Origin of the sequence: Psychrobacter piechaudii (genome assembly GCF_900162825.1) — a bacterium.
GTDB classification, from domain to species: domain Bacteria; phylum Pseudomonadota; class Gammaproteobacteria; order Pseudomonadales; family Moraxellaceae; genus Psychrobacter; species Psychrobacter piechaudii.
Genome location: NZ_FUGE01000081.1, coordinates 1 through 51,662, shown reverse-complemented (window position 1 = coordinate 51,662; position 51,662 = coordinate 1). Strand labels below are relative to the sequence as shown.

General features: G+C 42.8%; 35 protein-coding genes, 1 tRNA gene and 2 pseudogenes. 21 read left to right on the top strand and 17 right to left on the bottom strand.

From position 1 onward, the window contains the following. Positions 1–122 (bottom strand): helix-turn-helix domain-containing protein (locus A1019T_RS03700; protein ID WP_143514058.1); only part of this gene is annotated, 122 nt, incomplete at its 3' end. Positions 123–436: 314 nt separating this feature from the next. Then, positions 437–1,354 (bottom strand): recombination directionality factor, encoded by a 918-nt coding sequence (locus A1019T_RS03695; RefSeq protein WP_077450479.1) that lies wholly within the window; start codon positions 1,352–1,354, stop codon positions 437–439. Positions 1,355–1,636: 282 nt separating this feature from the next. On the opposite strand from A1019T_RS03695, the pseudogene A1019T_RS03685 reads away from it, so the two are divergent. Next, positions 1,637–2,918: pseudogene (locus A1019T_RS03685) on the top strand (IS256 family transposase). Between the two features lie 143 nt (positions 2,919–3,061). On the opposite strand, the gene A1019T_RS03680 reads toward A1019T_RS03685, so the two are convergent. Both A1019T_RS03680 and A1019T_RS03675 read right to left on the bottom strand, forming a co-directional pair. Further along, positions 3,062–3,952, bottom strand: a complete 891-nt coding sequence (locus tag A1019T_RS03680; RefSeq protein WP_077450477.1) for a hypothetical protein — start codon at positions 3,950–3,952, stop codon at positions 3,062–3,064. Positions 3,953–4,073: 121 nt separating this feature from the next. Then, on the bottom strand, positions 4,074–5,288 hold the full coding sequence (locus A1019T_RS03675; RefSeq protein WP_077450476.1) for an LD-carboxypeptidase: 1,215 nt from the start codon (positions 5,286–5,288) through the stop codon (positions 4,074–4,076). A gap of 522 nt (positions 5,289–5,810) precedes the next feature. Between A1019T_RS03675 and hemB the strand changes: the two genes are divergently transcribed. After that, positions 5,811–6,821, top strand: coding sequence for a porphobilinogen synthase (gene hemB, locus A1019T_RS03670; protein WP_077450475.1), 1,011 nt, complete (start codon positions 5,811–5,813; stop codon positions 6,819–6,821). A 144-nt stretch (positions 6,822–6,965) separates the two neighbouring features. On the opposite strand, the gene A1019T_RS03665 is transcribed toward hemB, so the two are convergent. After that, positions 6,966–7,589: an OmpW/AlkL family protein gene (locus tag A1019T_RS03665; RefSeq protein ID WP_077450474.1), complete on the bottom strand. Its 624-nt coding sequence runs from the start codon at positions 7,587–7,589 to the stop codon at positions 6,966–6,968. Positions 7,590–7,958: 369 nt separating this feature from the next. On the opposite strand from A1019T_RS03665, the gene A1019T_RS03660 reads away from it, so the two are divergent. From A1019T_RS03660 to argB, 5 genes are all read left to right on the top strand, one after another. Further along, complete coding sequence (locus tag A1019T_RS03660; RefSeq protein ID WP_077450473.1) at positions 7,959–9,998, top strand: UvrD-helicase domain-containing protein; 2,040 nt, start codon at positions 7,959–7,961, stop codon at positions 9,996–9,998. Positions 9,999–10,171: 173 nt separating this feature from the next. Continuing rightward, positions 10,172–11,563, top strand: coding sequence for a magnesium transporter (mgtE, locus tag A1019T_RS03655; protein ID WP_077450472.1), 1,392 nt, complete (start codon positions 10,172–10,174; stop codon positions 11,561–11,563). 97 nt (positions 11,564–11,660) lie between these two features. Beyond that, on the top strand, positions 11,661–12,125 hold the full coding sequence (gene dut / locus A1019T_RS03650; RefSeq protein ID WP_077450471.1) for a dUTP diphosphatase: 465 nt from the start codon (positions 11,661–11,663) through the stop codon (positions 12,123–12,125). Between the two features lie 97 nt (positions 12,126–12,222). Then, positions 12,223–13,899: a phosphomannomutase/phosphoglucomutase gene (locus A1019T_RS03645; RefSeq protein WP_095532558.1), complete on the top strand. Its 1,677-nt coding sequence runs from the start codon at positions 12,223–12,225 to the stop codon at positions 13,897–13,899. A 92-nt stretch (positions 13,900–13,991) separates the two neighbouring features. After that, a complete protein-coding gene (argB, locus tag A1019T_RS03640) occupies positions 13,992–14,903 on the top strand; it encodes an acetylglutamate kinase (protein ID WP_077450470.1) in 912 nt (303 codons plus the stop codon). 161 nt (positions 14,904–15,064) lie between these two features. On the opposite strand, the gene A1019T_RS03635 is transcribed toward argB, so the two are convergent. Further along, a complete protein-coding gene (locus tag A1019T_RS03635) occupies positions 15,065–15,433 on the bottom strand; it encodes an ArsC family reductase (RefSeq protein ID WP_077450469.1) in 369 nt (122 codons plus the stop codon). A 237-nt stretch (positions 15,434–15,670) separates the two neighbouring features. Between A1019T_RS03635 and leuS the strand changes: the two genes are divergently transcribed. The 6 genes from leuS to A1019T_RS03605 all read left to right on the top strand — a co-directional run bounded on the left by leuS (position 15,671) and on the right by A1019T_RS03605 (position 24,214). Next, the gene (gene leuS, locus A1019T_RS03630) at positions 15,671–18,328 is read left to right on the top strand and encodes a leucine--tRNA ligase (protein ID WP_077450468.1); all 2,658 of its coding nucleotides are present in this window, start codon (positions 15,671–15,673) and stop codon (positions 18,326–18,328) included. Between the two features lie 3 nt (positions 18,329–18,331). Beyond that, the gene (locus A1019T_RS03625) at positions 18,332–19,024 is read left to right on the top strand and encodes an LPS-assembly lipoprotein LptE (RefSeq protein ID WP_077450467.1); all 693 of its coding nucleotides are present in this window, start codon (positions 18,332–18,334) and stop codon (positions 19,022–19,024) included. A 3-nt stretch (positions 19,025–19,027) separates the two neighbouring features. Next, complete coding sequence (locus tag A1019T_RS03620) at positions 19,028–20,110, top strand: DNA polymerase III subunit delta (RefSeq protein ID WP_077450466.1); 1,083 nt, start codon at positions 19,028–19,030, stop codon at positions 20,108–20,110. A 236-nt stretch (positions 20,111–20,346) separates the two neighbouring features. Continuing rightward, complete coding sequence (locus tag A1019T_RS03615) at positions 20,347–21,750, top strand: permuted SH3 domain-containing protein (RefSeq protein ID WP_077450465.1); 1,404 nt, start codon at positions 20,347–20,349, stop codon at positions 21,748–21,750. A gap of 160 nt (positions 21,751–21,910) precedes the next feature. After that, complete coding sequence (locus tag A1019T_RS03610) at positions 21,911–23,962, top strand: MacB family efflux pump subunit (protein ID WP_077450482.1); 2,052 nt, start codon at positions 21,911–21,913, stop codon at positions 23,960–23,962. Between the two features lie 176 nt (positions 23,963–24,138). After that, positions 24,139–24,214 (top strand) — tRNA-Lys (locus A1019T_RS03605). A gap of 251 nt (positions 24,215–24,465) precedes the next feature. Here A1019T_RS03605 and A1019T_RS03600 read toward each other — a convergent pair. Beyond that, entirely contained in the window at positions 24,466–25,206 is a 741-nt protein-coding gene (locus tag A1019T_RS03600) for an MBL fold metallo-hydrolase (protein ID WP_077450464.1), read from the bottom strand. Positions 25,207–25,647: 441 nt separating this feature from the next. On the opposite strand from A1019T_RS03600, the gene A1019T_RS03595 reads away from it, so the two are divergent. After that, the gene (locus tag A1019T_RS03595; RefSeq protein ID WP_077450463.1) at positions 25,648–26,496 is read left to right on the top strand and encodes an aldo/keto reductase; all 849 of its coding nucleotides are present in this window, start codon (positions 25,648–25,650) and stop codon (positions 26,494–26,496) included. A gap of 175 nt (positions 26,497–26,671) precedes the next feature. On the opposite strand, the gene A1019T_RS03590 is transcribed toward A1019T_RS03595, so the two are convergent. From A1019T_RS03590 to A1019T_RS03575, 4 genes are all read right to left on the bottom strand, one after another. After that, positions 26,672–28,729 carry an acyl-CoA synthetase gene (locus A1019T_RS03590; protein ID WP_077450462.1) on the bottom strand — a complete coding sequence of 686 codons (2,058 nt, stop codon included), beginning with the start codon at positions 28,727–28,729 and terminating at the stop codon, positions 26,672–26,674. Positions 28,730–29,011: 282 nt separating this feature from the next. Further along, complete coding sequence (locus A1019T_RS03585; protein WP_077450461.1) at positions 29,012–31,099, bottom strand: catalase; 2,088 nt, start codon at positions 31,097–31,099, stop codon at positions 29,012–29,014. 305 nt (positions 31,100–31,404) lie between these two features. Beyond that, the gene (locus A1019T_RS03580) at positions 31,405–31,926 is read right to left on the bottom strand and encodes a DUF2726 domain-containing protein (RefSeq protein ID WP_077450481.1); all 522 of its coding nucleotides are present in this window, start codon (positions 31,924–31,926) and stop codon (positions 31,405–31,407) included. 281 nt (positions 31,927–32,207) lie between these two features. After that, positions 32,208–33,533: an SPOR and LysM peptidoglycan-binding domain-containing protein gene (locus A1019T_RS03575; RefSeq protein WP_077450460.1), complete on the bottom strand. Its 1,326-nt coding sequence runs from the start codon at positions 33,531–33,533 to the stop codon at positions 32,208–32,210. A 370-nt stretch (positions 33,534–33,903) separates the two neighbouring features. Here A1019T_RS03575 and A1019T_RS03570 point away from each other — a divergent pair, with 370 nt between their 5' ends. The 3 genes from A1019T_RS03570 to A1019T_RS03560 all read left to right on the top strand — a co-directional run bounded on the left by A1019T_RS03570 (position 33,904) and on the right by A1019T_RS03560 (position 37,777). After that, a complete protein-coding gene (locus tag A1019T_RS03570) occupies positions 33,904–34,743 on the top strand; it encodes a thiazole synthase (RefSeq protein WP_425271924.1) in 840 nt (279 codons plus the stop codon). Between the two features lie 232 nt (positions 34,744–34,975). Then, on the top strand, positions 34,976–36,364 hold the full coding sequence (locus tag A1019T_RS03565) for a WS/DGAT/MGAT family O-acyltransferase (RefSeq protein WP_077450458.1): 1,389 nt from the start codon (positions 34,976–34,978) through the stop codon (positions 36,362–36,364). A 36-nt stretch (positions 36,365–36,400) separates the two neighbouring features. After that, positions 36,401–37,777, top strand: a complete 1,377-nt coding sequence (locus A1019T_RS03560; protein WP_077450457.1) for a WS/DGAT/MGAT family O-acyltransferase — start codon at positions 36,401–36,403, stop codon at positions 37,775–37,777. Positions 37,778–37,789: 12 nt separating this feature from the next. On the opposite strand, the gene A1019T_RS03555 is transcribed toward A1019T_RS03560, so the two are convergent. The 3 genes from A1019T_RS03555 to A1019T_RS03545 all read right to left on the bottom strand — a co-directional run bounded on the left by A1019T_RS03555 (position 37,790) and on the right by A1019T_RS03545 (position 42,401). Continuing rightward, positions 37,790–38,299, bottom strand: coding sequence for a hypothetical protein (locus A1019T_RS03555; RefSeq protein ID WP_077450456.1), 510 nt, complete (start codon positions 38,297–38,299; stop codon positions 37,790–37,792). A gap of 239 nt (positions 38,300–38,538) precedes the next feature. Continuing rightward, positions 38,539–41,559 carry an insulinase family protein gene (locus A1019T_RS03550; protein WP_077450455.1) on the bottom strand — a complete coding sequence of 1,007 codons (3,021 nt, stop codon included), beginning with the start codon at positions 41,557–41,559 and terminating at the stop codon, positions 38,539–38,541. Between the two features lie 164 nt (positions 41,560–41,723). Then, positions 41,724–42,401 carry a histidine phosphatase family protein gene (locus tag A1019T_RS03545; RefSeq protein WP_077450454.1) on the bottom strand — a complete coding sequence of 226 codons (678 nt, stop codon included), beginning with the start codon at positions 42,399–42,401 and terminating at the stop codon, positions 41,724–41,726. A 615-nt stretch (positions 42,402–43,016) separates the two neighbouring features. On the opposite strand from A1019T_RS03545, the gene A1019T_RS03540 reads away from it, so the two are divergent. Further along, a complete protein-coding gene (locus A1019T_RS03540; protein ID WP_077450453.1) occupies positions 43,017–44,036 on the top strand; it encodes an adenosine kinase in 1,020 nt (339 codons plus the stop codon). Between the two features lie 87 nt (positions 44,037–44,123). Here A1019T_RS03540 and A1019T_RS03535 read toward each other — a convergent pair whose 3' ends face one another. Together A1019T_RS03535 and nfuA are read right to left on the bottom strand one after the other, a co-directional pair. Further along, positions 44,124–45,425 (bottom strand): O-acetylhomoserine aminocarboxypropyltransferase/cysteine synthase family protein, encoded by a 1,302-nt coding sequence (locus A1019T_RS03535; RefSeq protein ID WP_077450452.1) that lies wholly within the window; start codon positions 45,423–45,425, stop codon positions 44,124–44,126. A gap of 254 nt (positions 45,426–45,679) precedes the next feature. Next, positions 45,680–46,330, bottom strand: coding sequence for a Fe-S biogenesis protein NfuA (gene nfuA / locus A1019T_RS03530; protein WP_077450451.1), 651 nt, complete (start codon positions 46,328–46,330; stop codon positions 45,680–45,682). A 392-nt stretch (positions 46,331–46,722) separates the two neighbouring features. Here nfuA and paeA point away from each other — a divergent pair, with 392 nt between their 5' ends. From paeA to A1019T_RS03515, 3 genes are all read left to right on the top strand, one after another. After that, positions 46,723–48,030, top strand: coding sequence for a polyamine export protein PaeA (gene paeA / locus A1019T_RS03525; protein WP_077450450.1), 1,308 nt, complete (start codon positions 46,723–46,725; stop codon positions 48,028–48,030). A gap of 346 nt (positions 48,031–48,376) precedes the next feature. Beyond that, positions 48,377–49,375 carry an EamA family transporter RarD gene (gene rarD / locus A1019T_RS03520; RefSeq protein WP_077450480.1) on the top strand — a complete coding sequence of 333 codons (999 nt, stop codon included), beginning with the start codon at positions 48,377–48,379 and terminating at the stop codon, positions 49,373–49,375. Positions 49,376–49,647: 272 nt separating this feature from the next. Continuing rightward, positions 49,648–50,703: a bifunctional nicotinamide-nucleotide adenylyltransferase/Nudix hydroxylase gene (locus A1019T_RS03515; protein ID WP_425271923.1), complete on the top strand. Its 1,056-nt coding sequence runs from the start codon at positions 49,648–49,650 to the stop codon at positions 50,701–50,703. Positions 50,704–50,922: 219 nt separating this feature from the next. On the opposite strand, the pseudogene A1019T_RS03510 reads toward A1019T_RS03515, so the two are convergent. Next, positions 50,923–51,662: pseudogene (locus A1019T_RS03510) on the bottom strand (RNA-guided endonuclease InsQ/TnpB family protein); the annotation flags it as partial.

The window sequence follows — 51,662 nt, the reverse complement described above, 5'->3', positions numbered from 1 at the left end:
TTCTTTTTCCAACGCTGAATTGTCGTTGTACTGATTTGATATTCTTCGGCAAGCTCTCGATAACTGTAACCTTCGTCAAGCTTGTCTAATATCATTTGTCTGTAGTCTTTTGAATATGCCATCTTATCAGTGTATCTTATTTATGGGGCTATGACTATACTTAGTCCAGTAAAGTGTATAACCTCTTTCAGTGGTAACATCCGTGGCATTCGTATCGCACTCAAATTCTCAGTTTCAGTTTGATTGTTAACATTCAAATTTTCCATGATTTGCTCCTTATAAGTGTATGAGAGCGTTTCCCCTCATATCCTTACCGAGTCCTATAATTTTTTACTGCATCCCATGCTGTCCGACAGCTAGCTTTTGACACAGCTAATAAAAAAAAGGAGCTGCATGTAACAGCTCCTTTTTATGCCGTGTGCGTGTGTTAGCTTTACTAGCTCACCGCCGTCACGCTTTGCCGTAGCCCCTGCTCAATGCTAGTCACGTCATTATTGGCTAAGCCATGATTTAAGGGCTCATGCTCACCTTGATGTTGACCAGAATAGCCTGTCTCGACTGGATAAAACTCTTCCACGACTGCAAATGCCTCATCACTATCAATCTCAAAGGCTGAGCTGACATAGCCAAGCTTCGCTGCTGCTTCTAACGCAGCTTGATCAAAGCCGTGTTCTCTAAGCTCCGTATCAATAGCTTGCGCGTTAGATACCGCATCTTTCAGCGTCACCCCATCACGCAAGGTCAAATCGACAAAGTAAATTGGCGTGCGATAGCTTTGCGTTGTGCTTTTACCTCTTAGGGTTAATTGTAGTGGTAAACACGACAGCTTATTGCCGGATACTGCAGCAAAGTAGCTGAGTCTTGCTGCCAGTGTGCGAATACTATTAAAGCCAGTCGTGCGAAAGATAAACGTGCCCAGCTCATCGTCCTCAGACAGATTGACGTAGAGCCTACCGTAAGGTTTACAAGCACCGCCTTGCGCTAATGGACAGCGCTCAGGTGATGGACACGGCAGTTGCTCAACGCCATTATTGGTTCGGCGCTGACACTGCTCACCGTCACCCACACATAGCGGTCTGCCCGTTTGCCGATCAAACAGTGTGTACTCAGCTCGCAGATTTAGTGTCGGATCATTAAACAGCATACGCACGGGTATTTGTCTGAGCTTACCGTCATTATTTGCGCGTAGTTTTTCGTCTAGTGGATGATTGATCCATCCGTCTTTATTTTGGACTTGGCTGGTGATGGTAAATTGATCGTCTTTGGCAGGCAGACGCTTGCCATCTTTTACAATGACACGTCCAATGCTGATACGACCTAATACTGGTGGGGTTATGGTGAGACCTTTAATCATGGTGATATTCCTTATATGTTTTAGTTAGCCATAAAAAAGCCCACCTTTGATAGGTGGGCGGTTATGCGCTAGATTTGGTTTGTGTGTGTTGATTAGAATAGATAGCAGGTTAATCGTTTAAGACAACAAAACGACGACTACCCTGACGGATTTTACTGAACTGAGTGAGTAGCTCAGGATGGGCTTTGATCACCGCCTTGGTATCTAAGCTTACGCTGTCCTTGGGAGACTTTCCTAAACTTTGTGTAACTGCTTATAATTCATAGTAAAGGAGAATAAGCAATGACAAAACAAATAGAACTAAAAAAACTAGCCGAACAAATGGCCAAACACGTTGGCAGCTTTGAAGATATTAAAGCATTTCAAAAACAGCTCATGCAGTCATTTATTGACACTGCCTTAGAAGCCGAGATGGAAGAACATCTTGGCTACCCCAAGCATGAGAAGGCGGATAAGCCAAACAAGCGTAACGGTCACACCAAAAAGACAGTCCGCAGCGACACAGGGGATCTTGAGATATCCACCCCCAGAGACCGTGAAGGAAGCTTTGATCCTGTATTGGTTGGCAAACACCAAACCCGTATCACTGGGCTCGATGATAAAATCATATTTCACTACAGGCTTAGCCTTACGTCTTGCGCTTCGGGCAAGTGTCTCCCAGACACTTGCTGATCCTCGCTCATACGCCAAAGGTCAGACAACCACTGAGATTGTTGAGAGTATCAAAGATATCTATGACGTTAATATCTCAACGAGCCTCGTTTCCAGAGTTACTGACAACATCATAGATGACATCACAGCATGGCAGAACCGGCCACTAAGTAGCTTATATCCTATCGTTTATTTAGACTGTATTGTCGTTAAAATACGTCAAGACAAGCAAATCATTAATAAAGCCATCTATCTGGCTTTAGGCGTCAACCTTGAAGGCAAAAAAGAGCTGCTGGGTATGTGGGTATCAGAGAATGAAGGCGCTAAGTTCTGGCTAGGCGTTCTCACTGAACTACAAAACCGTGGGGTACAAGATATTCTTATTGCCTGTGTCGATGGCTTAAAAGGCTTTAGTGAGGCAATTAATACAGTATATCCAAACACACAGGTTCAGCTATGTATTGTGCATATGGTACGTTACTCTATGAAGTTTGTACCATGGAAAGATAGGAGAAAAGTAGCTGCTGGTTTAAAGGCGGTTTATGGCACTGATACGCTTGAGCTGGCAGAGGCTAACCTTGAGCAGTTTAATGAGGTCTGGGGCGATAAATACCCGCATGTAGTTACCTCTTGGCGCAATAATTGGGAGGGCTTAACGGTGTTCTTTGATTACCCGAAAGACATCAGAAAAGCCATTTATACGACCAATGCTATCGAGTCATTAAATAGCGTGATTCGTACCGCTGTGAATAAGCGTAAGATATTCCCATCTGATCAAGCAGCGTTTAAGGTTATTTATCTAGCCACGAGCCAAGCGTCTAAAAAGTGGTCGATGCCTATCCGTAACTGGACGTCTGCTCTTAATCGCTTTATGATTATGTTCGATGAGCGCGTTAGTAAGCATTTAATCTAAATTGCAGTTACACAGATTTCGGGATGGGCTCATTATTTAAATTATTTTTCTCTATCTGAACAAAAAAAACTCAAGACAACCGAAAAGATCATCTTGAGTTTAGTAGTAACTATTTAAGTTAAGCGATTTAAATATACAGCTTGTTATTCACCCTGTAGTAGGTCAATCATGCCTTGATATTTGTCTTTCTTAGCTTCAATCTTACTACGCTCTTCTTCAGCATTATCTACAGGCTCTTCTGATTCTTCTACTTTTTTATCAAAAGCGCTTAACTCTGTTTCTGCTGCATTTAAAAGCTTAGTAAGCATCATTCCCAAAGCTTTTTCTGAAACATCATGAGTCATATTAGAGGCTTCAGAAGCAAAATCTTCTTTTAGCTTAGCTGCCCATTGGTAAAGATTAGCAATCGATGCACTGTGCTTGTCTTCTTTTTCAGACTCTTCAGAGTTGTCTTGTTCAGAAGCTGTATCTTTGTTGTCAGCATCATCAGAATCTGTTTTTTCTTCATCAGATGTTTCTTCTTTTTTGTCTTTGTCTGACATAAATTCATCTTTTAGCTTGGTCGCCCATTGATAGATATTGGCAATCGCAGCCGTATACTTGTCTTTATTCGAACCTTCTTGCTTAGACTCGTCTTCCGAATCATCTTCATCAGACGAATCATCTTCATCAGAGTTGTCTTCATCTTCTTCTGAATTAGATTGCTTATTAGAATCATCTTCTTTATCTGAGCTATCTTTTGACTCTTCTTTTTTAGAGTCTTTCTTCTCAGAATCTTTTTTCTCAGAGTCCTTTTCTTTAGACTGATCTTCTTTAGCACTGTCTTTTTTAGAGTCCTCTGCATTAGATTCTAATTGTTGCTCTTTATTAAATTCTTCAAAATCGCCATTTTCATAAATGACCTTATCACCTTTAACAACTTCTACGTCCACTGACTCGTTGCTTTTAGGCGCATCAGTTGTGTTCTCAAGAGACTCTAAGGCTTTATCTATATGGTTATTAGAGTTTTTACTATTGTTAGATTGGTTTGACATAATTTACTTTCCTTTTTTTAATAATTATTTATCGTTTATTATAATAGCTCAATGAGACTCCGGCATTAGTGTTTTAATGTAAAGTATTATGCCTGATACGTTAAGATTTCTTATTAGTAGATTAACTCCATAATCCTTCAGGATATATAAGCTCCCTATTAATGATAGGATAATCCTCAAACTCAAGAGTAATGCCTGAAGCGGTTGGGGTTAAATGACACATAGCCCCTAAAGGAAAGCTTTGCTTACGGGCCACGTGTCCAAAAGGAAATCCAGTATATATAGGTAATCCAGTGACTTGACTCAAATGCTCAATCACTGCGGCTAAATTATAACGGGCATCATAACTGTCTTCCCCTGCCCCACTAAATGCTCCTAATACAATGGCCTGTTGTTTTTTAAAGGCCCCCGATAGATATAAACTATAAAGCATCCGCTCTACTTGATAAGGCTGCTCACCCACTTCTTCCAAAAATACAATCCCCCCTTCAGGATTGGGCAGATAATTACTGCCTGCCAGCGCAGAGACCACACTTAAGTTGCCGCCCCATAAAACGCCACTAAGCGGAGTGGATAAAGTCACCTTATTTTGATGCGGCAAATTAATCTTAAGATTCGGATTGGTAAGGGCTTCCACAAAGCCTTGGCAACTGACTATATCTGGCTCCTTCTTACCAAACTCGGTATATAACATAGGGGCAGCTAAACTACTCATATTACCTTGTGCCAATAAAGCACATTGTAGGGCGGTAACATCACTAAACCCTGCCAAGATACTGCCCTGATCTTTCATTATCCTGCCCAGACTCTTCCAATCAACAAACTCTAGAATCCGCATGGCGCCATAGCCACCTCGTGCCGCTAGTAGTAACTTGGGTACGGTAATAGCACCTGTGGCCATATTTTGTAAGTCACTGGCCCGCTGTTGATCGGTGCCCCCGAAGCGTAAATACTGACGACGGCTAATCTCTGGATTTTGAACGTCAAAGCCGGCACAAGTTAGACGCTTTAGACCTAAGACATTACGGCTGTCATCAACTCCAGTATTGGAGCTGGCAAAGATGCGGGTGGGTATACTCGGTGATTTACACTGACTCAAGTTTTTTATTGAGCCAATAGAATTGATATTGTCTTCAGTAGCGGTTACTAAACCAGTGGCCGCCAAAGAGCTATTGGAATGATGAAGCAACCCTAACCCTCCTATGCCTAAAGTAGTGAGCTCTAAAAATCTTCTTCTATTTAATGGGGTAGATTGAGCCTTATTGGTATCACTACAGCTAGTCTCACTCCGATTAGTATCACCCCTCTGTTTTTTTAGAACTTTATCTTCACTCATAACCGTCTCTTAATTGTTTATTCATCAGTTACTTATTTATCAGTTTTCGGCATTATTTATTATGTTTTATTTATAAATTGCGTCCTACCTAAGGTCGAATTGTATATAACTCCCCTGTAGTTGGCCAATGTCGTATTCGTTAAACTCATTGTAATGATAGCTTTTACCAACTTGGCTAAAGATTTTAGTCTGCCATAATATAATAATGACTTATATCCCTAGTTTTAAATAAAGTTTTAAAGTCTTGAATTATAGTCGTCTAGTATTTCTATTGATTTCCTATTTATTAAGCCACTTGTTTATTGAAATAAGACTTTGGTTATAACTTGTATCATTTCTTGAACCCAAAACATACTGAGGCCTGCGTTATAATAGGGACTGGGATAGCTAACTTAAGAATAATAAAAAGATTTATAACTGCCTTATTCTGCTTTTCATCCCTCAAAAACTATTTTTGGTAGTCACGTCAGACTACCCTACCCTTTTTCATTCCTTAATTCGTTGAAGTTATTAGGACTTATTATGAGTTATATATTTAATCGCACTTACCCTCACACTCGTCTACGTCGCCTACGCGTTCATGACAACATTCGTGCTATGGTGCGTGAAGTTGAGCTGCATCCTAAACACTTGATTGCTCCAGTATTCGTATTGGACGGTGAAAATCAGCGTGAAGCTGTTGCTAGTATGCCTGGTGTTGAGCGTTTATCGATTGATCTATTGGTTGAGTACGCCAAAGAGCTTTTAGCAGAAGGCGTAAGCACCATCGATATCTTCCCTGTCATTGATGCCAGTCTAAAAACTGAAGATGGTCGTGAAGCCTATAACCCAGATGGTCTAACCTGCCGTGCGGTTCGTGCAATCAAAAAAGAAGTTCCAGGCATGGTGGTTATGACTGACGTTGCATTAGACCCTTATACCACTCATGGACAAGATGGTCTGCTAGACGAATCAGGCTATGTGGTTAATGATGACACTGTTGACGTTCTAGTGAAGCAAACCCTGGCACACGCTCGCGCAGGAGCAGACATCATCTCTCCAAGTGACATGATGGATGGCCGTATCTTGGCTATGCGTGAAGCACTGGAGGAAGAAGGCTTTGTAAATACAGCCCTTATGGCCTACTCTGCCAAATACGCTTCTGCTTATTATGGCCCGTTCCGTGATGCAGTAGGCAGTACTGGTAACTTAAAAGGTGGCCATAAGAAACAATACCAGATGGATTTTGGAAACCGCGCAGAAGCCTTGCACGAAGTCGCCATGGATATCAATGAAGGCGCTGACATGGTAATGATTAAGCCAGGTCAACCGTATCTAGATCTTATTCGTGAAGTAAAAGACACCTTTGGGGTACCTACCTTCGCTTATCAAGTTTCTGGTGAGTACGCCATGCACATGGCCGCTATTCAGAATGGCTGGTTAACTGAGGACGTTATCCTTGAGTCATTGCTTGGCTTTAGACGTGCTGGCGCTGATGGTATCTTAACTTACTTTGCTTTAGAAGCTGCTAAGAAACTAAATGCTTTAAGATAGCCTCTGAAAATAAAAGCTTATTAAGCATAAAGTTAATTAAGCATAAAAAACCCCCGTATCCAATCAGATACGGGGGTTTTATTTTAGTCTACTTATTTATTTAATAATTATTAAATTAAGTCGACTTTAGTTTTACTAGCTCTATTAGAAGCGTTGTACGTAAGAAATACCATATACCCATGGGTTGATTTCTGCTGTACCTGCGTCTTCGCCACCTAGCTTAACATCTGGCTCAAGATCGATGTAACGAGCATCTAAACGAACTGCGTCAGTTTCATTGATTTTGAAGTCAATGCCTGCGTGACCCGCTACGCCCCAGCTGTCTTTAATTTCCATATCCAGACCCTCTACACCTGAACGCTCTTTAAAGAAGGTCGTGTAGTTAGCACCTACACCAACAAATGGCTTCACATTCGCATGTACATTATCGAAGTGGTACTGTAGTGATAGAGTTGGTGGTAAAAGCTGAGTTTTAGCTTCTCTCATACCCACATTTGGTATATCAATGATGATGTCATGATGGAATGGTAGTGCTGCTAATAGCTCAACACCCACATTATCTGCTACAAAGTATTCAGCAGTAAGTGTTGGACGTACGTCAGGATCGATATGATCAATACGAATATCGCCTAAATTACCATTTTTACTGTCTGGCTCAACGTGCCCAACACCCACACCCACAGTCCAAGTGCCTGCAGTTTCTGCCATGGCAGTCATGCTTAGACCAGCAGCTACAGCAGCCATTAACAATGCTTGACGTTTAATCATATTATCCTCAACTTAGTTGTTTAAGTACTGGGTAAAAATGCAAAATTTACTTTAATAAATCAATATGTGTATTCATCGAAATCAAAGCGTTAGAATCTTACGCTTATCTAACTACATAGTTGTATTATATTACAAAGCCATACATAGAGTAAGGTCTTTCTAGTAAAAAAACGACTTAATAGTCGAGTTTGTAATGGCTCAAGAAGTTTGCATAGATTTGGTTGTGATTTCAAAGCGAACCCCTATAATAACCACTCGACCATTTTACAGTTTTGAAGTTAATTTCAACTGCCTAACCGTCTTCAAAAAAACCCTCTAATTTAGTCTAGTTATCCAATCTCTATCATTAGCAATATAAAAAGGTGTGCCATGAGTAAGCTTAACCCCAAACAACAAGAGGCCATGACTTATGTGTCTGGTCCCCTCCTCGTTTTAGCGGGTGCAGGCTCAGGTAAGACCTCAGTAATTACCCAAAAAATCGCTTATCTTATTGAGCAGTGCAATATCCCTGCTGAGCGCATTACTGCCGTGACCTTTACCAACAAGGCAGCGCGTGAAATGAAGGCACGTGTCTCCTCGCTCATGCCCAAAGAAAAAACCCGGGGACTTACGGTGTCAACGTTCCACCAATTTGGGCTACAGTTTTTGCGTTATGAGCTACTGCACACGCCATTAAAAGGTAACTTCTCCATTATGGATGCCGACGACAGCAAACGTCTGTTGATGGAGCTGATGATGCGTGACAACCTATCTGGGGCAGAAAGTCGTGAGCTTGTGGGCAAGGCTATTAAATTTATCTCTGACTGGAAAAACGATCTAATTGAGCCAGACAAAGCGATGGAAACCTTAGACGACCCGGAAGATATGATTTTTGCCAATCTTTATGCTTTATATGAGCGTAACTTGCGCGCTTATAATGCTGTCGACTTTGATGACTTAATTGTCCTGCCCGCCAAAATATTAAGCGAAAACCAACAGCTACGCGATAAATGGCAAAACCGCATCCGCTACTTATTGGTGGATGAGTATCAAGATACCAACACCGCCCAGTACGAGCTAATTAAGCTAATTGTGGGTCCAACTGGTAAATTCACTGTGGTGGGTGATGATGACCAATCTATTTATGCTTGGCGCGGGGCACGTCCTGAAAACATGGCGCTACTAAAAGAAGACTTTCCAAAACTAAAAGTCATTAAGCTCGAACAAAACTATCGCTCGACCAACCGTATTTTGAATGCGGCTAATACCGTGATTATGAATAACGAGCATTTGTTTGAAAAAGCGCTGTGGTCCGATAAGGGTCAGGGCGAAAAAATTCGCATTATTAACTGCCGCAACGATGATGATGAAGCTGAGCGCGTCGCCAAGGAAATTGTGGCGCATAAGCTGCGTAACGGCAATGAGTGGGAGCAATACGCGGTTTTATATCGCAGTAACTTCCAAGCTCGTATGCTTGAAGCTCAACTGCGACAGTTCCAAGTGCCTTATAAGCTCTCGGGGGGACAGTCCTTCTTCGCACGTAGTGAAATTAAAGATGTTATGGGCTACTTACGTCTGATTCTAAACCCAGAAGACGACAGTGCTTTTTTACGGATTGTTAATACGCCAAAGCGTGGTTTAGGACCAGCTACTTTAGAAAAACTAGGCTTATTTTCACAAGAGCACAGTATATCTCTACTCGCCTCCTGTACTCATGGTGGTCTACCTCATGTCTTACCCAGTAAAGCTTACAGCACCTTAAAAGAGTTTGGCGACTTTATTGAGCACTATACTCGTGAGCTTGATCAGCACCCAGATCCAGTACCTCTGGTCCGTCAGATGATTGATGAAACCGGCTATATCGACTTTGTGCGCAGTGACTCAAAAACACCGCAGCAAGAAAAAGGCCGTCTCGATAACATTGAAGTGCTGTATACCAGTATTCAGGCCTTGATTAATCGTGCTGAAGATGACGATGATAAAACCATTGATGCGGTGATTCGTAAGCTGGTACTGCTCGATATGCTAGAACAGCAGCAAGAAGAGGAGAACACCAACAAGGTTAACTTAATGACCTTACATGCGGCCAAAGGCTTGGAGTTTGATTTTGTTTACATTATGGGATTAGAAGAAGAGTTGCTGCCACACCGTAACTCTATCATTGCTGAAACCATTGAAGAAGAACGCCGCTTAATGTACGTGGGTATTACCCGTGCCCGTCGTGAGCTGACTTTGACTTTAGCCGCTCAACGCCGCGGGGGCGGTCAGATGCGCACCACCACTCAAAGCCGCTTTTTAGAAGAGTTGCCTGAAGAGCATCTAGACTGGCCGGCCAATGCCAAGAAGAAAAAAGCTGAGCGTGACCCTACAGTGGTCGCCAATGAGTATATGTCTAACATTAAGGCTCTACTGAAAAAGAAAAATATGTAAGTCAAAGCTTGGGGCTAGCCAAATAACAGATAGCCCCTACAAAGGCTAAAAAAATATTGTAAAATACTACAAAAATGACAGGAAGCATGCCTGTCATTTTTGTTTTTGGGGGTTTGGTTTTTTATACCCCTGACTCCTCACCTTCTCTCTCATCAAGCAATCTAAGGGCCGCTATGTCTACTCAAACTGAGCATAAAGTCAAACCAGAACCCCTATCAGAGAGCTATGATCGCGCTGAAGACAAGCTTATTTATCTACAAAGGTTGGTAGCAGACAAAGACCTGACTACTATGGCTGAGTTCTTAGATGAGCAAACTGAGTATGAAATTGCTAGCCTACTAGAGTCCTTTCCTCACGATGCTCGCCAGCTGATTTGGGAGCAGGTACCTGTCGAGTTAAAAGGTCAGGTGTTAGCTGAAGTGGTCGATGATATTCGCCCCTCATTGATGGAGAACATGCAAGCAGAAGAGATTGAAACGCTTGCCGAAGACTTAGATGCTCAAGACATTGCTGAGATTTTAGACACCGTTGATGACAAGGTTCGCTCTGAGGTAATGTCTAATCTTGATGAGGATATTCGTCAGCAAGTTAGCCAGCTCAATACTTATGAAGAGTATGAGGTGGGTGACTATATGGACCCAGACACCATTCAGATTCAAGGTAATATTACTTTGGAGGAGGTGCAAAACTGGCTGCGTCAAGATGAAGACCTACTCGATGATGAAACTCAAGAGCTCATCGTTGTTGATGCCAGCCATCAGCTGCTGGGTCTACTAAGCTTGGTGGATTTGATTAAGTACCCACAGCAGTCTTTGGTTGAGCAGTGGATTGATCCTGCTATTACTATTAATGACAGAATGGACATCCAAGATGCGGCTGCGGTATTTCGCTCCTCCGACATTCGCTATGCTCCTGTGGTCAATAGTTTTGGCGAATTGGTCGGTCAGCTTAACGCTGAGGACATCATGGAAATTATCCAAGATGACGTAGACAGTACCATGAAGCACTTAGCCGGGGTAAGCGATGATGAAGAGCTATTTGCACCCATCTTACGTAGTGCTAAGAGCCGTAGCGTCTGGCTCGGCATTAACTTATTAACGGCACTACTCGCCGCCTCAGTTATTGGACAGTTTGAAGAAGTACTGGCACAAGTAGTAGCTTTGGCAGTATTAATGCCAGTCGTCGCTAGTATGGGCGGTATCTCGGGTAGCCAAACGCTAACTGTGGTTATCCGCGGCTTAGCCATGGGCCAAATCGGGGGTTCTAACCGCTTATGGCTAATGAACAAAGAGCTGTGGGTCGGTGCCATCAATGGGGTAATTTGGGCCTTGATTATGGCTGGTATTGCTCAGCTTTGGTTCCATGACCCCAAGATCAGCTTAGTTATTGGCTGTGCCATTGCCATTAATATGACTGCGGCTAACGTAGCCGGTATCGGTATCCCACTATTTTTGAAACGTCTAGATATTGATCCTGCCCTATCAGCCTCAGTAATCTTAACCACAGTCACCGATATTGTCGGCTTTATGTCTTTTTTAGGTCTAGCCAGTTGGTTGATTCTATAACCATTAGTTTTTTAGCGATTGATTTTAAAAAAAGATGAATTAGACTGGGTGCACTTTAATAGCCATATAGTTAAAACCACAAAATAACGGATAAATTATGAACTCTGTACAAGTTAAAATCTTAAACCCAAAAATCGGTACTGATCCTAATTTCCCTATGCTCACTCGAGCCACAGATGGCTCAGCAGGTATTGATTTACGGGCTTGCATTGATGAACCTATTACCATCAAGGCCGGTGAGACTCAGCTTATCGGTACCGGTATGGCAATTTATATCGCTGATCCTAACTATGCCGGCATCATCCTACCTCGCTCAGGCTTAGGCCATAAACATGGTATCGTCTTAGGCAACCTTGTGGGTCTAATTGATGCCGATTATCAAGGCGAGCTGATGGTGAGTATCTGGAACCGAAGCGAGACTGATTTTGTATTAAACCCTGCAGAGCGTATGGCGCAATACATGGTGGTTCCTGTGATGCGTCCTGAGTTCGAGATTGTCGAAGAGTTCAATGAGCTAAGCGCTCGTGGTGCAGGTGGCTTTGGTCACTCAGGCCGTCAATAACGTCAAGCATCCTGTTTACAATGCAATAGCTTAAAAGTACTATTATTATAAATTTATAAAGTTATAATGATGGTTTCTTGAAATTTGGAACTTTGCTTTGTCATCGACTGCCTTTAGCGACCAACGTACCCTTTTCAAAGCTTACGACATCCGTGGTGAACGTCGATTGTTCACCACCGAGTTCATGATAGCTCTAAGTCATGCGCTTGCCCGTTACTTTGTAAAACACGCTAATGCCAATCAGGTAGTCATTGGCTTTGATGCCCGTCACCATAGTGAAACCCTTGCCAGACATATGGCCTCTAGTTTTAAGGCTCATGGCTGTGAAGTCATCTGGCTGGGCTTAGTGACCACGCCCTTGATGGCTTTTTGGGCCAATCAATATCAAGGCCATGGGGTTATCGCCACGGCCAGCCACTCAGAACCACATATCAATGGCTTAAAATGGCTAATAAATAGCCAGTCTCCAAGCAGTGAGCAAATCCAGCAACTGTATCAGCAGCTGATATCAGATCAGTCTAGCGATGAAGACAAGATTGAAGGCAAAGATATTAATAAAGATATTCCTAAGCCAAATCCATCTTTGCCAAAACAAATCATCTTATCCCGCCAAGAAGTATTAAATTTTTATATCAACAAGGCAGTTGAAGCGCTTGATAGTATTAATGAATCACGTTTAAAACTGACTACCTCTACCAATAAGCGCTATATCGCGCCCACAGGCTCTAAACTGAAGATTGTCATTGATTGCTTAAATGGGTCGACTGGACTATTCGCTGAAGATTTTTACCAAGCACATCCCTCTTTGTGCTCAGAAGTTATCGTGCTTAACGCTAAGGTTGACGGTGACTTCCCAAAAGGCAATCCAGATCCCATGGAGTACAATCGCCTTCATGAGTTGTCTGCAGCAGTTTTGCATCATAAAGCAGATCTAGGGTTAAGCTTCGATGGAGACGGAGATAGACTGATGGTAATCGATAGCAGAGGCCAGCCGTTGGTAGCCGATCACTTATTATATCTGCTGTCTCGGGTAGCCATAGAAGACCACTTTGCTTCTGGCGCTTGTAGTCACTCTAACTCTTGCACCCCAACCGTTATCTTCGATGTGAAGTGCTCTCATCACCTACCCAGCTTAATAAATCAAGCTGGGGCTGAAGCACAAATGAGTAAAACAGGCAGCAGTATCTTGCGCCGCGCCTTACAATCTAATAAAGACGGCACAGACTCGCATAATTTATTTGCCGGTGAATTATCAGGGCACTTTATTTTTAATGATGACCACTTCTTATTGCATGATGATGCCATGTATGCAGGATTACGCCTATTAAACTGGCTGCATCATCAGCCCATGACTCTAGCTGATGTCATCGATAGTCTGCCGCAGATGGTTAGCACCCCAGATGTCTATCTGCCTTTAGCCGATTACTCTTATAGCGTATCACAAGACACTGCCGTTCCTGATGTGGCGCCAGATTCGCAGCCCATATTAAACAGACTTTCGGCTCTATGTCAAAAACTACAGGACAATACAAAGGATCTACCTCACTCCCTGCCAGCAGATACTCGGCTAACCTGTATTGATGGTTTGCGTTTGGATTTTAGCCACGGATTTGGCATCATCCGCTCCTCAAATACCAGTAACAGTTTAACGGTACGCTTTGCCGGCGACTCCCTATCTGACCTAACTCAAATACAAGGCTATTTCGTCCACCTGTGTCAGTCTATCAGTGAGGATTTAGCCAATCAGGTAGCCAACATTCGGGTAAATCAGTAGAATAATAAAAGTTGTTTAAACTGTTTGTCTAAGTTCAAAAGCCATTTATTTAAACTCACGACCTTTCAAAGTATAAAAAAAAAGAGTCTCTCATGTCCTTAAATCTAGCCCAAGCCAAAACTACTGCTCAAGTATTAACCACTGCCCTACCTTACATTCAGCGCTTTGAAGATAAAATCATTGTGGTGAAATATGGTGGCAATGCCATGACCGATCCAGAGCTAGAAAGCTCTTTTGCCCGCGATATCGTCCTGTTAAAAACGGTAGGCCTTCATCCAGTTGTGGTTCATGGCGGTGGCCCTCAAGTAGATAATTTATTAAAAGAGCTGGGCCGTGAGTCAGATCGAATTGACGGCATGCGCGTTACCACCAAATCTACTATGGACGTGGTAGAGATGGTATTAGGCGGCAGTGTTAACAAGTCTATTGTCAGCCTGATTAACAAACATGGTGGCCGTGCCATTGGCTTAACAGGTAAGGATGCGAATTTAATTCGCGCCAAAAAGCTACTTATGACTAAGACCGATGAGCAGGGTAATAGTAGTGATATCGACTTAGGCTTTGTGGGGGAAGTGGTGAGCGTCAATAAAGACGTGATCATGATGCTTATTGGCTCAAACTTTATCCCGGTAATTGCCCCCATAGGTGTAGACAATGAAGGTAACAGTTATAACATCAATGCCGACTTAGTAGCCGGTAAAGTGGCCGAGTTTCTACATGCTGAAAAGTTAATGCTATTGACCAACATCAAAGGAGTCATGAATAAAGAAGGCCAAGTAGTCACCGGCTTAACTCCGAAAAAAGTCGATGAAATGATCAAAGATGGCACCATTTCAGGCGGTATGATTCCGAAGATACAGTGTGCCTTAGATGCAGTGCTGGGCGGCGTAAAAAGCGCAGTTATTGTCGATGGTCGTGTGCCTAACGCTACCTTACTTGAAATCTTTACCAATGAAGGTGTAGGGACCTTAATCAGCCGTGATTTAGACGCTGCTTTAAGCTAATTGGCCTTAAATCTGAAATTAACCTGATATCTAAATAGTCACGCACTACTGATAGCTACTATTTGACAAGTGAAAGGTTAACAAATAAAAGGGCACCGCTAGTAGCAGTGCCCTTTTATTATAATAGTTTCAATGTTTTACGAACGGCGTTAACTAATAAACTAAGCGGAAAACACTTGCTCAAACTCTGCCTCGTTAAAGCCGCAAAGTAGAATTTTATTGCTTTGAGTATCGCCCTCTACAATGGGACGTTTGATCATACTGGTGTTTTCAACCAATAGCTCAATCGCTGTATCGACGTCGGCATCAGCAGCTGCTTTTTGTTCCTCAGTCAATTTACGCCAAGTGGTCCCTCTCTTATTGAGCACTTTTTCAATGCCCAGCTCGTCGACCCAGCGCTGGACACTTTGCTTATCGATACCTTGCTTTTTATAATCATGAAATTGATAGTCAATACCAAGCGCCTCTAACTTCGTGAATGCCTTTTTCATTGTGCTGCAAGATTTAATACCATAAACAGTTATTGTCATTTATATCTCCTGTTGTTTTTATAACGGTTATCTCTCAAAAAAAGTTTTAACAAGCTTAATAGTTAACAGCTTATAAAGCCAGTGAATGCCAATATCCGGTTAAAATTGGCGCTTACCATCGCAATTTTAGTCAATTTAAGCTATTCTATCGTATCTAAATTTCTCTATTATTTATTACTTTAGTGATTACGATTTTTTTACTCAAACTTTTAAAAAACATCTAACTTAGAGCCTACTATGAGCACCACAGCAACTGAACAAAACCATTCAAATCATTATCAACCAAAGCAAATCGAAGCCACACAACAAGCTAAGTGGGAAGCGGATAAGCGCTTTGAAGTAAGCAATGACATCAGCAAAGATGAAAAAACACGTTATATGCTGTCTATGTTCCCTTATCCAAGTGGCAAGCTGCATATGGGACATGTTCGTAACTATACTATTTCAGATGTTCTCAGCCGTTATTATCGCTTAAAAGGTGAGCAAGTTTTACAGCCTATGGGTTGGGATGCGTTTGGTATGCCTGCAGAAAACGCGGCCATTGCCAACCAAGTTGCTCCTGCAAAATGGACCTTCTCTAATATTGATAATATGCGTACTCAGTTAAAGACTTTGGGTCTATCGATTGACTGGTCACGCGAGTTTGCGACCTGTACTCCTGAATATTACCGCTGGGAACAATGGTTCTTCCTACAGCTTTACAAAAAAGGCTTGGTTTATAAAAAACTTGCCACTGTAAACTGGGACCCAGTGGACAATACGGTATTGGCCAACGAACAAGTTATCGATGGTAAAGGTTGGCGTAGTGGCGCTCCAGTTGAGAAGCGTGATATCCCTATGTACTACTTCAAAATCACAGATTATGCTGATGAGCTACTGGATGATTTAGAGCAGTTAGAAGGACAATGGCCAAGCGATGTTATCACCATGCAGCGCAATTGGATTGGTCGCAGCCAAGGTATGGAAGTTCATTTCCCTTACAAAAACAGCGATGATATAAGCACCTTAGATGTATTCACTACCCGCCCTGACACCTTAATGGGGGTGACTTATGTGGCTGTGGCTGCTGAACACCGCTTAGCCAAATTAGCCGCTGAACAAAACCCAAAAATTGCTGAGTTTTGTGAACAGTGTAAAAAAGGCTCTGTGGCGGAAGCTGACCTTGCCAAAGCCGATAAAGTGGGTATGGATACCGGTCTGACAGTTACCCATCCTCTAACTGGTGAAGAGATCCCTGTTTGGGTAGCCAACTACGTACTAATGAGCTACGGCTCTGGTGCTGTAATGGCGGTTCCTGCTCATGATGAGCGTGATTTCGAATTTGCTAGCAAATATAACCTGCCTATCAAGACTGTTATTGAAACTCCTGAAGATCATGAAGGAGCTTACACTGAGCGTGGCACCTTAGTTAACTCAGGTGAGTTCGACGGCTTAGACTTCGAAGGCTCATTTGAAGCCATGTTGACCAAGCTTGAACCGCAAAACTTAGCTGCACGTAAGATTCAATATCGTCTACGTGACTGGGGTGTGTCACGTCAACGTTATTGGGGTTGCCCAATTCCAATGATTAACTGTGAATACTGTGGCAACGTTCCTGTTGACGAAGCGGATTTACCTATTAAGCTACCTACAGACGTAGTGCCTGATGGCCGTGGTAACCCCCTAAAAAATATCCCTGAGTTTGTTAACACCACTTGTCCTAAGTGTGGTGGCCCAGCAGAGCGTGAAACCGATACTTTTGATACCTTTATGGAATCAAGCTGGTATTACGCCCGCTTTGCAAGTCCTAATGATGACACGCAAATGGTTGATAAATCAGCCGCTGACACCTGGCTTCCGGTCGATCAATATGTGGGCGGTGTTGAACATGCGGTGATGCATCTATTATATGCTCGCTTCTATCACAAGCTAATGCGTGACGAAGGTTTGGTATCAGGCGATGAGCCATTTAAAAACTTGCTGACTCAAGGCATGGTATTGGCCGGTACTTTATATCGCAAAAATGAAGACGGCAGCAAAACTTATTACTTCGCTGAAGACGTAGATATCAATTATGATGACCGTGGTCAGCCTATCAATGCGACCTTAAAAGCAGATGGCCAGCCAGTAACCATCGGTAAAATTGAAAAAATGTCGAAGTCAAAAAATAACGGAGTGGATCCGCAAACCACTATCGACCAATATGGTGCTGATACGGTTCGTTTGTATACCCTATTTGCCGCGCCAGCTGATCAGACCTTAGAATGGTCAGATGATTCCTTAAAAGGACCTTATAACTTCTTGAAGAAAGTTTGGCGTGAAGTCCAAACTCATATTGAGCTGTTACAACAACAAGGCATTAGTGCTACTGAGTTGCCAGCCATTTCTGCTATCGATAGCAATGAGCTAGATAGCTTAGCAAAAAATCTACGTCGTAAGACTCACGAAGTTATTGCCAAAATTGATAATGACTTAGGCGACCGTTTATCATTAAACACGCCGGTATCAAGCCTAATGGAATTGGCCAACGAGATTGGTACTTTCATTGCGAAGAACAAAGAAGTTAATGCTACAGCACTGGCGGTACAGCATGAAGCCATTACTACCTTGCTGACTATCTTGTCTGTTTATGCCCCACACATTGCAGAGCATTTGCTTGAAGAGTTGGGAATAGATACCTTAAACTTGACCTATCCTACTGCTGATAAATCAGCATTGGTTCAAGACACTATCACTATGGTGGTTCAGGTCAACGGTAAGGTGCGTGGCAAGATGGAAGTGGCGCCTAATAGCGACCCTGAAGCTCTTAAAGCACAAGCGAAACAAATCGAAGCGGTGGCTAAGTATCTAACCGGTGAGATTAAAAAAGAGATCGTTGTACCTAACAAGCTGGTTAACATTGTAGTGGTAGGATAAATCATGACCCATCTATTAGCCCAGACTGAAACTGGTATCGTTGCTACAAATAAGCGTGGTGCTCTATGCACTGCGCTATTAACAGCGGCATTAGTGGCAGCCCCGCTTATGCTGAGCAGCTGTGGTTTTCATTTACGTGGCTATGACAGTCCTATGACTTATGTGGCGCAAACTACTTCTCTTAGTCTCAATGATAATGACCCCACCAGCTTTCGCTTAAAACAACCGTTAACACAGCGCTTGAATGCCGTTGGGGTCAATGTAGTTGACAACATTGGACGTCAAATCAATAGTAGTGATAAGCAGTACACCTCTAGTATTCGTGTAGAGAACGTAAAACTTAAACGCTACGAATTGGTTGGGGTGTTAACCGAAGTTCGCTTGGTGTTGTCTGCGGATGTGTTCTACGAAACGCTTAATAACGATCAAGGCCAGGCTAACGAACCGATGATCGTGAAAAACCAAGTGCAAGTAGAACGCACTTATCAATTTGATGAAGCTTCAGTCAGTACCGATGACAAACAAGGTAAACAAATTGAAGAGTGGCTATATAGAAACTTAGCCCAGCGTATTACCGATCAATATGTGGCGCTAAACTTGCCTCGTGTTGCCCCAAAAGCCAAGCAAGATGACTCAAAGATTGCAGTATTGGTACCGACTGATTCTGATTCACCTGCTGCTGAGTCTACGCCTTAAACCATGGAAGATACTTTTTTAAATGTCTATCCAAAGCTTAGTGCTGCTAGCGCCACAAACCCGCTTAATTTAACCGGATTGTGGTTGGCCCATGGCGATGAGCCTCTGTTACAACAATGGCTCATCGATGCCATGCGTACCTCTTGGCGAGCGCAAAATCTGGCGGTTAAACGCTTAGAATTAGTGTCTAGCAAGAGCTGGCAAGAAGTCATGAGTGAGCTTAATAGCCTGTCTTTATTTGACGATGCCACAGCGGTTATCGTGACCGGCAACCACAAACCTGATAAGGCGATGCTGCAAGAGCTCGAAAGTTTTGCCAGCGCCGCCAATAATGGTGACAATCAAAACTGTATGCTATGGCTAACCGTCAAAGTAGATAACCGCTCAAAAAGTAGTAAATGGTATATACCCTTTGCTCAGCAAGGGCATGTCATTGATTGTAATTTATATAATGAAAACCAACGTCAACAGATTCTAACCTTTCAATCGCAAAAATTTGGGCTGAATTTATTACCTGAGGCTTGGCAGTTTTTGATGGTGCAAACAGAACATCATCTGCTCAGTGCCTATCAGGCCCTATGGCGCTTATCTTATTTATATTCACCACAAACCGCCTCTCCTAACGAAGCTACTATTGCTGACAGTCAATCTGACTCTTCGGATTCGGTGACCGCTACCACCATTGATGTCGAGGCCTTAAAAAATGCCTTAGTCAGTGATGCCCAGTATAGTGTCTTTGATTTATCCGACGCTATGTTGGCCGGTAATGCGCCTCAAGTAGTCAAGATCATGGAGCAGTTAAAAGCCACAGAAGAACCCTCTCCCTTGATACTTTGGGCCATTAGTAAGGATATGCGCCTTATTATGCAGCTTATGGCGGGTGAGAACCCACAAAGCATAGGTATCTGGAGCAGTAAGCAATCTTTATATCAAAATGCTTGCCGGCGTCAAACCCCACAAAGCATTGCGGATTGGCCAGACATTCTTTATCAGTGTGATAAAGCGGTAAAAGGTATCGTGCGTCAACCTGCTTGGGAGCTTATGTTGCAAGCGGCCTTAAGAGTGACAGGACATAGACTTTTTTAGTCAGTTACCTTAGCTTTTTAATCCACGCTATGACAGTGTCTACCTCTATAATTATTTATTGCATTTATCTCAATTTGCTCATCTTGTTCAGCAATTTATTCCGCCCACTTCCATTCCTCTGCGTATTTTCAGCCTCTTCAACCGTCCCTTGTAACCTTTCTTAAACTTAATACCATAGTCTTTTTATCGTAGTGAGGTATCATAAGTCTATTTAAAATTAGTTTTCGGACTGTGACATGGCTTTTATCTCTAATCAGAAAACTCGCAAGTCTCTTATAAAGTGGAGTCTCATCGCTTTAGCTGTCTTGGCTTTGGGCGTACTTTTATACAATAAATCTAAACCCAAAGAAGAGACCCCAAACTACATTACTACTCCTGCTGAGATAGGAGATATTGAACGTAATGTAATGGCTTCAGGTAAAGTAAAGGCCCTAAACACGGTCGATGTAGGCGCTCAGGTCTCTGGGGAAGTCACTAAGCTATATGTAAATGTGGGTGATGTAGTAAAAAAAGGCGATCTCATCGCTCAAATTGACCAAGTTACCCAAAAAAACAACCTATCTAACCAGCAAGCGACTCTAGAACAAGGTCGAGCCGGACTACAAAGTGCGCAAGCGGAATATTATAGCCGTAAAGCAGGTCTAGAAAGTGCCCAAGCCGATCTAGCAAGTCGTGAAGCGGACTTAAAGCAGGCCCAGTCTGACTATGCTAGATTAAGTCCACTACTTGCGATGGATGCTATTAGCCAGCAAGAAGTTGAAAACGCGCGAACCACAGTCGAAAAAGCTCAAGCCAGTGTGGCCGCAGCGAAATCTGCTATCAAAACTGCCCAAGCAGCGCTTATCACTTCCCAGTCTAATATTGCCAGCAGCGAAGCCGATCTACGCAAAGCCCAAACCAATTTAAATACTGCCAATACCGACTTAGGCTATACCACTATCCGCGCCCCAATGGATGGCACCATCGTCGCTGTAGTCACTGAGCAAGGGACAACCGTTAACGCCAATCAAGCCGCGCCCACTATCGTCACCTTAGCCGATTTATCAACGGTGCGTATTAATGCCCAAATCTCAGAGGCAGATGTGATTAATGTCAAAGCGGGCATGCCGGTATACTTTAATACCATTGGGAACCCCGACAAAAAATACGATGCGGTATTAACGGCTGTCGAGCCTGCCCCAGAACAAATTAGCTCTACAAGCACCACCGACTCTGCCATCTATTATATTGGCTATGTTGAAGTCCCTAATCCCGAGCGCCTTTTCCGTATTGATATGACCGCTCAAGTTTATGTGGTCATCGATAAAGCTGAGAACACGCTAATAGTGCCTTCTGCTGCAATCAAAAAAGGACGAGGCGATAATAATGCTGCAGGTGGCAAACGCTCCGCTAAGCAAGGAGCCGATGCTACTAAAAACTCTGCTACTAACCAACCTTCTGCCAATAATAAAGGTAGTTATGTGAGAGTATTAAAAGCTGATGGCAGTGTCGAACACAGACCTGTAACCGTCGGTATCGACAATAGAGTGAATGCCCAAATCCTAAGTGGACTCAAAGAAGGTGAAGCGGTAATTATTGGGGAGAACTCAGGTGCCCCAGGCAAACAGCAAAGCCGTGGCCGTCGTCCACTTGGAATGTAACAGCTAGTCTATAAACCTGTTAATAACTGGCTATTTACTGCCTGATCACTGACTTTGAATTTATCTTAGGCTAGTTTTTTTTATTAGCTTTGCCTGAACTGAAGATTTTGCTATGACCACACCCGAGCCGCCAGTAAGCAACTCTGTTGCAACCGACCCAATGTTAAAAAGGACTGCCTCGTCGTCAAAACCAGGGGCAGAGCCCATCATGCAACTAAGCGGTATTATCCGTGAGTTTCCTGCTGGTGAGCAGACCATTCGTATTTTGCACGGTATTGACCTCACTATTTATCAAGGTGAAATGGTGGCCATCATTGGCCAATCCGGCTCAGGTAAATCTACTTTGATGAATATCTTAGGCTGTTTAGATAAGGCCACTGCCGGTGATTACCTCATCTTTGGCAAATCTGTTAAACAGCTAGATGCCGATGAGCTGGCCAAGCTGCGCCGTGAACATTTTGGCTTTATTTTCCAAAGATATCACTTACTGGGTGATATTGATGCTCGAGACAACGTTGCCGTGCCTGCCGTCTATGCCGGAATGGACAATAAGCTGCGAGCACAGCGGGCTGAACAGTTACTGACAGATTTAGGCCTCGGCGATAAGGTTCATAACCGGCCCAGCCAACTGTCAGGGGGACAACAGCAGCGTGTGTCGGTAGCCCGAGCCTTGATGAATGGTGGCGATGTCATCTTAGCCGATGAACCCACGGGTGCCTTGGACAGTAAGTCGGGCAAAGATGTTTTACAAATTCTAAATAATTTGAACAAGCAAGGTCACACGGTGATTATGGTCACCCATGATCCCAGTATTGCAGATCAAGCAGAACGGGTTATTGAGCTCAAAGACGGCCACATTATTGCAGATTACCGCAATGAGCACTTTAACCATTCAGACCATTCGCAAGCTCTAGCCAATGAAGAGACAACAGAAGAGGCAACAGCAGCCTCAGCCAGTCCTTCAAAAGTCTTACGCCACAAACAAAAAAGTCGGTTAGGCTCGCTTATTGACCGCTTATCAGAAGCGTTTAGAATGTCAATATTGGCCATGCGCGCTCATAAGATGCGCACCTTGCTGACCATGCTGGGGATTATCATCGGTATCGCTTCAGTGGTCTCAGTCGTAGGTATAGGTCAAGGCTCACAGCAGCAAATTCTGTCCAACATCAGCTCATTAGGTACCAATACCATCACCGTTATTGATGGTTACCCCTATGGCGATCCCAGACGACAATATAATGATGACAACCTGACGCCAGACGATGCCCAAGCTGTGGCCGATCAACCTTATGTAGTCAGCGTCAGCCCGCAGCTTGATACCAACGCCAGTGTCCGCTATCGAAGTGTACAAGAGTCCGCCAGTATCAGTGGTGTGGGCTCAGGCTATCTAGAAGTTACTGGAGAAAAACTGGCACAAGGTCAAGGCTTCGACGAACAAAGTATCTCCCTGCGTACGCAAGACATCATCATTGATGACAATGCCAAAACTACTTTCTTCCCAGACATTACTAACCCCATTGGAGAAGTATTGCTAATTGGCAATGTTCCTGGCCTGGTAATTGGGGTATTAGAGCCCAATGAAAATGCCTTCAGTCGTTCTAGTGACACCCCTACTATCTATATGCCCTACACCACTATGATGTCACGTATTGTGGGCGGAGAAAACATTGATCGTTTTGTGGTGCTCATTGACAATCAAATCTCAACCAGTGCTGCAGAATCCGCGATTTCAGAGCTAATTGAAGGGCGACATGGGGCTGATGACTTTAGAACCCAAAACTCTGACTCTATTCGTCAAACCATTGAGTCTACTACCAATACCATGACGCTACTCATCTCCTCCATTGCGATTATCTCGTTAGTGGTGGGCGGTATTGGGGTGATGAATATCATGCTGGTATCAGTGACCGAGCGTACCAATGAGATTGGGGTACGTATGGCGGTGGGAGCACGTCAAAGTGATATCATGCAGCAATTTTTGATAGAAGCTGTCCTAGTTTGTATCCTAGGCGGTGGTTTAGGAATCCTGTTAGCGTTTTTGATTGGGGAAGGTATTAATAGTTTAGGCTCTGATAGTTTCAGTGTTATCTACTCCCCTACCTCCATTATTGCCGCTTTTATTTGCTCAACATTAATCGGGATTGTTTTCGGTTTCTTACCTGCCCGCAACGCAGCCAAGCTAAATCCAGTGGAGGCTTTATCTAGAGATTAAAGTCATTAGCGGCTAACTGCGAAAATATAAATGGCTATGATTTAAGATTAAAACCACAAAAAAACGATTAATACTGAAAAAAATAGAAAAATTTAAGATTTAGGGTTGCATTCTCATTTTTGAGGCGTATAATGTGCTCTCACGTTAAGGGGATACAGCAACCTTTTAACTGTTTAGGGCCGATAGCTCAGTTGGTAGAGCAGTAGACTTTTAATCTATTGGTCCCGCGTTCGAGTCGCGGTCGGCCCACCATATATCTAAAAACCCCGATTAAACAATGTTTAATCGGGGTTTTTTTCGTCTACTCTATTTAGCTGTCTACTAAAGACTAAAAACCTTGTATTGATAATAATAGCGGTGATCTATTGATACTTACCAATACAAGGCATCAGTTACTCTAAACGCCAATCACTCTAAAAACTAGTCACTCTCAGAATCTATCGCACTCAACATAAGCCCTAAGCAAAGCCAATCGCCCTCACAGTTGTCATATTGTCATAACTTTACTTAAGACCTATTGCCTCTCTAAGCCCCATTCTACGAGGCTCATTAGGAGCTTTATCAATGAGGCTGTCAAAATCTCCAGCCCTGATTTCTGATTTTCTACCGTGCGCTAACAGTAACTGTGAAGGCTGTAACGCCTTGATTTTACTTAAAGAAGCTTTGTATTTTTTGGGATAACTTATTAAATAAGGCGACACAAATTTATTTTTAATCTTTAAAATTAAATCAGCGGTATAAATTTCATTGCTAGGCGTATGCCAAAAGGAGAGATCACAGTTGGTATGCCCTGGAGTTTCAAGTATCACCCAGTCTTCAAAGTTGGGTACTGTATCACCATCTTTTACTATAATGTCGGGCTTTAGAAATGGCGTGTACCACTGGTAGGTCTTTGGCTTTCTTTTACGATTAGCCACATAGTGAGTCAGTGCCAGATCCCATACATGTTGTTTGCGTCCTAACAGGCCTTTATACCAGGTGTCAGCCTGCGCGCCTGCCACAATCTGACAACCCGTCTTCTTACGAAGTAGCACAGCACCCCCAGCATGATCAGGATGCATATGACTGACCAAGACTGTCTTTAGCTGATCAACAGGCCTTTGTAGGGTGTCTGTGATGTAATTTAAAATAAGATCTACATCACCACGGCAACCAGAATCTATTAACATCAATTTGTCAGGGTATACTGCAAGATAGGTGGTCTGAATATAACCTTCTATACCCACTACTTCTATTAAACTCATAATTCTCCTAATGCTTGCCCAATATATAATCGCATCATAGTAAACCTAGTCTATAGATAGTTTAAGTGTCCATGTTGACCGATAAGTTTTTACACCAAGCTATTTTAGCTTCAGCTGCCTCTACTCTATTTTTATTTGCCTAACCCCTATCCGAACAAAAAATATTTTTATATATCATAAAGATATGAGGATTATTTATTGAGCACTTTACGCTCACTTACGTTTTCATATAGCTTAACTACAAACCCTATCGGCTTGGTCGTTATACTAATAATAGTTACTCGTATAAGGGTAGCAGTATTGAAGAGTACTAGTATTAAGGGAACTCATATTTGAAACTAAAATTGACCGAATCACCCTTAAACTTACTGCAAACGATATAGGCGTCGTTTATTAAGCCGATTCAAGGCTAAAGGCGTCAAAATAATAAGGATAAGTAGAATGCATAATAAAAATTATCACACCCGCACTGTGGGACAAGCACAAATACCTGCTTTAGGATTAGGCACTTGGCAATCAACAGACGATGACTGTATTGAGGTGGTTAGCCAAGCCCTACAAATGGGCTATGAGCATATTGATACGGCCCAAGCTTATCATAATGAGGCTCAAGTGGGAGCAGGCATTAAAAAGTCGGGCGTAGCTCGTGACCGCTTTTTCTTAACTACCAAGATTTTCCCAGATGATATGCGCTTTGAGCCTGATAATTTAGTGAAGTCGGTGCATGAGTCATTAGGTAAATTAGACGTTGAGTATGTAGATTTATTATTACTGCACTGGCCAGATGCCCGTGTGCCACTATCAGAGACCATGCCGGCTTTGGCAGAGATGCAGCATCAAGGATTGACTAGAAACATTGGGGTTTCTAACTTCAATATTAATCTACTTTTAGAGGCGCAAAAATACAGTGATGTGCCTATTGCAACGAACCAAGTCGAATTTCACCCCTTTATTCGTCAACATACCCTGCAAACGTTCTTATACAACCATCATATTCCACTAACTGCCTACTCACCGTTAGCACGTGGTGATGTCTTTGATAATGGCACTATTAAAGCTATCGCTGACAAGCATAATATTAATCCAGCGCAAGTCTCTTTGGCTTGGATTTTATCGGATAAAAATCGTATTGCTATTCCTAAGACCAGTACGCCATCTCACCTACAAAGTAACCTAGATGCGTTAAAGGTACAGCTAGATAAGGAAGATATTGAAGCCATCAATAAGTTGGCACGTTCAAATGGTCGTATGATTGAACATCCTGATTATACGCCTGAATGGGATGATTAAAGAGTTAACCAACGCCGGCTCTTAATTAAGAGAGTAAACTCGTTATAAACGAAATAAAAAACCAGTCATTTGGTGGCTGGTTTTTTTATGGGTTTAAAGCTCTGACTGGATCAATATAAGGGGCTTCTTTTGCTTTTATCTTGCCGTCATCAAACTCGTTGTATAAGCTAAAAAACTAACGAATATCTAAAGCAATAGCAAATTGACCGGCCAAATGCTTCGCTGTCTCTAGCTGATTGGGGTCAGTTACCTTGACACAAGTGATGAATCCGTAAGTGGCATCTTCTTGGGTAGTAACGTCTGCGGCAATATTGTGCTCATTAAGTAAGGTAGCCACTGCCTCCACATTTGCTAATCGTTTTAAAGCAGGCTTGAACACCTTACCCACCGGGGTAAGAGGTATTTCATCTATAATGTGAATCTCTTTTGGTATTGCGGCACGCTCACCAATATGGTCTTGGCAATACGCCTCAAGGGCTTTTTTGTCTATACTTGCGCCTGTCTTAGGCTGCACGTATAAAATAGGAATCTCGCCAGCATACACATCAGGTTTACCAATAGCAGCGCAGATTTCGATATCCCCAAATTTATAGACAGGCTCTTCAATTAATTTTGGATCAATATTATGACCACCCCGAATAATAAGCTCTTTTTTACGACCTGTTAAAAAGAAAAATCCATCGCTGTCTTGATAGCCCAAATCTCCCGAATTAACCCATCTTTTAGCAGGGTTCAGTTGGTTATTGTCCGCTTTTTGCTTATCTTCAACCGTATCGTAAAGCCAAATATCCTTATTTTGGCTGTCTATATAATATCCTGCAAATACATTGTCCCCGCGTATAATGACATTGCCGACCTCACCCACTTTTGCAGGGCGGAACAATCCATCCTCCTCTAGGATAGCCACAATCATTTCTTGATGCGGAAAACTTTGACCAATCGAACCAATTTTGCGTTCACCCTCACGAGGATTCACCGAGCTACCACAATTGGCCTCTGTTAGCCCATAAGCCTCTAATATGCTCATGCCTGTTTGAGTTTCAAACTGGTTGAAGACTTCAATAGGCATGGGTGCTGCCCCGCTTAAACAATACTGCAAACTGCTAACATCCTGCGTCTTAATCGGAATATTTAATAAAGAGCTGAACAAGGTCGGTACGCCGCTAAAGAAGTTGATTTGGTACTGCTCAATAATACCCCAAAAATTAGCAACCACGCCCTCACCTCGGTAACCCTGCGGCGTAGCCAATACCACATGACTGCCCAAGGAGAAAGGTAGCATCCCTGTTACCATGACGGCATTGGTATGAAATAGGGGTAAACCGCATAACAAATTTTTGCCATTGCCAACGAGGTCATCACCCAAAGCAGCTCTCACCTGTAATACGTTGGAGACTTCATTTTTATGTATTCGCTTGGCAATCTTAGGTCGCCCTGTGGTACCGCCGGTACAAAAGAACGAAGAATAATCTAAGCTATTACGACGCTTCGATTTATTGTTCTCAAAGGTTAAACGATCGCCTGGCTGCTTTGCTATGGCAGTTTTCCAATTGTGCCAATTGATATGGTTAGGTAGTCCAGCCTTACTACCAAAAAGCAGAGCTGTCACATCGTTTTCTATGATGTCTTGACGCTTTTGTAACACTTTAGCAGGCAAGGACTTTTTACCGAGCACATGATCGGCCATATTTATGCTAACAACATGTGCTAAGCTTTGGACATGCTGTGCAATATACTTGGCCTTTGACCATATTTCAGTATTGGGAAAAGGCGCAAGGGTAACCAGTACTCGAGCCTTAGCCGTTGCTAAAAGCTCGCTAATGACCTCAGGCTCAAGTAAAGGGTTAATGGGCATAATAATGTGGCGAGTTTGCACCCCTATTATGACGCTATAGCACTCAGGCAGATTGGGAAGTAGCATGGCAACCACTGCATCGTCCTCTAGTCCTAAAGTATCCATAAAGTTGCCCACTTGATGTATCTCAGTCAGCATCTCTGCATAGCTAAAAGTTTCATTTTCCTTATAAGCAGTGCCTTGTAAGAAAAAGCTTAATGCAGGCGCATCAGGATTAATATCATGCCCCTTTTTGAACAAGTCGTAAGTGGTTGGCGACTCATTCAAAAGCTGCTCATAGCGAACACTGTCCATATGTTCTGAGGCTACTGGGGTATTCGTAGCTTGGTCTGTATTAGTCTTATTATCTTTAGTTTTATTGCTTGGGACACTTTCCATGTGAGAATCCTTTATCTATCAAAGCTTAGTAAGTAATCATGTGGTCACAAATCATGTTGTGATACACCGTTTTGTCGTAAACAAAATATTGGTTATAGTTTATCTTTTAAAAATATAACTTACCACTTCTAGGTGCAGGCTGATATATGGCCTTCTCTCCATTTCAATTAATGTAATAAATGCGTTATTAATAGATCAAAAAAAACCAGCCATATTTCTATGACTGGTTTTTAGATTTAAAGACTTGTATTAACTATTAGCTAAATATTAAATAGCTAAAAATTAAGCTAAATCACGAACCTTAGGTTCACGTTCCCACAGACGGGTTTTAGCATTTTCGATAAAGGCATCTAACTCATCTAGCGGCGTTACGAACTCATCTTTTTCTACAGGTAGTTTGCTTAAGATAAATTCATCAGTCGCACCACAATAAGCAATGGCTTTACAGTGGTTAAAGGCATCGTTGAACCAGTCTAGGGTTGAGCTGTCTTTGGCCAATTTCTTAGCCACATCTGGCATGATGATACTTACTACGGCATCAAACAACACAGATGGCGCACCAGCCACTCGTTCATCAGCTTGGATGGTTGTGCCATCGTCTAATTTCACTTCGATGCTTGGGGCAACAATCTTCACGCTACCACCGGCTGCTTTAACCGCATTTTCAAATTTCTCAATAGAAGCTTTCTTCGAGCCTGCTCCTACTAAGATACCGACTTGACGGCCTTTTAAAGTTTTAGGACTAAGACCGATGGTCTGAACCGCTGGAGACTCTGGCATATCAACGATAGGCGCGGCTGGCTTTGCGGCTTCAGGTAAGTCCATACCTAATGCATCGGCAACACGTTTCGCTAAGTCTTCATCAATATTTAATAGATGACTTAGGGTACGGGTACGCACATGAGCAGTTTCCACCTTACCCAGTTCGAAAGCATAAGCAGTGGCAATATGCGCTTGCTCTGCTGGCGTTTGACTACGGTAGAACATACGAGGCTGACTATAATGATCAGCGAAGCTTTCAGCACGGACGCGACCTTTAACGCCATCATCTAATTGCTCATTGAAAGACTTGAAGCCTTGCTTGTAGTTAGCACGTGGCTTGTTAGGCTCTAAGCTTTGTGGCTCATACAAGGTACGACCTTTAGGTACATGCATCTGCATATGACCATCTTGCTGGTTGTTGGCAAATGGACATTTTGGCGCATTAATTGGAATCTGCGCAAAGTTAGGACCACCCAAACGTTTAAGCTGAGTATCTAAATAGCTAAACAAACGGCCTTGTAATAACGGGTCATTACTGAAGTCGATACCTGGTGGTAAATGCGATGGGCAGAAGGCCACCTGTTCAGTTTCCGCAAAGAAGTTATCTGGATAACGGTTCAATACCATTTTACCCACAATCTTCACAGGCACTAACTCTTCCGGAATCAGTTTGGTCGCGTCTAAATGGTCAAATGGGAATTCTGCAGCTTCTTCTTCGGTAAATAACTGAACCCCAAATTCCCACTCAGGATAATCGCCTGCTTGGATAGATTCAAATAAATCACGACGGTTATAATCAGGGTCTGCGCCTGAAATCTTAACCGCTTCATCCCATGTTAATGACTGAACGCCTAACTTTGGTTTCCAGTGGAAACGAACGAAAGTGCTCTTACCCTCAGCATTAATTAGACGGTAAGAGTGAATACCAAAGCCTTCCATCATACGCAAGCTACGAGGAATAGCACGGTCACTCATTAACCAAATTAAGTTATGCATGGTTTCAGGGGTCAATGACACGAAATCCCAAAAAGTGTCATGAGCCGAAGCTGCTTGTGGGAAGCCGCGATCTGGCTCAGGCTTAACCGCATGAACGAAGTCTGGGAACTTCATAGCATCTTGAATAAAGAAGATAGGCATATTGTTGCCAACGATATCCCAGTTACCCTCTTCGGTATAAATTTTAACCGCGAAACCGCGCACATCACGAGGAGTATCTTTTGAGCCTTTGTTACCGGCTACTGTTGAAAAACGAGTAAATAAAGGCGTTTGTTTACCAGTTTCAGTCAAAATCTTAGCAGTGGTATACTTTTCCAAAGATTCCGTAAGCTCAAAATAACCATGGGCACCAGTACCACGGGCGTGAACAATACGCTCTGGAATACGCTCATGGTCAAAATGAGTGATTTTCTCACGTAATACAAAGTCTTCTAGTAGAGCGGGACCACGGGGGCCGGCTTTTAGAGAGTTTTGGTTGTCAGAAATGACCACTCCTTGTTGAGTAGTAAGGTTTGGCACACTGTCATCGGCTTGATATTGTGGCTCACCACCATTTCCTGTATGGGGACACATATTTTTGGCTGGGTCATTATGATTAATTTTATCTTTCATTATTATTCCTTGCTGGGTGAATTATTTTTATATCAGTCAAGCCAGAGGGCACAGAGGGCGTTTTTAACGAAATCTGGCTAACTTAACCTAGCTTAACAATACGGCCTAGCTATACCGAACTATTGATTACAACTACAACTTGTCTTTGTAATTCGAAATATATCTAAAGTTGTCTCTACAACTACTTGATATATTACCTAAATCGGTGAAAATACCTGTTTAGATTTAGTTAGATATGTATACGCAGCGTTAATAAATTAAATAATCCCCAGTAATATCAAGGATATCTGCAATAAGAAATTGATTTAATTATGAAAATACTTACTAATTACTGTTTCAACATCGTGACGTATGACTGAAACACTGGGCATACGTTCAGCATGAAATCGTAAGATAGGAATACCAGCACTAGCCAAAGCCTTGTCTTTTTTATCATCGGCTTTTTGCCTTGCAACACTGTCATGAGTCCAGTCATCAAGCTCAATGGCAAGCAAGGTGGTTTGAGCATCTCGATCTACCAACACATAATCTACGCTTTGACGACAAATACGGTTAAACCAAAAGTTTTTGTCAGTGCCGGCCTCTTCACTGGGTGCAATGATTCGTGAAAGCTGTACCTGACTAAAAATATAATACTCCGGTACAGCTTGTTGCAATTTAGCAAAAAACAATACTTCGGTATCGGTCATTATCGGCATTGGCTCAAAAGGCCAAATCGCAAGCTCATCTCCTTTAACCGGTTTCTCTTTTTTATTGTCATGGCGACGCTGAGCAATAATACTCATCATAATAATGAGCGCGACCAACACCATGACCCCTAACATCATAAAGTCCACTAAATCTTACCGCCTTAACTCAATAACTACTTATCACATAAAGTAATAAAGAATTTATTTATAATTCTTTGTTACCGCTAATCTTAAAAATATTTTGGCAATTTTCTATTCTAAATGCCTTTAAAAACAGATATTTATACTATTTTGTATTATCTCATTTCTGACCCACACTCGCTTAGATTTTAAGGCCGCTCATAAAAAAACACGACATCTGATGTCGTGTTTGGTGAGGATTAGCTTATTTGCGTAAATTAAATCTAATTTGAAATTTACTAGCGCCAATAAAGCACCCAAGCATTATTCACATTAGTCTTGGGATCAGCATTAATCTTATCCTTCAAAGCCAAAGCCGCTTCTTTGCCTTTTTCCGGACCCACAATTACGCGAACCCCTCTACTGGTGTTACTGGTCGAAGCGGGATAACCGGCAGCACGCAGCTCTTTTACAATCGCATCGGCTTTTTGTTGATTATCAGCAAGCGCCACCTGTACTCCGAAGGTACCTTTGGCCTCCCCACTAGCCGCTTTACGACGGGCTTCCGCCAAACGCTGCTGTGCCTCACGCTTATTTTGTTCAGCGGCTTTCTTTTGTTCTGCCTCTCGCTGTAATATTTCTACTTGCTTGCGAGAAGGGATAGTAATATTTTGCCCTACTCTCAATGAAGAGTTGGTACTCATGTTATTGGCTTCAGCCAAAGCTTCTACAGGCACATTATATTGACGAGCCAGCTTAATTAAGCCATCCCCTGCTTTTACCTGATAGCCTTGTTGGCTAGTTGGAGCCTTATTAGTAGAGCTAGCAGGTTTGGTTTCTGCTGCTTTGGTTTGTTGTGGCTTAGATTGAACATTATTGCTCGCGTTATAGTCACGCACCAATTGGTCTATCTGGCTTTTCGAGGGAATGGTAATCTCTTGCCCAACGCGTATGGTAGAACCTTTGGATATTTTATTGGCCTGAGAAATCGCTTCCACAGGCACATTATATTGACGAGATAATTTAATTAACCCTTCACCACGCTGTACTGTATGCTTTTGGGTGCTGGAGGGTGCCTTTGAAGAAGCCACTTCAGCTTGTGGCTTCGGCTCAGGCTTTGATGCTGCGGCCTGTGTCTCATTACGGGCTTGCATCGGCTGTGTAGTAGTTACTGGGGTCACGCTCTGCTCCACTGGTCTTGCCGTAACCACAGGACGAGTAACGGGCGTCACTACCTTAGAAGTCTCTTCGGAGTTTGGCATTTCATCAACAACAGGCTCTGCCGCACCACTGCGATATTGCTCATTTTCAAGACGAGCTTTTTGCATCGCTAAGGCTTCTGCTTTTTCTTGCTCGGTCAAGAATTCACGGGTCTTCTGATCCAACTGAGCCATCTTCTTTTCACGCTCAAGGCGTTTCTGTGCCAATAAGCGCTTTTCTGTTTCAAGATCAGCTGTTAACGGGTCTTGATCAGACTTTACGGCACTGCTGACTTGTTCCACTTTTATGGCATTATCTGCAGCGGAATCTTTTGGAGCATCCATTTGTTTCACCAAGGACAACAGCAATATGCCGCCTCCAAGGAATACGCCTGTACCCAGTAGTAATTGTCGTGATGAACCCATATTCAACCCCTTGTCTCTCTCATGCTTAAACAGATCAATAATACTAGACTGTTAATAAGTAATATTTATTTATAGATTATAAAGGATTACTCAAGGGATGTCTGCTATCAAGTGCCCTAAAGCCCCTTAGTTTGTCAAACTAGCCAGCTAGACTTCAATAACCCTTGCGACCCGTCCTATCGATCAGCCAACTGCTGCTACCAAAAAGCCAAAAAGTAAATACCAGTAATGGATTGTGCTACTGTATATTAAAACCAGTGCCCAGCTGTTATTTGTTATAATGCCACAACATCTCCCGAGGAGCGGTGGCTTTGACGTTTTCAGCCTCTATAACACCTACTCCTCTCACCTCAAGGTAACTGGAATGACTATGCAAGCCTCAAAGAACACTGAAAATACCGCTCTTATCACTCCTTTAAAAAATGATACTTTCCAAATTGGTAGCCGTACATTCTCATCTAGACTACTGGTCGGCACTGGTAAATATAAAGATTTACAACAAACTGGAGAAGCTATTGAAGCTTCTGGTGCAGAGATTGTCACTGTGGCCATTCGCCGTACCAACATTGGTCAGCATAGAGATCAGCCAAATTTACTAGATGTTATATCTCCGGAAAAATACACCATCTTGCCTAATACTGCCGGTTGTTTTGATGCAGATACCGCGATACGCACCTGCCAATTAGCGCGTGAATTACTAGACGGCCATAACCTAGTAAAGCTTGAGGTACTAGGAGATGAGCAAACGTTATATCCAAATGTCACTGAAACACTGATAGCCGCGCAAAAATTAATTGATGATGGGTTTGAGGTCATGGTTTACACTTCTGACGACCCCATCGTTGCCAAAGAGCTTGCAAGCATGGGCTGTGTGGCGATTATGCCCTTAGGCAGTCTTATCGGCTCTGGTTTAGGATTGTTAAACCCACATAACTTGAGTATTATTATTGAGAATACCAAAGCGCTAAATATTCCAGTCCTGGTAGATGCCGGAGTCGGTACCGCTTCAGATGCCGCTATCGCTATGGAGCTTGGCTGTGACGGAGTGTTAATGAACTCAGCCATTGCTTATGCAGAAGACCCCGTATTAATGGCCCATGCCATGAAACATGCCATTTGGGCTGGACGTGCTTCTCACTTAGCAGGCCGTATGCCAAAACGTAAGATGGCCCTGCCTAGCTCACCACAAACAGGCTACTTTTTTCAGTAGTTCTAAGCAGTATCAGCTACCCTCTTAGCCTATACTTTTTTTAACCTGCTTGTATTTGGAATTTAGGGCTCAATGAGCCCTAAATATAAAGTGATACGTCATAGCAATATTAACTATTTAACTCAAATAGATTTTGCATTAATATGGATCTTACCCTCTAAAATGATTATCAATTCTTGTTCAATATTGAGTTTTTTACTCTCTCTATCAGTCATCTAAGCAAAGGAATGCTATGCGTTTATTATCATTACTAGATTTTATGTTTTTGTTGGTCGAAAAACGTAAACAGCCCATGCATGTAGGCGGTTTGTTCTTATTTGAGGTCCCCGCTGACGCCGATGAAGACTTCGTTCTAACGCTGGTCCAGCAAATGCAGTCCTCTAAAACACCACCAACTTTCCCTTTTAACCAAGTCCTTCATAACTTAACCTATTGGGCTAAGGATGAAGAGTTTGATGTTGAGCACCATTTCCATCATATCGCGTTGCCCAAGCCGGCACGGGTACGTGAACTGCTGTCTTACATCTCAAAAGAGCATAGCCGCCTATTAGACCGCGCTCGTCCTTTATGGGAATGTCATATTATTGAAGGTATTGAACCGGAATCTGAAGGACGCCCAAAACGCTTTGGTCTATATTTTAAAATCCATCACTCATTGGTGGATGGTATTGCAGCCATGCGCTTGGTACAAAAATCTTTGTCTCAATCACCGAACGAGACCCTGACCTTGCCTTTATGGGCATTAATGATGCGTCATCGTTATGAGATTGAAACCATTCTGCCTGATAAGGACCGCTCTGCTTTGGCCATCTTTAAAGATCAATTGAAGACCGCCAAACCTGTTTTAAAAGAAGTCACCCAAACTCTCAATCAAAGTAAAGATTCAAGCTTTGTTAGAACCACTCAGGCTCCAGCCAGTATTCTTAATCAGAGTATTTCTAGCTCAAGACGCTTTATTGCAGACTCCTATGAGCTTGAAAGATTCAGAAATGTGGCTAGTAACCTAGGGGTCAGTCTTAATGACGTAGTACTTACCGTTTGCTCCGGTGCTTTACGCAACTATCTATTAGCCATTGACCAGCTCCCTGAAGAGCCTTTAATCGCTTGGGTACCCTACTCTATGCGTAAAGATGAGAGCGCTTCTGGCAACCAGTTTGCTTTTATTTTATGCAACCTTGGTACCCACTTAGAGAACCCGCTGAGCCGATTAAAACTGGTCAATAGTAGTATGAATGATGGCAAGACACGTTTCGGCCGCATGACCCAGCCTGAAGTCATTAACTATAGCTTACTGGCTTATAGCTGGGAGCTTATTAACGTGTTGACCAGTGCTTATCCTAAGAAACAAGCTTTCAACCTTATTATTTCCAACGTACCGGGCTCTAAGAAAAAGCTTTACTGGAACGGGGCTGAATTAAGAGCGTTATATCCGGCCTCTATCTTATTCAATGGCCAAGCCATGAATATTACTTTGGCCAGTTATCTGGATAAAATTGAGTTTGGTATCATAGCGTGTAGTAAAACTCTGCCAAAAACTCAAAATATATTGAAGTTATTAGAAAGTGAATTGACCAATCTAGAAAATATTTGTCACGAAAGAAAATTGGGTATTCGTGAATAACTTTGGTCTAAAAAAATTAAAGCGGCAAGAGGTCATATGCGCGTAGTCTCTTTGGTAGAACAGCTGTTCTTTTTAATTGAAAAGCACAAACAGCCCATGCATGTAGGCGGGCTGTTTTTGTTTGATATTCCTACCTCCGCAAAGCCTGACTTTGTGACTGATTTGGTGCGCCAAATACGCAACGGAGAGACACCGCCGACCTTTCCTTTTAATCAGGTGCTGCACAACTTAACCTTTTGGAAGACCACAGAGCACTTCGATCTGCACTATCATTTCCACCATACCGTTTTGTCTAAGCCCCACTCTTTTCAGGCGCTACTGTCTTACGTGTCCGATGTCCATGCCAATATGTTGGATAAAAATTACCCGTTATGGGAGTGCCATATTATTGAAGGCATCGATAACGTACCTACTATATCTGAGACTGAGCCCAAGCGCTTTGCTCTATATTTTAAGATTCACCACTCCTTAGTGGATGGCGTGGCGGCCATGCGTATTGTTGAGAAGTCTTTATCCAACTCCTCTACTGAAGTTATGACCTTGCCGCCTTGGGCTCTACTAAGTCGCGATGAAAAAAACTTAAAAAATATAGCACCAAGTAAACGAACCTTTAGTGGGATAGTAAAAGAACAGATTGGCACCATCAAGCCAGTATTTGGTGAACTTAAGAATGAGCTAAAAGAACGCAAGGAGCCCGGATTTGTCTCAACCATACAGGCTCCGACTAGCCCGTTAAATCAGCGCATCTCCAATAGCCGAGCTTTTTTTGCAACTACTTATGCTCTGTCTCGGTTTCAAAAAATAGCCGAAGTGTTGCAAGTGAGTCTCAATGACGTGGCCTTAGCCATTTGTTCTGGTGCCCTACGCAGCTATCTATTACAGCTTGAGCAGTTGCCAGAAGAGCCTCTGATTGCTTTTGTTCCGGTGTCATTACGCAAAGATGACAGTGCTTCAGGCAATCAAGCTTCCTTGGTACTTTGTAACTTAGCCACAAATGTTGACGACCCTATTGAGCGAATCAAGGCTATCCATGCCAGCATGACCATGGGCAAAGATAAGTTTGGACGAATGGAGCAAGCTCAAGTCATTAATTACAGTGCCATCAGTTATGCTTGGGAAGGGGTTAACCTGCTGACCAACGCTTACCCCAAAAAGCAAGCCTTTAACATTCTCATTTCTAATGTGCCTGGTCCCAAAGAGCCTCTATATTGGAATGGTGCCACATTGAGCGCTTTATATCCCGCTTCTGTGGTGTTTAATGGTCAAGCGTTAAATATTACCTTTTCTAGTTATCTTGATAAATTGCACTTTGGTATTGTGGGCTGTGATAAAACACTGCCAAATCTTGAGTATTTAACCGAAGCATTAGACACAGAGCTATTAAAACTTGAAATGATTTGCAACCTTGCCTAACTTGCAATCGAGTTAAGCCGATTTAGCAAATCGAGACTGTAAGCGTTGTAGGTACCACAGTCCATAAGTAACGACCACATAGTTAATAGCAAACCCAATAGCCCCACTAATGACCAACATCGGAATCACGCCATTTTCTTTTAGCGCAGTCATAGTAAGCTCCGATGCGGATAAGTCGTATAGAGAATAAATCATCAGCATAGAGGTCACTATTAACGTAAATACTGCGGTTAATAAGCCGACACGGTGACACTCTATTTTCTCTAAGCTGCGCTGCTCGGCTCTTTTAAATATAGTAATCAGCGCCATGTTTAACGCCAAAACCACTAAAGCCGATAGCACTAATCCTGAAACCGGCACATCTAGCTGAGCCAAGCTTGAGGGCAAAAAAACGTAGAGTAACGTATAGACCAATGCAAAGCGTGATAAATAGCCATAGCTTTTGGTTTGGTTGGTCTTAGTCATCGCCACAGGGTCAGGAATATGGTGATCCTGATTAGGATTATGGTATTCATCTTGCATTTTTTTCTCTTATTATCAAAATAGAAATCTGGGTCAGCCTGCTATCTAACCACAAATTGCCCTTTTTTGCTTCGGTTTGTTTTTTACTTCAGTTTAGAATGCTATTTGGCCTAAAGCTTGTGGCGTTCTAAAAATTTCAAGCATCATAAAAACTTGATGCACCATAAAAAAAGGTGAGCTTTAAGCCCACCTCTTTTTATTTTGCTACTGTAACTCAATCAAGCCCATGCCCGCTTGAATTAGCTGGCCACTTTGGCCACTCTAAAGCCAAGCTGCTGCACCACCTCTTCTTTATCATAAGGGGCCAATACCGCTTTACTGCTTGGCTTATCTTTTAGATAAGTGGTTGCCACACGCTGCAAATCTTCTAAAGTAACGGCTAGAATATTGCCGCGCATTTTTTGTTGCCAAGCTTCTCCGCGGTTGTGTAAATAAGAGAAGCAGGATTTTACTGCCTCTCCAGCGGGTGACCCTGGCTTATCCATACCTGAAACAATCCCTAAGATAGCCTCTTCCAATTGTTCTGGCTTCTGTGGTTCATTAAGCAGCCAATTTACACTTTGCTCAAAGTGCTCAAAGGTTTCAGCACAGTGTGGATCACGGTAGCTAAAGAACTTAAAGGCACAGGCATTGGCATCGTAGCCCGCCCCGCCACCATAAGCACCACCACGCTCACGGATAGCACTATGCAAATAGCCATTACGTAAGTAAGGGGCCAATACCATCAGTGCTGCTGTATCGGGGTGGTCTGCTGGCACCACTGGATAGGCTGCAGCATTATGATAAACGTTGGTAGCAACCAACCAAGCCATATCTTCCGCTTGACGCTCTACACTAAGAGCCTGTTGCGGCACCGCACTGCCTCGCTCAAGCTGCAGCTGGGTGTATTCATTAGGAATACTGTCTGCCAAGGCCTGACTGTCTTGCTCTACCTTGTTGGTATAACGTGATTGAGCCCAGTTTTGTTCAATTAACTGTTTGAAATGCTCTGTTTGCTCCGGCTCACACACAATCAGCGCTTGCTTAGGTAGGCTCGCCAAACGCTTATGCAACACCACTAGAGCACTAGACAGCTCATCCCATTTAGACTCATCTTCAGCAGCATTGCCTAAGAACTCTTTTAGCGCATTTAAAGCTGGCAAGCCACTACGCACATATTCAAGCTCAGCTTGACGGCTCATACTACGGCTTGCCGTTTGCATCGCATACGCATGGCCTGAGCTGGCCAAACGAGACTGCCAACCGGCGCGTCTTTGTTGCAGTAGCTCTTTGATACGGTCTTTTTCAGTGAAGATACTGTGCTCTAAGACTTGTTTCACCAAATCAATGGCTTCCGGCTTACGATTTAGGGCACGAGTTGCCACCACAAAGTAACTGCTCAACAAGTCTGGATCTTGTGGTGAGGTGCGCTGACTAACGCGCGCGGTTACCCCAGAAGAATGGGCGGCCTGTAGCGCTTGAAACTCACGAGCCGACAAAGTATCGGTCCCTAGATCAGATAATAAACCTAAATAAATAGGCAGTAACGGATGATTAATCAACTCATCTTGACCCGCCAGCGGCATAATCAACTGATAATAATACAAACCATTGGTACCGGCTTCATACTGATAAAGGACACTGTCATCCCCGGCAAGTTTAATGTCTACTTGCTTACCATGAGTAAAGCTAATCGACTCAGGAACGTCTTCTAAGCCTACTTTAGGCAATAAGCTTAAGTCATCTTCTGCCGCTTGACGGGCGGTTAACTGCTCGGTTTGCTCTCTGATTTTTTGTTTGTCTTCTGCTGTTAATGTCGCTTCAATAGCATCCAATCGGGCTTGCTCCGCCTCGGCCAATTTAGCAGACTTAGTGGCATCAGGCACTAAGGTCACACGCACTCGGTGTGGGTTATCAATTAAATGCTTTTGTAATAAACCAGGCAACCAACTAGGGTCTTTTACTTGTTCGCGTAACCACTGTAGATGCTCATCGACCTCCCAAATATCAATTGGGTTGCCATCATGAATGGCTGTACTAAAGCCCTCTAGCATTAGGTTTAGACCATAAGGAATGCTATCACCGCCAATATGACGCTGATCAATCTCAATTTGGTGCAAGATGGTTTCAATGGCTTCAGGATCAATCTCATTGTCGGCCACTTGCTGCAACAACTCTAAGATGCCTTGTTCAATAGCATCGGCATGCTCAGGCTCTGAGCCGCGTACCCCAGCATAGAAAACCATCTCAAAATGACTGTCGTCTAAGCCTAATAAAGGACTTGGACCGGTAGCCAACGGATGACTGTCCAAATAAGCGCGCAAAGGCGAGCCCGCATGCTCAATCAATACCCCTTCTAACAGACGCAGTGCTAAGCGCTGTTTTGGATCGGTAATCTCTGGCAATAACCAAGCCATGGCATGGTGGGTTTGCGCTTTATCTACCTCATCCACAGTATAGGTTTCGGTAACTTGAATAGGCGCACTTAGGCGCGTCTCAGGGCGTGACTCATGCTTTTTACCTTCTCCAAACTGAGCCAAGGCATCTTCATGTAACTTAGCCTGGGTTTGCTGCACCGGAATGTTACCAAAGCTCATAATCACACTGTTTGAAGGGTGGTAATGGCTTTTATGGAATTCAACCAATTCTGCATGGGTCAAGTCTGGGATATCTGCAGGATCGCCACCAGAATTGTAATGATAAGTGGTGGTCGGGAATAAATGATGCGCCACACTGTGATACAGCTGGTCAATCTCCCCACTCATCGCCCCTTTCATCTCATTAAACACGATACCTTTAAACTGCGGCTTATCATTGTCATCGAGCTCAATACGAATGCCTTCTTGAGCGAAATCTAATGGGTGTAAATTAGGGAAGAAAGACGCGTCTAAATATATCGACAACAGGTTAAAGTAGTCGTTTTTATTTTGGGTCGCAAACGGATAGGCAGTCCAGTCAGCCGCAGTCATGGCGTTCATAAAGGTATTCAAGGAACGCTTAATCATAGAAAAGAAAGGGTCGCGTACTGGATATTTAGCAGAGCCGCAAAGCGCGGTATGCTCAAGAATATGGGCCTCACCTTTTGAGTCCATAGGCTGAGTACGAAAGCCCACCAAAAATGCATTTTCATCACTCGGATGAGCCAAGTGATAATGCATGGCTCCGGTTTGTTTGTGCTTACTGATAACAACATCAAGCGACAACGCTTCAATTTTGCGGTGCTGAATTAATTCAAAGCTTGGATGTAAGGTCAAATCTAGCGCTGCATTATCTTGTTTCATATTTTTTGCTCGTATTATTTATCGTATTTTTATTAGCTATTACTGGTTTAAAGGGCCGCCTATCTAAGAGGCGTCATTCAAAAATGCTGATATTAGTTAATGGAGGCGTTTGTAGTTTTTTAAAGCCAAAGTAACAACTTTACTTACATTCAAGGCTAAATGGCTTAGGCTGATAAATCTGAATTTTGGTCAGTACAATGACGCACCTTAGTAATAGTAGGTGCATATTGCGCCTTCAATTCATCATTGGGTAACGTCAAGCAAAACACTTCCCCATTTTGGGCGCGTATGGACAATTCAAATTGACGAAACTTAGTTACGTGCTGCGTCTCATCGGCTGGCAAACCGAGTAAATACCATATCAACATACTGATCCAATACCCATGGGTATACACCACATGATTGCCTGGTTCAAAAGTTGAAAATTGCTTGAGTACTTGGGGAATACGTTGATAAAACTGCTGAAAACTTTCTGCATCCTCAGCGTTGGCAACGGCGGGATCGGCCGATTGCCAATAAGCGTCAGTCAACGCCATGCGCTGCGTAAAAGTGGTACCTTTTAAGCGACTAAAACCGATTAAATCAAACTCTTGTAAGCCTTCTATAACTTTTGGTGTCTGCTTTAGTTTATTTACTAACGGCTGTGCGGTTTGTTGGGTACGAATGTAGCTTGAAACACAGATGGATTTAATATTGTCCCCTAAACTCTGCAACAGCCACTCAGCGGCTTCTTCTGCTTGCTTGTGGCCCAGCTCGGTCAACTCAATCTTAGCGTTAGGCTGAATCTCGCCTCCGGCGTTAGCGGTACTTTGTCCATGTCGAACCAAATATATTTTTTTCATACGCTACCCTTAATTAACCCACCCTCTTAACACTATGCCTTAAAGAGAGCTCCCTAAAAAAAGAGCCCCCTAACCCTTACTCACCACTCGACAGCAGTGTATTCAAAAACAGGCTTAGTCTACTAGCGACGGCGATTAATTCAAATTTATTTTGCTTAATTGATACCTTCTTAAATATAAGCCGGGGTTAGAAATGGCGTGGAACATCCACATACTAATCAGTTAGCAGGCGGTATAAAATGTAATCCATATCTTTTATGCTTAAACCAATACTTTTTCGTGACTCGGCTAAGCCTTATGAAATCTAGGGGTTAATCAGTTAACCCCAACAGCTGTGGATAACTCTGTGTATAACTCATGACTTGACAGCAAATAACGCACAATAATTAAAGCTTAGGATAAAATTGTCTATTTTAGACAAAATATTTTCTATTTAAAATCAAGTATTTACAATAAAATTATTTTTAGCGATAAATTTTTATTATTTTTTTTAGACTCTGTAGTTTCTAGCAGATGTTCCACGCTGTAACCTCTATCTCCACAACCAACCCAAATTACAGTATCATAGCCGCATCGAAATCAAACACACCACAATTATTAAGAGTTGGAAATATTATGTACGACGTTATGGCTGTAGGAAACGCTTTGGTAGATCACGAATATCTATTGAATGATCAACAACTTACTCAGACCAGTCTGGCCAAAGGCAGTATGACTTTAGCCAGCTTAGAGGAGCAAACACAGTTGCTAGCAGAATTCGAAGCTCAGCGACTACAGCCCTCAAAGCAAACTGGAGGCGGTTCAGCTGCCAATGCTATGTTTGCATTTGCTAGCCTTGGCGGTAAGTCTTTTTATGGCTGCCGTGTGGGAGATGATAAGGCGGGCGAGTTTTACTTAGCCGATTTAAATCAAGCAGGAGTGGCCACTACTTCAGAAAAATCGGTATCAGCCGGAGGAGTCACTGGTTCGTGTGTGGTAGCGATTACTCCAGACGGTGAGCGTACCATGCAAACCTACTTAGGCACTTCAAGTGACATTAATGCAGACAACCTAGACTTTGACGCTTTAACTCAAAGTAGTTGGTTATATTTTGAAGGTTATCTAGCAATGTCAGAGAGCCTGCGCCCTGCCCTACAACAGCTACGTCAACAAGCCAAAGATAATGACATCAAGATTGCTGTAAGCTTTGCGGACCCTGCCGTGGTTAACTTTGCCAAAGAAGGTTTACTGGAAGTCTTAGGTGACGGGGTAAACACTATTTTCTGTAATGCTGAAGAAGCCATGCTATTTACTGAAACAAGCAGCATTACCGAAGCCGCTCAAGCCTTGACTCAATACTGTCAACTGGCTGTGGTAACCAACAGTGCGGAAGATACCGTTATTTGTGAAAAAGACGTTAATGCAGCCACCACCTTAACGCAAGTACCTACCCCTAAAGTAGATAAGGTCATTGACACCAATGGCGCTGGCGACAACTATTCTGGCGCCTTCTTGTATGCCTTATCACAAGGTCACAGCTTAACTGAATGTGGCAAGCTGGCAGGTACTGTGGCCAGTCAGGTGGTACAGCAGTTTGGTCCTCGCCTAACCGTTGAGCAATACCAAGCCATTGCTGAGCAAGTTCTGTCGGCTTAATTTGCTAAAGCTAGAATTCTTACAAATCAAGCAAAAAAAAATCCCAAACTTAAGTTTGGGATTTTTTATTTTTCAGGAACGATAACCTTAGGCTTTGGCTAGTGCTTGCTCTAAGTCCGCTTTGATATCTTCGATATGCTCGATACCAATAGACAGACGAATCATATCTTCACTAACGCCTGCTTTTGCCAACTCTTCGTCATTAAGCTGACGGTGAGTAGTAGTGGCTGGGTGACTGGCCAAAGATTTAGCATCCCCAATGTTTACCAAACGTGTGATTAGATTTAAGGCATCAATAAATTTCGCACCCGCTTCACGGCCGCCTTTTACCCCGAAGGTTAAGATAGCTGAAGGAGTACCTTTCATATATTTCTGCGCCAGCTCATGATCAGGATGATCCGACAAGCCAGCATACTTAACCCAAGCCACTTTATCATGACCTTTTAGATATTCAGCCACGGCTTGAGCGTTTTGGACATGACGCTCCATACGTAGGCTTAGGGTTTGGATACCCTGCAAGATACTAAAGGCATTTAAGGGACTTAACGCAGCACCTGTATTACGTAAAGGAGCCACACGAGCACGGGCGATATAGGCTGCAGCACCCACATCTTTTACAAAGTTTACGCCATGATAGCTGACATCAGGCTGGTTTAATAAAGGGAAGCGCTCTGGATAATCGCCCCAATTAAAATTACCACTATCCACGATAGCACCGCCAATAGAAGTACCAGTACCGCTCATGTATTTGGTCAATGAATGCACCACGATGTCAGCGCCAAATTCAAACGGACGACATAAAGCAGGCGTGGCTACAGTGTTATCAATAACTACCGGCACCCCATGCTTATGGGCCGCTTCTGAAATGGCCTCAATATCAATGATGTTGCCTAGAGGGTTACCGATACTCTCAGCAAAGACCATTTTGGTTTTATCGTCGACCAAGTCGTGAATAGCTGCAGGATTTTTATGGTCAAAGAAACGAACTTCAATACCTTGACGCGGTAGAGTGTGCGCAAAGAAGTTATAAGTGCCGCCATATAATGTCGAGGCAGCGATAATGTTATCGCCAGCTTCACAGATAGTTTGCACTGCATAAGTAATGGCCGCCATGCCTGAAGCCACTGCCAGAGCACCGATACCGCCCTCTAATGCTGCCACACGCTCTTCTAACACAGCGTTGGTAGGGTTCATAATACGGGTATAAATGTTACCTGCTACCTTTAAATCAAACAGATCTGCGCCGTGCTGAGTATCATCAAAAGCATAAGAGCTGGTGTGATAAATAGGCACAGCAACCGCCTTGGTCGTAGGCTCTACACTATAACCTGCATGAATGGCTAAAGTTTCTAAACGCTGGTTATCAACTGCATTGTCGGCATTACTCATATCGCATCCTTAACGTATTAATATAAAAGTTCAAATAAAAGCTTTAACGATACTATCTTATATAAGCATCTTTATCTAAAGGCGCTATCACTCAAAAAGTGCTATAAGTTAAAAAGTACCATAAGCCAAAAACTAGCCCTAGGGCAAAATCAAAAACCATAAAAAAGCTGGATTATCTAATGATAACCCAGCCAATGAATAAATATAATCACTAATTCTTATTATACTTATTACTTCCGCTCAATTAGGAGGGTTTATTTATAATAAGCATTTTCTGTATGTGAGTGGTCTGTATCATCTACCACTTGAGTCAACTCAGGGATTTGCTGTTTTAATTGAACCTCAACCCCTTGACGCAAAGTCATGTCCACCGCTGAACAGCCCTGGCAACCGCCGCCAAATTTAAGTACCGCAGTTAGGCCAACGCCCTCTTCTTCAATCAATTCTAATAACTGTACGTCACCGCCATGAGCGGCTAAGCTTGGGTTAATCTCAGATTGAAGAACATAGTTGATACGCTCTTCAACACTGGCATCAGCCCCCACTTTAGGCACTTTAGAGTTAGGTGCACGGAAAGTTAGCTGACCTCCGAAGCGGTCTTTATTGTAATCGATAACCGCATCATCTAAATAAGGCACTGAAGAGGCTTCAATATAAGCAGTGAAGGCTTCAAATGGCATTTGTAGATCCGCTTCATCTTCCTCACCAGGCTGGTTATAAGCCATACAGCATTCCGCACGAGGCGTGCCTGGATGCTCAACAAAAATACGCACTCCGATACCTGGGGTTTCTTGTTTTGCCAGTAATTCAGCTAAGTACTCTTGCGCCGAAGGAGTGATGGTAATGTTGCTTTTAATGTCTGATTGTTCGATGTCTATTGCAGAAACTGGAGCGTTATCAGTCATAAGATGACCTCTTATATTATAAATTATAGGATGGATAAGATATTTTGATGGGTTTAAAGATGAATGTGCTTCTTTAGTGTTTCTATTATGGTGGCGATTGAGAATTAATCAAGGAAAATGATAATTAGTTACAATGGCAATTAGTTACATAGGAACACAGCTCAGAACTCATGCCTTCTAAAAATGCTGCAAAAAGGCTTATAAGCAAGCTAAATATTGTAATATGACCTATAATATACTCTATCAAAAATCACGATTTCCTATCGCCCATTTTACTGTATTTATTAAGCTACTCAAAATCCCTTCGCCTTCCTTATCGAGCTTTTGTGGCCTCATTTTTTATGGCGCTTATAGCCTAGGTTTTGAGTGTAAAAAGCTTAGAGTTAACTATCATGACCTTAATTACTGCGGTAATCTCTATTTTCATATTAATAGCGATCAGTGCTGTTGTGTCGAGTTCTGAACTTGCCCTAGCCTCAGCTCGAAAAATAAAACTACAAATTTTAGCCAAAGAAGGCGAAGTACGCGCCCTAGATGTGCTCGCGATGCAAGACAACCCTGGTAGCTTTATCACAGTGGTCCAAGTTCTACTAAACGCAGTTGCTATTTTAGCCGGTGTGATTGGCGAATCTGCGGTCAGCCCCTATCTAGAAGCCATCTTACAACACGAAGCCCTATCATTTTTACAATCAGTCATTGGTTATGAAACGCTCGCTTCAGTGATTTCCTTTATCTTGGTTACCAGTGTTTTTGTGCTATTTGCCGACCTGATGCCCAAACGCTTTGCCATGAGCTATGCCGAGCCCATTGCCATCCGATTAGTACGCCCAATGATGATGCTTATCTTTGTGTTCAAACCCATTATTTGGGTATTTGATGGCGCAGCTGACTTGTTGTTTAAGCTACTGGGCGTATCGACGGTGCGCCGTGACGATCTTACTTCGGAAGACATTTATGCAGTAATGGATGCGGGCGCCGAAGCTGGGGTGTTAAAACATCAAGAGCATCACTTAATTGCTAACATCTTTGAGATGCAAGAACGTACGGTTACCTCGGTAATGACCACCCGTGAATATATCGTTTATTTCGACTCTAATGAAAATCATGACGTAATTGTTGAAACCATGATTCGTGAGCCGCATCATAAATTTTTAGTCTGCTTAGAAGATGACTTAGAGCAAACCATAGGGTATGTTGAGTCTCGTGCCTTTTTGGCGATGGTTTTACAAAAGGAAAAAGTGCGTCTGACTGACCCCACTATTTTACGTACCGCGCTATTTATTCCAGATACTTTATCTTTGTTCGACGTATTAGAAACTTTTAAAAGTACCGGATCCGACTTTGCCATTATCGTTAATGAGTACTCATTAGTGGTAGGGGTGATTACCTTAAAAGATGTGATGAGCATTGTGATGGGTGAGCTGGTTACAGTAGATGAGCAGCCTATCGTCCAACGCACAGAGAACTCTTGGTTAGTCGATGGGATGACCCCTATTGAAGATGTTATTCGTACTTTAGGTATCATAAACTTGCCAAACTCAGAGAACTATGAAACCATAAGTGGGTTCATGATGTATTCTTTACGAAAGATACCCAAAAAAACCGATTTCATTGAACACGCTGGTTTTAAGTTTGAAATTCTAGACACTGAGAACCTTAAGGTTAATCAGTTGCTGGTCACTAAAACCACTGAAGAGTAACGGCCGTAAGTCCATTCCTACCATTCATCTATAGGCCACTTACCTGTTACTTGTAATACCAAAAGGTTAGGCGCCGGTGCTGTCCTAAGTGCTACAGCTTAACCCTTATGCAAGATTCTAATATCTACCAGATATTTGATTATCCAATTGTATTGTTAAATACAAAAAATCTTTTTAAACCGTCATCTCATACCCATAGTACTTTGGCTTTGCCTATATGGCTCAGTTATTAATTCCCGCACTGTCTAGATTAAATTAATCTAGCAATACTGACGGGGTCTGCATTTTTATAAATTATTTTATAAAAAGCTATGCTATCGGTATGCCTATTTTTATGGTGCATTGTATGTCTAAACAAATTTCTACCACAAGAAGCAACCGGCCATTTGCTTCCTTTTGGTCTGCGAGTGACGCACAGCAGCGCACAATGATTATAGGTGTCTTACTGGCAGTAGTCTCAAACTTATTATTTGGTATCCTTTATTTTTACAGTAACTTATTGCAGCCGCTAACCGGTACTCAGGTCTTTATCTGGCGCATGCTGTCTATGTGGGTAGCTTTAGTAGGCTTTGTGGTGATAAGAGGCCGCTTGGGCTACCACTTGGATATCTTGCGCAATCTAAAAACGGCTAAGCAGTGGGCTTGGCTGCTACTACCTACCCCCATATTTTTTAGTCAACTTTGGCTATTTATGTGGGCCCCAGTCAATGGACAAGGGGTACAGGTAGCGATGGGCTACTTCTTATTTCCCTTGATGATGGTGCTGTTTGGCTATCTGTTTTTTGGGGAGCGATTATCCAAGTTACAGTGGTTGGCTGTGGGCTTCGCCCTGGTGGGTATTAGCCTAGAGATGATGCGGACTCAAAGCGTGTCTTGGGCAACGCTTTGGGTGTGTGGGACTTACCCTATTTATTATATTATGCGTCGATTACAGGGCATTACTGCCATGACAGGAATGCTAGTCGACTTGACTCTGTTTTTACCTATTGCTCTAGGATATAGGCTATTTGTTGCTCCTGAGAACTTAGCCTTTGTAATGGGTTCAAGTCTCCATATGCTACTGGTGGTAAGCCTAGGCATACTCAGCGTGTTGGCATTAAAGACCAACTTAGATGCCAGTCAAATATTGCCCGTCAATGTATTTGGCATGATGAGTTATCTTGAGCCAGTATTTTTATTTTTCTTAGCCATAACGGTCTTAGGCGATAGCTTTGAAATGGGCATGTTATACAGTTATGGTCTAATCTGGATCGGTATCATGTTCCTGATTGCCCATGGCGTTCGTCAGTTACGGGCCAATAGACGCAACAATAAACCCTGGATGAAAGGCGCTCGGGTTAGCTAAATGCTAAACAAGACAAGCTATTGGCTTTTAAAGTTTTAAAATACAAGCCCCTCTAAACTTTAGAGGGGCTTTTTTACTCCTTTTATACGTTTTGGAACCTATTCATTATTGTTATTGTGAAGTCTAGTGTGTCACTATAAAGCCCTTTATCCTTAAAAATTAATTGTTACAATAATCACAAACTCAAATCACAAACTCAAAGTTCAATCACAAGATTGAATGCTGGTATTGCTGGAGCTTCAAGAATGAGCGTGTCACCTGCACAAAGCCCAATGGAATTAGAAAAAAAGTCTGATAATTTAAAGTCAAATTCCAATAGCCATTACAAATATTTAGTATTTATTGGTCGTTTTCAGCCCTTTCATATGGGGCATAAAGCGGTGGTAGATGAGGCGTTAAACAGAGCAGAAAATGTCATCATGTTAATCGGCTCAGCGAATATGCCTAGAAGCCTGCGTAATCCTTTCACAGTTGAAGAGCGCGCTCAAATGATTAAGGGGGCTTACTCGGCTGAGGATGCTGCTAGAATTCACTGTGTTGGCCTTGATGATGCTCTATATAACGACACGCGCTGGCTACAGTATGTTCAAGCCTCTGTTAAGAGCGTTACTCATGATTTGAATGAAGACATTGCATTAATTGGCCACTCCAAAGACAGCTCGTCTTATTACTTATCCTTATTCCCAACCTGGGATTCTGTCTCCGTTCCCAATTACAAAGACCTATCTGCTACTCCCATTCGTGAAGGCTATCTGATGGGCGCTACCCCCACTGGAGAACGTACCCCTGTTTCCACGCGTGAAGTTATGCAGGCTGTCAAAAAAACTGAGGACTACCAACACCTTCATGAAGAAGCTTGGTTCGTTGATGATTATATGAAGCAGTGGCGTGATGCCCCTTATCCTCCTACCTTTATGACCACTGATGCTTTGGTAGTACAGTCTGGCCATATCTTACTGGTAGAGCGTCGTAGTATGCCAGGTCGTGGTTTATGGGCGCTACCTGGAGGGTTTGTGGATCAAAAAGAAACCTTGCTAGATGCCTGTATTCGTGAGCTGGCGGAGGAAACCAAGCTCGATGTACCTGCTTCAGTGCTATATGGCTCTCGCCATAGTCAGCATACCTTTGATGACCCTTACCGCTCATCAAGAGGTCGTACTATTACCCAAGTATTTTACTTTAAGCTAAAAAACGACCCTGAAGGCTTGCCTCAAGTAGAAGGGGGAGATGATGCTGCCAAAGCTTTCTGGTTGCCCTTGGCTGAACTTGATCCCAAAAAGATGTTTGAAGATCACTACGCAATTATTACTAAGATGGTAGGTCTGTGATTTTTATTCCTATTATCTGCTACAGCCTTTTACAGTCAAGCCGATAGACGGTAAACCCTATTACGACATTTGAGGCTAATTTGGCTTTCTTATTTTAGTCCTTACAGCCTCAATACTTATTCTAAATGTCGTTTCATCAATCAGAGGAGCTCTGTGATGTACACCAGTAATTTAAATAATTTAATTCTGAATTCTGACAGCTTTGACCTCCTCCCCTCGCTAAACCGAGGGGATTCCTACAGCTAGACGGTCAAGCCCGACCGCGAGGATGTTAGCAGCATTGATATCCCTATCATGCCATGTGCCACACTCAGCACAAGCCCATCCTCTTATTCGCAAACCTGCTCTACCCTCAAGCTACTGTCACTTATTTTATGGCAGCACGAACAGGTCTGGGTAGTGTAACTCTCATTTACCATCTCAAGCTGACAACCTGCATGCTTGCATTTATATTCCAGTTGTCGTTTAAGTTCAAACCATCCTGCATCGTATGTCGATTTAGCTAGCTTGGTTTTTTTAGTTGTAAATGAGCGTGATTTAACATCACCAACCACAATTAAGCTGTTATCTTTAACAAGCTTGGTGGTGAATTTATGAATTAAGTCTAATCTTGTGTTTTTGATTTTGGCGTGGATTGCTTTAACACGTTTTTTATTGTTAGCACGTTGAGCGATAGCAAGCTTTTTAGCCCATTTTTGGGTCTGCTTAATAGTAAGTTTATCACCCATTGAGGTAGTAGCAGACTCTTTTAAGCCCAAATCAATTCCAACGCTGCCCTTACCACTTACTTGCTTAGGAAAGTCTTTAACGGTGATACACGCATACCAACGATTACGACTGTCTTGTACTATCTCAAGCGTGTTGATTTGATATAGGCTTAGGTTGTAGCTATCGAATACATCTATGATAAGCTTTTGACCTTTAGATAGCGATAGCTGTATGGTTGATTTCAGTGCCTT

What these genes read in the sequence shown, in the direction of transcription:
- A1019T_RS03695 (WP_077450479.1), bottom strand. Translation starts at nt 1,354, where the DNA reads ATGATTAAAGGTCTCACCATAACCCCACCAGTATTAGGTCGTATCAGC.
- A1019T_RS03680 (WP_077450477.1), bottom strand. Translation starts at nt 3,952, where the DNA reads ATGTCAAACCAATCTAACAATAGTAAAAACTCTAATAACCATATAGAT.
- A1019T_RS03675 (WP_077450476.1), bottom strand. Translation starts at nt 5,288, where the DNA reads ATGAGTGAAGATAAAGTTCTAAAAAAACAGAGGGGTGATACTAATCGG.
- hemB (WP_077450475.1), top strand. Translation starts at nt 5,811, where the DNA reads ATGAGTTATATATTTAATCGCACTTACCCTCACACTCGTCTACGTCGC.
- A1019T_RS03665 (WP_077450474.1), bottom strand. Translation starts at nt 7,589, where the DNA reads ATGATTAAACGTCAAGCATTGTTAATGGCTGCTGTAGCTGCTGGTCTA.
- A1019T_RS03660 (WP_077450473.1), top strand. Translation starts at nt 7,959, where the DNA reads ATGAGTAAGCTTAACCCCAAACAACAAGAGGCCATGACTTATGTGTCT.
- mgtE (WP_077450472.1), top strand. Translation starts at nt 10,172, where the DNA reads ATGTCTACTCAAACTGAGCATAAAGTCAAACCAGAACCCCTATCAGAG.
- dut (WP_077450471.1), top strand. Translation starts at nt 11,661, where the DNA reads ATGAACTCTGTACAAGTTAAAATCTTAAACCCAAAAATCGGTACTGAT.
- argB (WP_077450470.1), top strand. Translation starts at nt 13,992, where the DNA reads ATGTCCTTAAATCTAGCCCAAGCCAAAACTACTGCTCAAGTATTAACC.
- A1019T_RS03635 (WP_077450469.1), bottom strand. Translation starts at nt 15,433, where the DNA reads ATGACAATAACTGTTTATGGTATTAAATCTTGCAGCACAATGAAAAAG.
- leuS (WP_077450468.1), top strand. Translation starts at nt 15,671, where the DNA reads ATGAGCACCACAGCAACTGAACAAAACCATTCAAATCATTATCAACCA.
- A1019T_RS03625 (WP_077450467.1), top strand. Translation starts at nt 18,332, where the DNA reads ATGACCCATCTATTAGCCCAGACTGAAACTGGTATCGTTGCTACAAAT.
- A1019T_RS03620 (WP_077450466.1), top strand. Translation starts at nt 19,028, where the DNA reads ATGGAAGATACTTTTTTAAATGTCTATCCAAAGCTTAGTGCTGCTAGC.
- A1019T_RS03615 (WP_077450465.1), top strand. Translation starts at nt 20,347, where the DNA reads ATGGCTTTTATCTCTAATCAGAAAACTCGCAAGTCTCTTATAAAGTGG.
- A1019T_RS03610 (WP_077450482.1), top strand. Translation starts at nt 21,911, where the DNA reads ATGTTAAAAAGGACTGCCTCGTCGTCAAAACCAGGGGCAGAGCCCATC.
- A1019T_RS03600 (WP_077450464.1), bottom strand. Translation starts at nt 25,206, where the DNA reads ATGAGTTTAATAGAAGTAGTGGGTATAGAAGGTTATATTCAGACCACC.
- A1019T_RS03595 (WP_077450463.1), top strand. Translation starts at nt 25,648, where the DNA reads ATGCATAATAAAAATTATCACACCCGCACTGTGGGACAAGCACAAATA.
- A1019T_RS03590 (WP_077450462.1), bottom strand. Translation starts at nt 28,729, where the DNA reads ATGGAAAGTGTCCCAAGCAATAAAACTAAAGATAATAAGACTAATACA.
- A1019T_RS03585 (WP_077450461.1), bottom strand. Translation starts at nt 31,099, where the DNA reads ATGAAAGATAAAATTAATCATAATGACCCAGCCAAAAATATGTGTCCC.
- A1019T_RS03580 (WP_077450481.1), bottom strand. Translation starts at nt 31,926, where the DNA reads ATGATGTTAGGGGTCATGGTGTTGGTCGCGCTCATTATTATGATGAGT.
- A1019T_RS03575 (WP_077450460.1), bottom strand. Translation starts at nt 33,533, where the DNA reads ATGGGTTCATCACGACAATTACTACTGGGTACAGGCGTATTCCTTGGA.
- A1019T_RS03570 (WP_425271924.1), top strand. Translation starts at nt 33,904, where the DNA reads ATGCAAGCCTCAAAGAACACTGAAAATACCGCTCTTATCACTCCTTTA.
- A1019T_RS03565 (WP_077450458.1), top strand. Translation starts at nt 34,976, where the DNA reads ATGCGTTTATTATCATTACTAGATTTTATGTTTTTGTTGGTCGAAAAA.
- A1019T_RS03560 (WP_077450457.1), top strand. Translation starts at nt 36,401, where the DNA reads ATGCGCGTAGTCTCTTTGGTAGAACAGCTGTTCTTTTTAATTGAAAAG.
- A1019T_RS03555 (WP_077450456.1), bottom strand. Translation starts at nt 38,299, where the DNA reads ATGCAAGATGAATACCATAATCCTAATCAGGATCACCATATTCCTGAC.
- A1019T_RS03550 (WP_077450455.1), bottom strand. Translation starts at nt 41,559, where the DNA reads ATGAAACAAGATAATGCAGCGCTAGATTTGACCTTACATCCAAGCTTT.
- A1019T_RS03545 (WP_077450454.1), bottom strand. Translation starts at nt 42,401, where the DNA reads ATGAAAAAAATATATTTGGTTCGACATGGACAAAGTACCGCTAACGCC.
- A1019T_RS03540 (WP_077450453.1), top strand. Translation starts at nt 43,017, where the DNA reads ATGTACGACGTTATGGCTGTAGGAAACGCTTTGGTAGATCACGAATAT.
- A1019T_RS03535 (WP_077450452.1), bottom strand. Translation starts at nt 45,425, where the DNA reads ATGAGTAATGCCGACAATGCAGTTGATAACCAGCGTTTAGAAACTTTA.
- nfuA (WP_077450451.1), bottom strand. Translation starts at nt 46,330, where the DNA reads ATGACTGATAACGCTCCAGTTTCTGCAATAGACATCGAACAATCAGAC.
- paeA (WP_077450450.1), top strand. Translation starts at nt 46,723, where the DNA reads ATGACCTTAATTACTGCGGTAATCTCTATTTTCATATTAATAGCGATC.
- rarD (WP_077450480.1), top strand. Translation starts at nt 48,377, where the DNA reads ATGTCTAAACAAATTTCTACCACAAGAAGCAACCGGCCATTTGCTTCC.
- A1019T_RS03515 (WP_425271923.1), top strand. Translation starts at nt 49,648, where the DNA reads ATGGAATTAGAAAAAAAGTCTGATAATTTAAAGTCAAATTCCAATAGC.